Source organism: Geothrix mesophila (assembly GCF_022808835.1).
In the GTDB taxonomy this organism is placed as follows: domain Bacteria; phylum Acidobacteriota; class Holophagae; order Holophagales; family Holophagaceae; genus Geothrix; species Geothrix paludis.
Genome location: NZ_JAKZLD010000001.1, coordinates 919,899 through 973,976, shown reverse-complemented (window position 1 = coordinate 973,976; position 54,078 = coordinate 919,899). Strand labels below are relative to the sequence as shown.

Annotated in this window: 55 protein-coding genes and 1 tRNA gene (2 of these 56 running past the window's edge); 33 read left to right on the top strand and 23 right to left on the bottom strand. The window is 69.0% G+C overall.

The window, feature by feature from the left end; translation table 11 throughout:
* Positions 1-763, top strand: the end of a protein-coding gene (locus MLG87_RS04525; protein WP_243294012.1) for a C45 family autoproteolytic acyltransferase/hydrolase. 2,354 nt of this gene lie to the left of the window's left edge; only the last 763 of its 3,117 coding nucleotides appear in the window; the start codon falls outside the window, past its left edge; its stop codon occupies positions 761-763.
* A 47-nt stretch (positions 764-810) separates the two neighbouring features.
* On the opposite strand, the gene MLG87_RS04520 is transcribed toward MLG87_RS04525, so the two are convergent.
* Positions 811-1,239, bottom strand: a complete 429-nt coding sequence (locus MLG87_RS04520) for an RrF2 family transcriptional regulator (RefSeq protein WP_243294011.1) — start codon at positions 1,237-1,239, stop codon at positions 811-813.
* A 121-nt stretch (positions 1,240-1,360) separates the two neighbouring features.
* On the opposite strand from MLG87_RS04520, the gene cysK reads away from it, so the two are divergent.
* From cysK to MLG87_RS04480, 8 genes are all read left to right on the top strand, one after another.
* A complete protein-coding gene (gene cysK, locus MLG87_RS04515; RefSeq protein WP_243294010.1) occupies positions 1,361-2,317 on the top strand; it encodes a cysteine synthase A in 957 nt (318 codons plus the stop codon).
* A gap of 10 nt (positions 2,318-2,327) precedes the next feature.
* Positions 2,328-2,825 carry a DUF4395 domain-containing protein gene (locus tag MLG87_RS04510; RefSeq protein ID WP_243294009.1) on the top strand — a complete coding sequence of 166 codons (498 nt, stop codon included), beginning with the start codon at positions 2,328-2,330 and terminating at the stop codon, positions 2,823-2,825.
* A 51-nt stretch (positions 2,826-2,876) separates the two neighbouring features.
* Positions 2,877-3,506 carry a CAP domain-containing protein gene (locus tag MLG87_RS04505; protein WP_243294008.1) on the top strand — a complete coding sequence of 210 codons (630 nt, stop codon included), beginning with the start codon at positions 2,877-2,879 and terminating at the stop codon, positions 3,504-3,506.
* Between the two features lie 10 nt (positions 3,507-3,516).
* Positions 3,517-4,326 carry a transporter gene (locus tag MLG87_RS04500; RefSeq protein ID WP_243294007.1) on the top strand — a complete coding sequence of 270 codons (810 nt, stop codon included), beginning with the start codon at positions 3,517-3,519 and terminating at the stop codon, positions 4,324-4,326.
* A 38-nt stretch (positions 4,327-4,364) separates the two neighbouring features.
* Positions 4,365-5,153 carry an MlaE family ABC transporter permease gene (locus tag MLG87_RS04495; protein ID WP_243294006.1) on the top strand — a complete coding sequence of 263 codons (789 nt, stop codon included), beginning with the start codon at positions 4,365-4,367 and terminating at the stop codon, positions 5,151-5,153.
* Positions 5,138-5,818: an ATP-binding cassette domain-containing protein gene (locus MLG87_RS04490; protein ID WP_243294005.1), complete on the top strand. Its 681-nt coding sequence runs from the start codon at positions 5,138-5,140 to the stop codon at positions 5,816-5,818. Before MLG87_RS04495 ends, MLG87_RS04490 begins: the two co-directional genes overlap by 16 nt.
* A complete protein-coding gene (locus MLG87_RS04485; RefSeq protein WP_243294004.1) occupies positions 5,815-6,780 on the top strand; it encodes an MlaD family protein in 966 nt (321 codons plus the stop codon). Before MLG87_RS04490 ends, MLG87_RS04485 begins: the two co-directional genes overlap by 4 nt.
* A gap of 197 nt (positions 6,781-6,977) precedes the next feature.
* Positions 6,978-7,532, top strand: a complete 555-nt coding sequence (locus tag MLG87_RS04480; RefSeq protein ID WP_243287898.1) for an OsmC family protein — start codon at positions 6,978-6,980, stop codon at positions 7,530-7,532.
* Positions 7,533-7,582: 50 nt separating this feature from the next.
* Here MLG87_RS04480 and MLG87_RS04475 read toward each other — a convergent pair whose 3' ends face one another.
* On the bottom strand, positions 7,583-7,876 hold the full coding sequence (locus MLG87_RS04475; protein WP_243294003.1) for a YciI family protein: 294 nt from the start codon (positions 7,874-7,876) through the stop codon (positions 7,583-7,585).
* A 24-nt stretch (positions 7,877-7,900) separates the two neighbouring features.
* Entirely contained in the window at positions 7,901-8,848 is a 948-nt protein-coding gene (locus tag MLG87_RS04470; protein WP_243294002.1) for a carbamate kinase, read from the bottom strand.
* Positions 8,849-8,981: 133 nt separating this feature from the next.
* On the opposite strand from MLG87_RS04470, the gene MLG87_RS04465 reads away from it, so the two are divergent.
* On the top strand, positions 8,982-10,772 hold the full coding sequence (locus MLG87_RS04465; protein WP_243294001.1) for a tetratricopeptide repeat protein: 1,791 nt from the start codon (positions 8,982-8,984) through the stop codon (positions 10,770-10,772).
* 29 nt (positions 10,773-10,801) lie between these two features.
* Here MLG87_RS04465 and MLG87_RS04460 read toward each other — a convergent pair whose 3' ends face one another.
* Positions 10,802-11,335, bottom strand: a complete 534-nt coding sequence (locus MLG87_RS04460) for a GNAT family N-acetyltransferase (protein ID WP_243294000.1) — start codon at positions 11,333-11,335, stop codon at positions 10,802-10,804.
* A gap of 58 nt (positions 11,336-11,393) precedes the next feature.
* Here MLG87_RS04460 and MLG87_RS04455 point away from each other — a divergent pair, with 58 nt between their 5' ends.
* From MLG87_RS04455 to MLG87_RS04435, 5 genes are all read left to right on the top strand, one after another.
* On the top strand, positions 11,394-12,308 hold the full coding sequence (locus MLG87_RS04455; protein ID WP_243293999.1) for a glycine--tRNA ligase subunit alpha: 915 nt from the start codon (positions 11,394-11,396) through the stop codon (positions 12,306-12,308).
* Positions 12,305-14,389, top strand: coding sequence for a glycine--tRNA ligase subunit beta (glyS, locus tag MLG87_RS04450; RefSeq protein WP_243293998.1), 2,085 nt, complete (start codon positions 12,305-12,307; stop codon positions 14,387-14,389). Before MLG87_RS04455 ends, glyS begins: the two co-directional genes overlap by 4 nt.
* A gap of 81 nt (positions 14,390-14,470) precedes the next feature.
* Positions 14,471-16,000, top strand: coding sequence for a glutamine-hydrolyzing GMP synthase (guaA, locus tag MLG87_RS04445; RefSeq protein ID WP_243293997.1), 1,530 nt, complete (start codon positions 14,471-14,473; stop codon positions 15,998-16,000).
* Positions 16,000-16,446 carry a hypothetical protein gene (locus MLG87_RS04440; protein ID WP_243293996.1) on the top strand — a complete coding sequence of 149 codons (447 nt, stop codon included), beginning with the start codon at positions 16,000-16,002 and terminating at the stop codon, positions 16,444-16,446. Before guaA ends, MLG87_RS04440 begins: the two co-directional genes overlap by 1 nt.
* 113 nt (positions 16,447-16,559) lie before the next feature.
* Positions 16,560-17,642, top strand: coding sequence for an HD domain-containing phosphohydrolase (locus MLG87_RS04435; protein WP_243293995.1), 1,083 nt, complete (start codon positions 16,560-16,562; stop codon positions 17,640-17,642).
* 4 nt (positions 17,643-17,646) lie between these two features.
* Here MLG87_RS04435 and dsrP read toward each other — a convergent pair whose 3' ends face one another.
* The 4 genes from dsrP to MLG87_RS04415 all read right to left on the bottom strand — a co-directional run bounded on the left by dsrP (position 17,647) and on the right by MLG87_RS04415 (position 22,286).
* Positions 17,647-18,900, bottom strand: coding sequence for a sulfate reduction electron transfer complex DsrMKJOP subunit DsrP (gene dsrP, locus MLG87_RS04430; protein WP_243293994.1), 1,254 nt, complete (start codon positions 18,898-18,900; stop codon positions 17,647-17,649).
* 4 nt (positions 18,901-18,904) lie between these two features.
* Complete coding sequence (locus MLG87_RS04425) at positions 18,905-19,831, bottom strand: 4Fe-4S dicluster domain-containing protein (RefSeq protein WP_243293993.1); 927 nt, start codon at positions 19,829-19,831, stop codon at positions 18,905-18,907.
* Positions 19,828-20,400, bottom strand: coding sequence for a cytochrome c3 family protein (locus MLG87_RS04420; RefSeq protein ID WP_243293992.1), 573 nt, complete (start codon positions 20,398-20,400; stop codon positions 19,828-19,830). The genes MLG87_RS04425 and MLG87_RS04420 overlap by 4 nt, the downstream gene beginning before the upstream one ends.
* 77 nt (positions 20,401-20,477) lie before the next feature.
* Positions 20,478-22,286, bottom strand: coding sequence for a hypothetical protein (locus MLG87_RS04415; RefSeq protein ID WP_243293991.1), 1,809 nt, complete (start codon positions 22,284-22,286; stop codon positions 20,478-20,480).
* 288 nt (positions 22,287-22,574) lie between these two features.
* On the opposite strand from MLG87_RS04415, the gene MLG87_RS04410 reads away from it, so the two are divergent.
* Positions 22,575-23,351, top strand: coding sequence for a SixA phosphatase family protein (locus tag MLG87_RS04410; RefSeq protein ID WP_243293990.1), 777 nt, complete (start codon positions 22,575-22,577; stop codon positions 23,349-23,351).
* On the opposite strand, the gene MLG87_RS04405 is transcribed toward MLG87_RS04410, so the two are convergent.
* The 6 genes from MLG87_RS04405 to MLG87_RS04380 all read right to left on the bottom strand — a co-directional run bounded on the left by MLG87_RS04405 (position 23,348) and on the right by MLG87_RS04380 (position 30,249).
* Positions 23,348-24,955 carry an FAD-dependent oxidoreductase gene (locus MLG87_RS04405; RefSeq protein ID WP_243293989.1) on the bottom strand — a complete coding sequence of 536 codons (1,608 nt, stop codon included), beginning with the start codon at positions 24,953-24,955 and terminating at the stop codon, positions 23,348-23,350. The two genes, MLG87_RS04410 and MLG87_RS04405, sit on opposite strands and share 4 nt — an antisense overlap.
* A gap of 151 nt (positions 24,956-25,106) precedes the next feature.
* A complete protein-coding gene (locus MLG87_RS04400) occupies positions 25,107-26,642 on the bottom strand; it encodes a polyamine aminopropyltransferase (protein ID WP_243293988.1) in 1,536 nt (511 codons plus the stop codon).
* Positions 26,635-26,853, bottom strand: coding sequence for a DUF350 domain-containing protein (locus MLG87_RS04395; protein ID WP_243287880.1), 219 nt, complete (start codon positions 26,851-26,853; stop codon positions 26,635-26,637). The genes MLG87_RS04400 and MLG87_RS04395 overlap by 8 nt, the downstream gene beginning before the upstream one ends.
* Positions 26,853-27,032 carry a hypothetical protein gene (locus MLG87_RS04390; RefSeq protein ID WP_243287879.1) on the bottom strand — a complete coding sequence of 60 codons (180 nt, stop codon included), beginning with the start codon at positions 27,030-27,032 and terminating at the stop codon, positions 26,853-26,855. Before MLG87_RS04390 ends, MLG87_RS04395 begins: the two co-directional genes overlap by 1 nt.
* Positions 27,032-29,074, bottom strand: coding sequence for a DUF4178 domain-containing protein (locus MLG87_RS04385; RefSeq protein WP_243293987.1), 2,043 nt, complete (start codon positions 29,072-29,074; stop codon positions 27,032-27,034). Before MLG87_RS04385 ends, MLG87_RS04390 begins: the two co-directional genes overlap by 1 nt.
* 17 nt (positions 29,075-29,091) lie before the next feature.
* Entirely contained in the window at positions 29,092-30,249 is a 1,158-nt protein-coding gene (locus MLG87_RS04380; RefSeq protein WP_243293986.1) for a pyridoxal phosphate-dependent aminotransferase, read from the bottom strand.
* A gap of 146 nt (positions 30,250-30,395) precedes the next feature.
* Here MLG87_RS04380 and elbB point away from each other — a divergent pair, with 146 nt between their 5' ends.
* A complete protein-coding gene (gene elbB / locus MLG87_RS04375) occupies positions 30,396-31,073 on the top strand; it encodes an isoprenoid biosynthesis glyoxalase ElbB (RefSeq protein ID WP_243293985.1) in 678 nt (225 codons plus the stop codon).
* A gap of 16 nt (positions 31,074-31,089) precedes the next feature.
* On the top strand, positions 31,090-32,346 hold the full coding sequence (locus MLG87_RS04370; RefSeq protein WP_243293984.1) for an acyl-CoA dehydrogenase family protein: 1,257 nt from the start codon (positions 31,090-31,092) through the stop codon (positions 32,344-32,346).
* Between the two features lie 30 nt (positions 32,347-32,376).
* Here the strand turns inward: MLG87_RS04370 and MLG87_RS04365 are convergent, their stop codons facing one another.
* Positions 32,377-33,081 (bottom strand): hypothetical protein, encoded by a 705-nt coding sequence (locus MLG87_RS04365; protein ID WP_243293983.1) that lies wholly within the window; start codon positions 33,079-33,081, stop codon positions 32,377-32,379.
* Between the two features lie 63 nt (positions 33,082-33,144).
* On the opposite strand from MLG87_RS04365, the gene MLG87_RS04360 reads away from it, so the two are divergent.
* From MLG87_RS04360 to MLG87_RS04335, 6 genes are all read left to right on the top strand, one after another.
* Positions 33,145-33,786 (top strand): DUF2520 domain-containing protein, encoded by a 642-nt coding sequence (locus MLG87_RS04360; RefSeq protein WP_243293982.1) that lies wholly within the window; start codon positions 33,145-33,147, stop codon positions 33,784-33,786.
* Between the two features lie 22 nt (positions 33,787-33,808).
* Positions 33,809-34,657 carry an EamA family transporter gene (locus MLG87_RS04355; protein WP_243293981.1) on the top strand — a complete coding sequence of 283 codons (849 nt, stop codon included), beginning with the start codon at positions 33,809-33,811 and terminating at the stop codon, positions 34,655-34,657.
* Positions 34,654-35,250, top strand: coding sequence for a tRNA isopentenyl-2-thiomethyl-A-37 hydroxylase MiaE (gene miaE / locus MLG87_RS04350; RefSeq protein WP_243293980.1), 597 nt, complete (start codon positions 34,654-34,656; stop codon positions 35,248-35,250). Before MLG87_RS04355 ends, miaE begins: the two co-directional genes overlap by 4 nt.
* Before the next feature lie 331 nt (positions 35,251-35,581).
* On the top strand, positions 35,582-36,283 hold the full coding sequence (locus MLG87_RS04345; protein WP_243293979.1) for a TetR/AcrR family transcriptional regulator: 702 nt from the start codon (positions 35,582-35,584) through the stop codon (positions 36,281-36,283).
* 19 nt (positions 36,284-36,302) lie between these two features.
* Positions 36,303-38,102 (top strand): M61 family metallopeptidase, encoded by a 1,800-nt coding sequence (locus tag MLG87_RS04340; RefSeq protein ID WP_243293978.1) that lies wholly within the window; start codon positions 36,303-36,305, stop codon positions 38,100-38,102.
* Positions 38,099-38,770 (top strand): glycosyltransferase family 2 protein, encoded by a 672-nt coding sequence (locus MLG87_RS04335; protein WP_243293977.1) that lies wholly within the window; start codon positions 38,099-38,101, stop codon positions 38,768-38,770. The genes MLG87_RS04340 and MLG87_RS04335 overlap by 4 nt, the downstream gene beginning before the upstream one ends.
* A gap of 145 nt (positions 38,771-38,915) precedes the next feature.
* Here MLG87_RS04335 and MLG87_RS04330 read toward each other — a convergent pair whose 3' ends face one another.
* Positions 38,916-40,958 carry a S1 family peptidase gene (locus MLG87_RS04330; RefSeq protein ID WP_243293976.1) on the bottom strand — a complete coding sequence of 681 codons (2,043 nt, stop codon included), beginning with the start codon at positions 40,956-40,958 and terminating at the stop codon, positions 38,916-38,918.
* 168 nt (positions 40,959-41,126) lie between these two features.
* Here MLG87_RS04330 and MLG87_RS04325 point away from each other — a divergent pair, with 168 nt between their 5' ends.
* The 6 genes from MLG87_RS04325 to MLG87_RS04300 all read left to right on the top strand — a co-directional run bounded on the left by MLG87_RS04325 (position 41,127) and on the right by MLG87_RS04300 (position 46,223).
* Positions 41,127-41,936 carry a ribonuclease HII gene (locus MLG87_RS04325; protein WP_243293975.1) on the top strand — a complete coding sequence of 270 codons (810 nt, stop codon included), beginning with the start codon at positions 41,127-41,129 and terminating at the stop codon, positions 41,934-41,936.
* Positions 41,933-42,313, top strand: coding sequence for an NUDIX domain-containing protein (locus MLG87_RS04320; RefSeq protein ID WP_243293974.1), 381 nt, complete (start codon positions 41,933-41,935; stop codon positions 42,311-42,313). The genes MLG87_RS04325 and MLG87_RS04320 overlap by 4 nt, the downstream gene beginning before the upstream one ends.
* Positions 42,314-42,350: 37 nt before the next feature.
* Positions 42,351-43,649, top strand: a complete 1,299-nt coding sequence (locus MLG87_RS04315) for a hypothetical protein (RefSeq protein WP_243293973.1) — start codon at positions 42,351-42,353, stop codon at positions 43,647-43,649.
* Between the two features lie 66 nt (positions 43,650-43,715).
* Complete coding sequence (gene pal / locus MLG87_RS04310; protein WP_243293972.1) at positions 43,716-44,438, top strand: peptidoglycan-associated lipoprotein Pal; 723 nt, start codon at positions 43,716-43,718, stop codon at positions 44,436-44,438.
* A gap of 74 nt (positions 44,439-44,512) precedes the next feature.
* On the top strand, positions 44,513-45,229 hold the full coding sequence (locus MLG87_RS04305) for a tetratricopeptide repeat protein (RefSeq protein ID WP_243293971.1): 717 nt from the start codon (positions 44,513-44,515) through the stop codon (positions 45,227-45,229).
* Positions 45,230-45,233: 4 nt separating this feature from the next.
* Complete coding sequence (locus MLG87_RS04300) at positions 45,234-46,223, top strand: GHMP family kinase ATP-binding protein (RefSeq protein ID WP_243293970.1); 990 nt, start codon at positions 45,234-45,236, stop codon at positions 46,221-46,223.
* A gap of 21 nt (positions 46,224-46,244) precedes the next feature.
* On the opposite strand, the gene MLG87_RS04295 is transcribed toward MLG87_RS04300, so the two are convergent.
* Together MLG87_RS04295 and MLG87_RS04290 are read right to left on the bottom strand one after the other, a co-directional pair.
* Positions 46,245-47,129, bottom strand: coding sequence for an aldo/keto reductase (locus MLG87_RS04295; RefSeq protein WP_243293969.1), 885 nt, complete (start codon positions 47,127-47,129; stop codon positions 46,245-46,247).
* Positions 47,130-47,140: 11 nt separating this feature from the next.
* The gene (locus tag MLG87_RS04290) at positions 47,141-48,235 is read right to left on the bottom strand and encodes an A/G-specific adenine glycosylase (RefSeq protein WP_243293968.1); all 1,095 of its coding nucleotides are present in this window, start codon (positions 48,233-48,235) and stop codon (positions 47,141-47,143) included.
* A 155-nt stretch (positions 48,236-48,390) separates the two neighbouring features.
* On the opposite strand from MLG87_RS04290, the gene MLG87_RS04285 reads away from it, so the two are divergent.
* Complete coding sequence (locus tag MLG87_RS04285; protein WP_243293967.1) at positions 48,391-49,791, top strand: Kelch repeat-containing protein; 1,401 nt, start codon at positions 48,391-48,393, stop codon at positions 49,789-49,791.
* A gap of 52 nt (positions 49,792-49,843) precedes the next feature.
* Here the strand turns inward: MLG87_RS04285 and MLG87_RS04280 are convergent.
* The 3 genes from MLG87_RS04280 to aroF all read right to left on the bottom strand — a co-directional run bounded on the left by MLG87_RS04280 (position 49,844) and on the right by aroF (position 51,418).
* Positions 49,844-49,929, bottom strand: a tRNA-Leu gene (locus MLG87_RS04280).
* 74 nt (positions 49,930-50,003) lie between these two features.
* Positions 50,004-50,348, bottom strand: coding sequence for a preprotein translocase subunit SecG (gene secG / locus MLG87_RS04275; RefSeq protein ID WP_243293966.1), 345 nt, complete (start codon positions 50,346-50,348; stop codon positions 50,004-50,006).
* 38 nt (positions 50,349-50,386) lie between these two features.
* A complete protein-coding gene (gene aroF / locus MLG87_RS04270; protein WP_243293965.1) occupies positions 50,387-51,418 on the bottom strand; it encodes a 3-deoxy-7-phosphoheptulonate synthase in 1,032 nt (343 codons plus the stop codon).
* 190 nt (positions 51,419-51,608) lie between these two features.
* Here aroF and MLG87_RS04265 point away from each other — a divergent pair, with 190 nt between their 5' ends.
* Together MLG87_RS04265 and MLG87_RS04260 are read left to right on the top strand one after the other, a co-directional pair.
* The gene (locus tag MLG87_RS04265) at positions 51,609-52,373 is read left to right on the top strand and encodes a hypothetical protein (protein ID WP_243293964.1); all 765 of its coding nucleotides are present in this window, start codon (positions 51,609-51,611) and stop codon (positions 52,371-52,373) included.
* Positions 52,373-53,104 (top strand): zf-TFIIB domain-containing protein, encoded by a 732-nt coding sequence (locus MLG87_RS04260; protein WP_243293963.1) that lies wholly within the window; start codon positions 52,373-52,375, stop codon positions 53,102-53,104. Before MLG87_RS04265 ends, MLG87_RS04260 begins: the two co-directional genes overlap by 1 nt.
* Here the strand turns inward: MLG87_RS04260 and tpiA are convergent, their stop codons facing one another.
* Together tpiA and MLG87_RS04250 are read right to left on the bottom strand one after the other, a co-directional pair.
* Positions 53,105-53,839, bottom strand: a complete 735-nt coding sequence (gene tpiA / locus MLG87_RS04255) for a triose-phosphate isomerase (protein ID WP_243293962.1) — start codon at positions 53,837-53,839, stop codon at positions 53,105-53,107.
* Positions 53,840-53,915: 76 nt separating this feature from the next.
* On the bottom strand, positions 53,916-54,078 hold the final stretch of the coding sequence (locus MLG87_RS04250) for a helix-turn-helix domain-containing protein (protein ID WP_243293961.1). 647 nt of this gene lie beyond the right edge of the window; 163 of the gene's 810 nt are visible here — the last part of the coding sequence; its start codon lies off the right edge, out of view; its stop codon occupies positions 53,916-53,918.

Below are 54,078 nucleotides of genomic sequence, written 5' to 3'. Positions count from 1 at the left end.
TCCCAAGGTCAGGGCCCGCGTCGGGAAGGTGGGTGGTGCCTACGAGGTGAAGGTCGAGGTGGACCAGTCCGGCTTCACCTATCCCTTCGTGGCCTTCGCCAGCCTGGAGACAGACAAGGGGGCCAAGCTGGAGCGACTGGAGGTGAACGGTGCGAAAGCGGCCTTCACGCTCCGCAGCGAGTCGAAGCCCACGCGGCTCGTCTTCAATGCGGGGAACGACCTTCCCATGCCGCGCGCCAATGCCTGGGTTCCGGGCAACCTGTTGGACGACTGGGGCCACGCGCTGCTGGTCTTCGGCACCGCCCGCGAGGTGGAGGCCCAGCGCACGCTGGCGCTGAACTATCGCGAGACGCTGGCAGACAACATGACCGAGGTGCTGTTGCCCCTGAAGCCCGATGCCGAAGTGGGCGATGCCGACCTGGCCGCCAGCGACCTGGTGCTCTTCGGTGGCCCCGCCGATAACGGCGTGATGGCCCGCCTCCAGGCCGAAGGCAAGCTGCCCTTCGAAGCCGGTCCGGGCTGGTTCAAATGGCAGGGGCGCACCTATGGCCGACCCGACGACGGCCTGCTGACCGCCTTCCCCAACCCCTGGAACCCCAAGCGCATGATGGTTCTCGTCCTCGCCAACAGCCGCGTGCAGCAGTGGGCCATGACGAAGACCGTGCCCCGCGGCCTGCCCGGATGGTCGATCTACCGCGGTGGCGAAGTGAAGGAGAAGGGCCAGCCTGCGACTGAAGGAACGGTGGTGGACTTCCAACCCTGAGCACCGTTCTGCTTGCTCGGAATCCGCGGCAGCGGATTCCGAGCCGGTCAGATGGAGTAACCCTGACTGTCCACTTCGATGGCCTGCTGCTTGAAGGCGAGGTCGGCGAGGGTGGCGCCGCGGAGGACGGCGCGGGCGGCCTCAGTGCTGCGGGTCCAGAGGTCCCGGACGGCGCGGGCTCCCGGGGTGGCGTCGGGGGGGAGGCTGGCGGGGCCGAGGCGCCCTTCCAGGGCCTCCAGCACCTCCAGGGCCGTGATGTGGCTGGGGTGCCGGGCCAATTCGCAACCACCGTTGGGGCCCCGCTGCACCTTCACCAGCCCTGCGGCCTTGAGTGGGCCCAGGAGCACCCGGAGGAACTTGGAGGGAAGGGCCTGGCGCTGGGCCACGGCCTCCACCTGGATGGGGCCCTGACCTGCCTGAAGGGCCAGCTCCACCATGAACTGCAGCCCGTAGCGCCCCTTGGCCGATCCCCTCATGGTGAACCCTCCTCCAAACCTGGATAGCTTAATACATAACTAAATAAATTGACAAACTTGACAATTTATTTTTCTTCTTCATACTCCAGGACTCGGCAGCGTCCGAAGCTTGGAGGAAGCCATGGCCCGCCCCACTGAACGCCCCAACCGCGTCGAGCACGCCTATGAGCTGGTGGGCTATACGCCCGTCGTGCGCCTGAACCGCCTCGTGCCCAAGGGCTCGGCCAAGGTCTACGTGAAGCTCGAAAGCGCCAACCCCGGCGGCAGCGTGAAGGATCGCATCGCCCTGAGCATGATCCAGGACGCGGAGGCCCGCGGCGCACTGAAGCCCGGCATGACGCTGCTGGAGGCCACCAGCGGCAACACGGGCATCGGCCTGGCCTTCGTGGCGGCGGCCAAGGGTTACAAGATCACGCTGGTGATGCCGGACACGATGACGCAGGAGCGCCGCTCCCTGCTGAAGGCCTACGGCGCCGAGCTGCTGCTGACGCCCGGTTCCGGCGGCATGAAGGCCGCCGTGGACAAGGCCCAGGAGTTGGCGGACGGCGATCCCTCGTACTTCCTGGTGCGCCAGTTCGAGAATCCCGCCAACCCCGCCGTCCACCGCCGCACCACGGCCCTGGAGGTGCTGGAGCAGGTGCCGGAGCTGGACGCCTTCGTGGCCGGCGTGGGCACCGGCGGCACCGTGACCGGCGTGGGCGAGGTGCTGGCCGAGAAGAAGCCCGGCACTCTGGTCGTGGCGGTGGAGCCCGAGACGTCGCCCCTCCTGAGCGAAGGGAAGGCCGGCCCGCACAAGCTCCAGGGCCTGGGGCCGAACTTCGTGCCGGGCATTCTCAACAAAAAGGCGTTCCAGCGCGTCCGCCCCGTGGGCTACGACGACGCCATCGCCATCGCCCGCCGCCTGGCCCGCGAGGAGGGCCTGCTCACGGGCATCAGCACCGGCGCCATCGTCTTCGCGGCTCTGGAAGTGGCCAAGGAACTGGGCGAAGGCAAGACCGTGGTGGCCGTGCTCTGCGACACCGGCGAGCGCTACCTGACGCATCCGCTGTTCGCGGAGATCGATGGGCCGGCGATCTGAGGGAGCCCGGATGAACCAGAAGGCGCTTCGCCCGGGGCCGAGCTGCCCCATCACGCCGGACCTGACCGATGAATCGGCCGGGCGGATCGCCGCCCTCCTGTCGCTTAGCCTTCTCGGAGTGTCCGTCTGGCAGGGCTGGGGCTGGGCGGTCCTGGCCCTGGCCGCGGATTTCCTCCTCCGCGCCGCGGGCCGCTCGGCCTTCAGCCCGGTGGCTCGCGTGGCGGGTTTCCTCCGCCGCCGGGCGGGCCTTCCCGAACGGCGAATCAACGCGGGTCCCAAGCGCTTCGCGGCCTCCGTGGGCTTCCTGTTCTCCCTGGGCATCGGCTTGGCATTCATGGCCGGCTTCCGGTCCCTCGGCCTGGCCCTGGCGTTCATCCTGGGGACCTGCGCGGGCCTCGAGGCCTTCTTCGGGTTCTGTCTGGCCTGCCGGATCCATCCCTGGCTGCCCTGGGTGCGGAGCGCCTCGCCCCGGCTGCTTGCCACCGGAGCCGATGAACCGGCGCGCTAAAGCGATGGCCGCGCGACTCGCCTATCCTTGAGGGTCTGTCGGGAGATGCCCATGAGGATCGCCGTCCTGTTCCTTGCCGCGCTGCTGTGTCCCATCCATGCGGTGTCCGGTGAACCGGCGAAGGCTACGGCCTTCGAGCGGGCGGTGGTCCAGGAGATGAGCGACGTGCGCGTGCGGCCGAAAACCTACGCGAAGTACCTCCGGGAGCTGCGGCCGTATTTCGAAGGCACCCTCTGGAGCCGCCCGGGCCGCGTGCCGCTTCGCACGGAGGAGGGCGTGGCGGCCCTGGACGAGGCCATCGCCTTCCTCGAATCCGCGCGGCCGGTGGGCCCTCTGCGCTTCAACGAGGGGCTGGCGCGGGCGGCCCGCCTGCATGCCCGGGACATCGGCCCGAAGGGCAGCATCGAGCACACGGGTTCGGATGGCAGCCGCCTCACAGACCGGCTGAACCGGCTGGGGCGCTGGCAGGGGCTCATCGCGGAGAACATCAGCGCCGGCGAGGATGAGGCCCGGCAGGTGGTGATCCAGCTGCTGATCGACGATGGGGTGGCCAGCCGCGGTCACCGGAAGAACCTCTTCAACCCGGATCTCCACCAGGCCGGCGCCGGCTCCGCGCCCCACCGGGACTATCGCACCGTGACGGTGATCGACTACGCCGATGGGTTCGTGGAGAACCGGTAGGGGACGCGTCATGGGACGTGAGGTGACCCTTCTCCTGCGGGCCGGTCGGTGGCGGACCCTGGTGGTGGCCGGGCTCCTGGGGACTTGCCTGACGGCGGGTCCACCCTTCTTCACGGACGACCCGGAGCCGGTGGAGCACCACCACATGGAGCTCTACCTGAGCTGGATGGGACTCCGGGCGCCCGGTGGCGCGTCGGGCAGCCTGCCCCTGGTCGAGTTCAACGCCGGCATCCTGCCGGAAACGCAATTCCACCTCGTGGCGCCCCTCGCCTACGCCAAGCCCGCGGGAGGGCCCGTGACGCGGGGTTACGGCGACACGGAGGTCGGGCTCAAAATCCGCCTTCTGCGCGAAACCGAGGCCCTTCCCCAGGTGGGCGTCTTTCCGTTGGTGGAGGTTCCCACGGGGACCGCGGAACGGGGGCTCGGTACTGGGCACACCCAGGTGTACCTCCCGCTGTGGCTCCAGAAGAGCTGGGGCCCCTGGACCAGCTACGGCGGGTACGGCTGGTGGCGGAACCCGGGGGAGGGCCAGCGCAACTGGCACTACCTCGGGTGGCTCCTCCAGCGGGATCTGTCTGAGCGGATCACCCTGGGCGGGGAGCTGTACCGGCGCTCGGCGGCCACGCAGGATGGGGTGGCCTCCGCCGGCTTCAATGTCGGGGCCATCGTCAACTTGTCGGGGCGGGACCACGTCCTGATCAGCGCCGGCCGGAACCTGTCGGGCGACCGGGAGACCCACCTCTACCTCGGCTACCAGGCGACCCTCAGCCTGGAGGCGGGGAGGCCGCGCCTCAGCGGGGGTGGTGCGGCTCAGCCCTGAACGGTTTTCTGCTAGCCTTGGAGCCATCCCTCGGGTGAATGATGGCTTTCCTAGCGCGGATTGGCGCGCCGGTGCGCGGCTTCCTGGAGTTCCTGGGCGACCAGGCGCACTTGGTGTGGCGGACCCTGCGTTCCGGGCTGGCGCTCCGGTCCGGCCAGCTGGCGGTGGTGGGCGGGCAGACGAAGCTCCAGATCCGCTTCACGGGCCTCGATGCTGCGGTGCTCGTGGTGGGTACGGCCCTGCTGCTGGGCGCGGTGACGCTCATCCAGGCCTTCAGCCAGCTCTCCGGGCTGGGGGCGGAGAACTACATCGGGGCGCTCATGGTGCTCATCATCCTGCGGGAGCTGGGCCCGTTGCTGACCGCCGTGCTGGTCATCGGCCGGAGCGCCACTGCCATCGCCGCGGAGCTGGGAACCATGCAGCTCAACGGAGAGGTCGATGCGCTCGCGGCCCACGGGGTGGACCCCTACCGCTACCTGCTCCTGCCCCGCTGGGCGGGTGTGCTCGCGGCGGTCTTCGCCCTGGTGGTGTGCTTCGATGCGGCGGCGCTCGGGGGCGGCTTCCTGGTGGCGCGCCTGAAATACGGCATCACCTGGGGCTTCTTCATGGAGTCCGTGCGACAGGCGCTGTCAAACCTGGATTTCACGGCCACCCTGCTGAAGGTCTTCTTCTTCTCGGGCGCCATCACCTTCCACGCCTGCCACTTCGGCCTTGGCGTCCGGCGCAGTCAGACCGAGGTCCCCCAGGCCGTCACGAAGACGGTGGTCTCCGCCCTGGTGGCGGTGTTCGTCATCGACGGCCTCCTGGCCGCATGCTTCTACTTCTGATGCTCCAGGTCCGCGGCCTCGCCTGCGATCTCCCCGATGGCCGGCCTCTGGTGGAGGGCCTGGATCTGGACCTCCCACCGGGCCGGAACCTCCTGGTGACGGGCGCCGGCGGAACGGGAAGGGGCCACCTGCTGAGGGTGCTCGCCGGCACGGAGCGCCCCAGGGCTGGCGAGGTGACGATCGCGGGCCTCCCCGTCTGGCCGGGAGAGGGCGCCCTGGGGCTGGCGGGGCGGGTCCGCATGGGGTTCGCCTTCCCTGCCGGCGGGCTGCTGTCTAACCTCAGCCTGGCGGACAATGTGGCCCTCCCGCTGAGATTCCTGGGGATCTCCAGGGCGGAGGTCACCCGTCGGACTGGAGAGGCCCTGGCGCGACTCGGGCTGGAGCCCGTGGCGGGCCTCCGCCCCCATGCGGTGAGCGCGGCGGCGCGGAAGCACGCCAATCTGGCCCGGGCGCTGGCCCTGGACCCGGAGCTGATCCTCCTGGACGGGCCTCTGGAGGGACTGGACGCCACTGACCGCAGCCTGGCCCTCGGCCTCATCTCGGGCTGGGCCCTGGATCCCGGTCGCACCCTCCTGCTGGCCATGGAGGAGGCGGATCTGCCCCCGGGGCTGGCTTTCCAGAGGCTGGACCTTCGCGCGCCCCACTCGCCTTCGGAGCCGTCATGAACTTCGAGAAGCAGGACGCCCGCCTGGGCCTCTTCGTCCTCCTGGCGCTGGGCCTCTTCGGAGGTCTCCTGGCCTACAAGAACGCAGCGGTGGTGACCGAGAAGACCTATCCGCTGGTAGTGCGGCTGGACCAGATGGAGGGGCTGGCGCCCGGCACCGACGTCCAGCTGAAGGGCTATCGCGTGGGGTCCGTGGAACGGGTGGACATGCGGCGAGAGGGCACGGACTACCACTTCCTGGCCACCCTGGCCGTACGCTCGGACATCCAGCTCTGGCGTGGCACCCGGGCCGTGGTGGCCCCCAGGGGCGTGGGCAGCGTGATGCTGGACCTGCGACTGCCGCCGTCAGACACTCGCACGGTGCCCCTGGTGCCGGGCGACCAGATCCCAGGCGAGGAGGGGGTCTCCCTGGGTGGCGTGCTGGAGCGTGCGGATCGTCTCCTGGCCAACCTGAACGCCTCCCTGGACGCGGTGCGCGATCGCATCCAGGCGAAGGGCCTGGGCGACCTGCTGGAGCATCCTTCCGTGGCCCGGGCCCTGCGATCGCTGGACGCCACCCTGCGCGAATTCCAGGCCCTGGCCAGGGATGGCCGCGGACTGGCCGCCCATGCGGACCGCAGCATGGGAGAGGCCGACAAGGCCCTCGCCGACCTGGAGAAGAGCCTGGCGGTGACCCGTACCCTCCTCGAAACGCGCGCGCCGGACTTGGATCGGATTCTCGTGAGTCTGGCGTCGGTGCTGCAGCAGTCGGATGCGCTGCTGGCCCGTTTCCGGGCCGAGGACCAGCCGGAGCTGGAGGCCAGCCTCAAGGCGCTGCGGCGCTCCCTGGATTCCGCGGAGGAACTGCTGCAGCTGTTGAAGCAGAAGCCCAGCCGGGCCGTCTGGGGCACCCCCAGCAACGCGGAACGGACCCGGGCCCGGCAGGCGGTGGAAGCCGCCAAGGCAGCGCCGGCGCCAAAGTAGCTGTGCCTTCGACAGATAGACCAGCAGGTCCCTGGTTCGAATTTTGCGACCTTGTTTCAGGCTCAACCAGGCCCATCCTGAGGGTCTCTTTCCAGGGGGCCCCGTGGCTTGCGGGACCCTTGTGGGTGTCCTACACGCGCTTCCCTTCGGAGGCCCGACCCCCCGTCCGGGCAGCGCCCGATCCACGAGGAGGATCCATGGGCAGCATCGCAACCATCCACAACGGCGTGAACGTGGATGCCCTCAACACCACCGTCTCGATGGTGAAGGCCAATCCCGCCCTCGCCAAGTTCACCTTCCGGTCCAAGGCCAAATGGATCAACGGCGCCCACTCCCAGAGCACCTTCGATTCGCTCTACGGGGCCGGGATGGAGCACAAGCGGACCACGCCGATGTTCCTGGAGGCCGATGAACCGGAGGCCCTGCTGGGCTCGGACCTGGCGCCCAATGCGGGGGAAGCGGCCCTGCACGCCCTCAGCTCCTGCCTGAGCGTGACCTACGCCTACACGGCCGCGGCCATGGGCCTGGATATCAGCAGCCTCAGCTTCGACATGGAGACGGATTCCGACCTCCGGGGCTTCCTGGAGCTCGACAAGAACATCCGGCCCGGGTTGTCCCAGATCCGCGTGAAGGTGAACCTCGCCTGCAGCGGGACCCCGGCGCAGATCCAGGAGCTCCACGACTGCGTCATGCGGACGTCGCCCCTCTACGACACCTTCAAGAACCCGGTGGACATCAAGCTCAGCCACTGAGCGAACCGCGGAAGCATCTCCGCCCGCGGGGGAGGCTCTGTGGGCGGAGATCAGATCTGGTCGAACGCTTCCTTGCCGGCCATCACCTTCCAGGGCAGCAGCTCGTAGTTGGCGAGGCCCGCCTTGTGGAAGGGATCGCCATCGCGCAGGGTGTCGAGGTCGGCGAGGGGGTTCTCGTCCTGCACCCGAACCAGCCACGCGCCGCCGAACCGGGGATCCAGAGGGCCCGATGCCAGGAGGACGCCCTGCTTCTTCAGGGTGTCGAGGTAGGCCCGGTGGGCTTCCGTGACGGCTTCCACCTCGGCGAGGGGGCGGCGGTAGCGGACGAGCATGAGGGCGTACATGGGGATCTCCTGGATCCTGGGAGGTCAATCGCGGACGATGCGGGTGCCCACGGTGGCCGGATCTTCAGTGGCCAGAGCCTCGGCGGTGGTGATGAGCACCTCGTGGCCGCCGCCTTCCAGGTAGGCCAGGGCGCTCTCGATCTTGGGCCCCATGCTGCCGGGCGGGAACTGGCCCTCCGCCAGGTGCTTCCGGGCCTCGCTGGCGGTGAGGCGATCCACCCAGCGCTGGGTGGGCTTGCCGAAGTCGAGGGCCACCTTGGCCACGCCCGTGAGGATGATGAAGAGGTCCGCATCGAGCTGGGCCGCCAGCAGGGCGCTGAGGCGGTCCTTGTCGATGACGGCTTCGACGCCCACCAGGAAGCCGCTGGCATCGCGGATGACCGGGATGCCGCCGCCGCCGCCGGCGATGACGGAACTGCCGGATTGGAGCAGGGTCTTGATGGCGTCCAGCTGGACGATCTCGATGGGCTTGGGCGAGGGCACCACCTTGCGCCAGCCGCGGCCCGAATCCTCCTTCATCTTCCAGCGCTTGGAGCGCATCAGCTCCAGGGCGCGGAACTCGGGATAGAAGGGGCCCACGGGCTTCGTCGGGTCCTGGAAGCCCTTGTCCTCCTTGTCCACCACCACCTCGGTGAGCACGGAGGTCACCGGCGCATCCAGGCCCATGAAGCGCAGGCGGTTGATGAGCATGCGCTCCAGCATGTAGCCCATGGAGCCCTGGGTCATGGCCCCGCAGATGTCCAGGCTGTAGGGCGGGATCTGCCCCGAGCCGGCCTCCTGCTGAATGAGCAGGTTCCCCACCTGGGGCCCGTTGCCGTGCACCACGCAGAGGGCGTAGCCCTCGGCCACCACCCGCGCCAGCATCTCCGCCGTCTCCCGGGCGTTCTCCAGCTGCTCCTCCTGGAGCCCTCGCTCCTTCTCTTTGAGAAGCGCGTTTCCGCCGATGGCCAGGAGTGCGATCTTTCGGGTCATGCAGGTCCCCGGGAAACGAGGATTCTACAGGGCCCGGTGGGCAGGCCAAAGGACGGGCGTCACAGTGCGGGGCACTTCACGGAATTTCCTTGCGGGAATCCTCGTGGTTTTTGCACCCTGTCAAAGGTCCCCCATGTGCCCCCCGAACTCCAGGCTCCCCCTCCTCCCGTGGCTGCTCCTGCCGGCGGCGGCCGTACTCGCCCAGACGCCGGGCGCGCCGGGCCTCGAAGGCGGACTCGTGGCCGAGGGGCATCGCCGGTGGCTCGGCTCGGAGGGCTGCCCGCGGGACCGAGCCAGGGCGGCGGCCTGCTACCGTGCGGCCGCCGAGGCTGGTGATGCCGAGGCCATGGCGCATCTCGGGCGCATGCACTTCCGGGGCGAAGGCATCCCCAGGAATTCCACCGAGGCCCTGAAATGGTTGAAGGCCAGCGCGGCCAAAGGCAACGCCCGAGGGCTCTACCACTTGGCGGAGCTCTATCAGAACGGCTTCGGCGTGCCGGTGGATCACGCCCAGTACGCCAAGCTGCTCCGGGAGGCCGCGGAGAAGGGATCTCCGGATGCCATGGCGGAGCTGGGGCAATGCCTTGACAGCGGTGCGGGCATCGCCTGGGACCCGTCGGCCGCCAAGGTCTGGTTCAGCCGGGCCGCGGACCAGCCCCAGTCGCGCTTCTACCCCATGACGCTCGCCTGGATGCATGAGCGGGGCCTGGGGTTTCCCAAGGACACCGCGGCGGCCTTCCGGTTCGCCAAGCAAGCCGCCGAGGCAGGCTACACCGATGGGCCGCGGCTCATGGGACGGTTCCTCCTCGACGGCACCGGCGTGCCCAAGGACCCGACGGGGGCCCTCTCCTGGCTCACGCGGGCCCAGGGGCTCGAGGATCCCTCGGCCCTGGTCATGCTGGCCGGGATGCTCATCCGGGGCCAGGGCGTCCCCAAGGATCCGGAACGCGCCGTCATGCTCTGCAGGCAGGCTGCACGGATGGGCTCTCCTCAGGCCATGGGATGGCTGGGCGAGTGCTATGAATCCGGCATCGGGGTGGCGGCAGATTTCTCGGAAGCCGTCTCCTGGTACGCGAAGGCCGCCGAGCGCGAATACGTCCCGGCCTTTGCCCAACTCGCCTGGCTTTACCACAAGGGCCAAGGCGTCGGCCAGGACGACCGGCGCGCTCTCGCCTGGCTGAAGCAGGGCGCCAGGCAGGGGTCTGCCAGGTCGATCTACCTCCTGGGATGGTTCTCGGAGAATGGGTGGGGCGCGGCCAAGAACCTTCAGGCGGCCGTCCAGTACTACCAGGAGTCCGGAGAGCGGGGCTGGGTGCAGGCCTGGGCGCAGCTGGGTTTCTGCTACAAGCGCGAGGGGTGGGCGGACAGGGATCTCGGCAAGTCGCTGGACTATTTCCGCAAGGCCGCGGAGCTGGGCCACGTGACCGCCCTGCATCAGGTTGGTTGGGCCTTTCAGAACGGCGAGGGCGTGCCGGTGAACCTCACCGAAGCCATGAGGTGCTACCAGGCCGCCGCGGACCAGGGGAGCGGCGCGTCCATGAACCAGCTCGGCTGGTTCTACGAGCAGGGCCTGATCGTGCCCAGAAACCCCGACATGGCCCTCGGGTGGTATCTGCGGGCCGGGGCCAAGGGAAGCGCCAGCGGGTGGTGGAATGCGGGCCTGATCTACGAGTCGGGCGAGGGCACGATTCCGAAGGATCCCGAGAAGGCGCGGCATGCCTTCGCGGAGGCTGCCGGCGGCGGGAACGCGGCCGCCATGAGGAAACTCGGGAGCTACCTGGAGCAGGGCCTGGGCGGCGCCAGGGACATCGACCAGGCGCTCTCCTGGTACCGGAAGGGCATGGAAGCTGGCGATGCGGAGGCCCGGGCGGCCTACCAGCGCCTCACCCTGCCTCCGCTGCCCGAGCCTGACGAGGAACCCTGAGCCAGCAGAACTCCCGAACCGGGGAGGCCTTAGAGGCCCAGGGTCATCAGGTTGTGCATCAGCACCCGGTCCCGGTCCATCTGCTCGCCCACGCGGAAAGTGGCCTCGCCGACATCCTGAAAGCCCGCCTTGGCGTAGAACCGGATGGCCCGGGGGTTCTGTTCCCAGACCTGCAACCAGACACCGTCGTGGCCCGCGGCTGCGGCATGGTCCAGCGCCGCCGTCATCAGCGCGCGGGCGGCGCCACGGCCGTGGAGGGAGGCATCCACATAGAACCGGGCCACTTCGAGCGGGTTGACGAAGTGAAAAGAGGCTCTTCCTTCCTCCGGACCGCAGGCCCGGAGCAGGGTGTAGCCCAGAAGGGTGTCCCCCTCCGCGATCACCAGCGTCCGGCAGGCAGGATCGGCCAGCTCCGCGGCTTGCTGCTGGGGGCCGAAGGTCTCGGCCAGATGCAGCTCGAGGTTCGAGTCGGGGATGAGGCCGGTGTAGGTTTCGCGCCACAGGCGCTCGCCCAGGACGGCCAGGGCCTGGGCCTCGTGGGGAAGGGCGGGGCGGATCAGCATCCCGACAGCTTATCAAGTGGGCCAAAACCCGCTAGAATACTCGTTTTGGCGGGTCCCCATGCACATCCAGGAACTGATCCTCCGCCTCCAGCGGTTCTGGGCTGACCGCGGCTGCCTCATCGGCCAGCCCTACGATCTGGAAAAGGGCGCGGGCACCATGAACCCGCTCACCTTCTTCGGCGCCCTGGGATCCAAGCCCTGGAACGTGGCCTACGTGGAACCTTCGCGCCGCCCGGCGGACGGCCGCTATGGCGAGAATCCCTTCCGCGTCTACAAGCACCTCCAGTTCCAGGTGATCCTCAAGCCCAGCCCCGCCAAGGTGCAGGATCTCTACATCGAGAGCCTGGAGGCCCTAGGCATCGACCTCTCCAAGCACGACCTCCGCTTCGAGGAGGACAACTGGGAATCGCCGTCCCTGGGCGCCTGGGGCGTGGGCTGGCAGGTGGTGCTGGACGGCATGGAGATCAGCCAGTTCACCTACTTCCAGCAGGTGGGCGGCCTCGACTGCCGACCCGTGAGCGCCGAGCTGACCTACGGCATCGAGCGCATCTGCATGTTCCTGGGCGGCTACGACAACATCTTCGACCTGGTGCACGGCGAGGTGAAGACGGACGACGGCGTGTTCCCCGTCACCTACGGCCAGATGCGCCAGCGCGAGGAATTCGAGCTCAGCGCCTACAGCTTCGAGCACGCGGACCTGAACCTGCACAAGACCCTCTTCGACGCCTACGAGAAGGAGGGCTGGCGGCTCCTGAACGACCTGGGCCACTTCCTCAGCGCCTACGAGCAGGCCCTCAAGATGAGCCACACCTTCAACGTGCTGGACGCCCGCGGCGCCGTGAGCACCACGGAGCGGCCGGGCATCATCAAGCGCGTGCGCGACCTGGCGTGTGCCTGCGCGAAGGCCTACCTGAACCATCAGGAGGGACCCGCCGTGCCTGAGCAGGCGGCCGGGAAGGGAGGTGCGAAGTGAGCGCCACGAAGACCTTCCTGCTGGAACTGCACTGCGAGGAGATCCCGGCGCGGTTCCTGAAGCCGCTGACGGACGAATTCGCCACGGCCTTCACGGCCTGGGCTGGGGGACAGGGTCTCGCGGCCTCCGGCCTCGAGACCTTCTTCTCCCCGCGCAAGCTGGCTTGGCGCGGTGCGGGCCTGCCGGCCTCCCAGCCCGATCAGACCGAGATCCAGGTGGGCCCGCCGCAGCGCATGTGCGTGGACGCGGAGGGCAAGCCCACCATTCAAGGCGAGAAGTTCGCCGAGAAGTGGGGCGTGCCGTTCTCCGCGGTGCGCTTCGAGCAGCCCGCCGGGAAGAAGGAGCCCTGCGCGGTGGTGACGATCACGAAGCAGGGACGGCCCACGGCGGACCTGCTGGCCGAGGCGCTGCCCGGCCTCATCGCCGGACTCCACGTGCCCAAGGCCATGCGCTGGGGCTCGTCGGAGTTCGAGTTCGTGCGGCCCATCCGCAACATCCTCTGCCTCTTCGGAGACCAGGTCGTGCCCATCACGGTGGATGGCGTGGCGGCCATGAACACGACTTGGGGGCACCGTCTCCACCACCGCCAGCACCCCGAGGCGGTGAGGATCACGTCACCCGAGGCGTACGAGGCGGCCCTGGAGGCCGCAGGCGTCGTGGTCGGCCTGGAGGCCCGCCGCGCCCGCATGGCCGAGCAGCTGGACCAGCTGGCCGCCGAAGTGGGCGGTCGCGTGGTGGCGGACGCCGAGCTGCTGGACACCCTGGCGGAGATCGTGGAGTTCCCGAAGATCGTGCGCGGCGAGTTCCCGGCGGACTTCCTGGAGCTTCCCAAGGAGGTGCTGGTCACCAGCCTCCGCGAACACCAGAAGAGCTTCTGCATCGAGAAGGCCGACGGTGCCCTGCTGCCCTTCTTCCTCACCGCCGCCAACCGCACGGACGACCCGGCGGGCTTCGTGAAGGCCGGCAACGAGTGGGTGCTGAAGGCCCGCCTCTACGACGCACGCTTCTTCTTCGCCGAGGACCGCAAGCACCCCCTGTCCGACCGCCTGGAGAAGCTGAAGGCCCTCACCTTCCAGCGTGAGCTGGGCAGCTACCACGACAAGACCGGCCGCGTCGTGGCCCTCACCAAGGCCCTGGCCACGCGCCTCTCCACGGACGACGCGCACATCGACCGCGCCCTGGAGGCCGCCCGCATGGCCAAGTGCGACCTCCGCACGCTGATGGTGGGCGAGTTCCCCGAGCTGCAGGGCGTCATGGGCGGCGAGTACCTCAAGCACGAAGGCGCCCACGAGGAGGTCTGGAAGGCCGTCAAGGAGCACTACCGGCCCGTCGGCGCCGAGGACGCCATTCCCGCCACGCCCATGGGCTGCCTGCTGTCCCTCTGCGACAAGCTGGACACGGTGGCGGGCTGCTTCGCTGTGGGCCTCATCCCCAGCGGCTCGAAGGATCCCCTCGCGCTGCGCCGTGCAGGCCAGGGGATCGTCCGCATCCTCTGGGAGCAGGGTTGGCCGTTCACGCCCTCGGACCTCATCGCCGCCGCCCTGAAGGTCGTGGGTCCCAAGGCCACGAAGCCCGAGGCGGAAACCCGCGAGGCCCTGCTGGCCTTCTTCAAGGACCGCGTGGTTTATCAGCTGGAGAGTCTGGTCAAGCCAGCTCCATATCCTGCTTCGGTCAGGCGCTCGACCATTGCTGTGGGATGGGAAGACCTCCGTGATCTTCGTAATCGGTGCGAAAACCTGAATCTTTTCAGTGAAGATCCGCGATTCTCTAGCCTCGGCCAGAGCGCCAAGCGAATCAGCAACATTCTTAAAGACGAATCACCATCCGATCTTCTGAAGGCCGAGTTGTTGGTTGAGCCAGAGGAAGTGGTGCTGCTGACTCACATGCACCGAGTGGAGTCCCAGTATGACCTGATCGTGACGCTGAATGACCTCGCTGATTTGGCTGATCCACTCGAAGCATTCTTCAATCGAATCATGGTCAAGTGCGACGACCCGGCCCTCCGCGCCGCGCGCCTGAGCCTCCTGCACCGGCTCCGTCAGGCCTTCCTGCGCGTCGCTGACTTCAGCCTGTGGCAGTAAGGACGGCGGGGCTCCGGACGGTTCCCCTCTTTCCTCTGCGCTCCATGCGTTCTCTGCGGTTCAACAGCTTTTGAGGTCCCCATGCACCACGAACGCATCGCGATCATCGACTACGGCAGCCAGTACACGCGGCTCATCACGCGGCGGCTGCGCGAGCTGGGGGCCTTCGGCCTGGTCTACAACTCCGGCGCGACGGCCGCGGAGATCGCGGGGGCGGACCTGAAGGGCGTGATCCTGTCCGGCGGGCCCAACTCGGTGCTGGAGCCCGGGGCGCCGGACCTGGACCCGGCCATCCTGGACCTCGGCGTGCCCATCCTTGGCATCTGCTATGGCCAGCAGCTCCTGGCCCGGAACCTGGGCGGGCAGCTGCACCGCTCCGCGAGCCGGGAATACGGCAAGGCGGAGATCCAGGCCTCGCCCGAGGGCTCGATGCTCTTCGAAGGGCTGCCCCACGCCCAGCAGGTGTGGATGAGCCATGGCGACCATGTGGAAGTCGCTCCGGCGGGCTTCACGGTCACGGCGAAGACGCCCAGCGTGCCCGTGGCGGCCATGGAGGATCCGAAGCGCGGGATCTATTGCCTCCAGTTCCACCCGGAGGTCACCCACAGCACCCAGGGCACGCCCCTGCTGCTGAACTTCCTCAAGCGCTGCGGCATGGCCCTGGATTGGAACGCGGGCAACTTCATCGAGGAGAAGGTCAAGGTCATCCGCGAGCAGGTGGGGCAGGGCACGGTGGTGCTGGGCCTCAGCGGCGGCGTGGACTCCAGCGTGGCGGCGCTGCTGCTGCACAAGGCCATCGGGAAGCAGCTCACCTGCGTGTTCGTGGACCACGGCCTCATGCGCAAGGACGAGATGAAGCAGGTGCAGGCCTACTTCGCCCCCTTCGAGCTCAACGTGATCTGGGTGGACGCTTCGGACGAGTTCCTGGGCGCCCTGGCGGGCGTGACCGACCCCGAGCAGAAGCGGAAGATCATCGGCGGCAAGTTCATCGAGGTCTTCGAGCGCGAGGCGGGCAAGGTGAGGGCCGACTTCCTGGGCCAGGGCACCACCTACCCGGATGTCATCGAGTCGAGTGGCATCGGCGGCGCCATCCTCGTGAAGTCCCATCACAACGTGGGCGGCCTGCCGGAGCGCATGAAACTCAAGCTGGTGGAACCCCTGCGCGAGCTGTTCAAGGACGAGGTCCGGGCCACGGGCCTGGCCCTGGGCCTGCCCGAGGAGATGAACCAGCGGCATCCCTTCCCCGGACCGGGGCTGGCCGTGCGCCTGCCGGGCGCCATCACCCGGGAGCGCGCCACCATCCTCCAGAACGCCGACGCCATCTTCCTCCAGGAGCTGCGCGAGAGCGGCTGGTACGCGAAGACGAGCCAGGCCTTCGCCGTACTGCTGCCTGTGCAGACCGTGGGCATCATGGGCGACGAACGCACCTTCGAGTGGATGTGCGCCCTGCGTGCCGTCACCAGCGAGGACTTCATGACCGCCGACTGGGCCAGACTTCCCCATGAGCTGCTGGACCGGATCGCCCAGCGCATCGTCCGCGAGGTGAAGGGCATCAACCGCGTGGTCTTCGACATCACCTCCAAGCCCCCCGCCACGATCGAGTACGAATAGTGGCGAAGCGACAGGAACCCGTCCGCAAGTCGGTGAAGGAGATCCTGGAGGACGTGCTCGCGGGGCATCGCGAGGCGGCTTTCAACGGACCGGAAGCCGCCCTGAAGTACCTGCGCCGCACCTTCGAGGGGCAGGCCAGCCTGCCCAATGCCGTGAAGGCGGTGGCGTACGACCGGTTGGCTGAGGCCCAGGCCCAGCTGGGGCAGTGGGAAGGCTGCACGGAGAGCGTGGAGGTCGCCCTGGGCTACCTGCCGGACCTCGAGGCGGCCTTCCCCCACGAGTACCGGCGCCTGCTGGGAGGGCTCACCTGCTTCGAGCGAGGGATCCAGGCTCAGAGCGAGCTGGGGGACTTCCACGGGGCCCTGGCGCTCTGCGAGCGGGCCATCGCCCTGGACCTGGGGGCCCACTACGAGGCCAAGCGCGATTCCTTGGAATGGGCCCGGTAGGGGGGGACCCCGAGATTCCACCGGGGCGCTTCATGGTTTTTTCCGGCTGTGCCATCATCGGTGGAGACGATCCTCCCAGGCGTGCGGTTGGGACATCGGTCTAGGAAAGGTCCATGGGCGAAGATATCCAGGTGGTGCCCCAGCAGGTCAGCATCCTGATCGTGGATGATCTGCCCATCATCCGCCTGTCACTCGAGCGGATCCTGACGAAGGCGGGGTACCGGTGCCGGACAGCCGGCGATGTACCGGCCGCCCTCAAGGCCCTGGAGGAGGAACCCTCCGACCTGGTGCTCAGCGACATCCAGATGCCGGGGGCCTCGGGGCTCGACCTGGTGAAGGCACTCCAGCCCCGCATTCCGGACATCTCCGTGGTGATGGTGAGCTCCACGGAGGCGGCCGAGACGGCCATCGAGTGCCTCCAGGAGGGCGCCTTCGGCTATGTGCTGAAGCCCTTCCAGCCCAGGGAGATCCTGGTCCAGGTGAATGCCGCGCTGAGGCGGCGGATGCTCGAGATCGCCTTCCGGGACCGGGAGGCCCAGCTCGCCCAGAAGGTCCGCGAGCAGACCGAGCAGATCCGCGCTTCCCGCGAGGAGGTGGCGCTTCGCCTCATCTCCGCCAGCGAGCACCGGGACCACGAGACCGGGACGCACGTCCGGCGGATCGGCCTCTACGCCGCGGAGATGGGCCGGCTGCTGGGCTGGGACGAGGAGGCCATCGAGACCATCCGGGCCGCCGCCCCCATGCACGACATCGGGAAGGTCGGGGTGCCCGACGCCATCCTCCAGAAACCAGGAGCCCTCACGGTGGAGGAGTGGGTGACCATGAAGCGGCACACTTCCATGGGGGCCACCATCCTGAAGGGTTCGAAGGTGCCCTTCATCCAGATGGGGGCCCGCATTGCCTTCGGCCATCACGAAAAGTGGGACGGCACTGGCTATCCGAGGGGCCTGAAGGGGGAGGCCATCCCCATCGAGGCCCGCATCACCACCCTGGTCGATGTCTTCGACGCGGCCAGCAGCCGGCGCCACTACAAGGACGCCTGGCCCGAAGACCAGGTGGTGGCCCTGCTCCAGAGGGGGCGGGGCGTGCATTTCGACCCGCGCCTGGTGGATCTCTTCCTGGCCCACGTCGACCGGTTCGCCGCGATCCTCGCCGCGAACCCCGATGAGGAGCGCGACGAGGACCCGGGGATCTGAAGGCCTAGACTTTCTGTGGTGGAGCCGTCTGCGAAGGCTGTCCCTTGGAGATGGTGAACTCGCCCAGCATCATGGGCACCGCGGCCTTTAGCATGAGGGTGAAGACCAGGAAGCCGGTGGCGAAGATGCCCGCGGCCACGGCGATCTCGGTGAAGGAGGGCCGGTAGACGTAGATGTCGCCCAGCACGTCGGGCGTGAGGCCCGGGATGATGAGGCCCATGCCCTTCTCGATGTAGACGCTGGCGTAGATCAGCACGCAGCCGATGTTGAGCGTCACCCAGTTGGTGCGGGTGCGGGGCACCAGGAACAGGATGAAGGCCGCCAGGCCGCAGAGGATCGAGGCCCAGGCGTAGGGCACCAGCGTGGTGTGCCCCTTGAGGCCGAACAGGAGGTACTGGAAGTACACCATGTGCTCGGTGCCGGAGTAGAGCTCCTTGAAGGCCTCGGCCGCGGTGAGGAAGAGGTTGAAGCCCATGGTGTAGGCCATCAGCTCGGCCACCTTGAAGATGGCCTCGTCCTTGATGCTGAGCTTGGTGGTCTTCCGGAGGATCTGCAGGAGGATGAGCAGGATTGCCGGGCCCGAGCAGAAGGCCGAAGCGAGGAAGCGCGGCGCCAGGATGGCGGAGTTCCAGAAGGGACGGGCGGCCAGGCCGTTGTAGAGGTAGGCGGTGACGGTGTGGATGCTCACGGCCATGGGGATGGAGAGCAGCACCAGCGGCAGCACCAGCTTCTTCACGTAGTGGCGCTCGGTGTAGGCGCAGAAGAGCAGGTAGGTGACCACGAACCAGTTCAGCAGTAGGTAGAGGTTCAGCACGATCACGTCCCAGGCCAGCATGGACTGGGGCCAGTTCAGCCGTCCCACCAGCGGGATGATGTGCCAGAAGCGGTCGGGCCGGCCGATGTCCACCATCACGAAGCCGAGGCACATGATGAGGGCGCTGATGGCCAGCATCTCGCCCAGGATGGTGATCTCCTTGATGGGTTCCCAGTCGTAGATGTAGGCCGGGATGACCAGCATGATGGCCGCGGCGGCCACGCCCACCAGGAAGGTGAAGTTGCCGATGTAGAAGCCCCAGGAAACCTGGTCCCGCATCTTGGTGACGATGAGGCCGCTGTTGAGCTGGCCCAGGTAGGCCGCCGCGCCGATGGCGATGAGGAGCACGAGGAACCCCACCCAGGCGTAGTAGAGACGATCGCCCTTCAGGATGATCCGCAGGGTGTCGGTGATGAACTGCCAGAAGTTCTTCAGCGTGAGCATGGCCCTACACCCCGTAGAAGTAGAAGAAGTTGGGTTGGGTGTTCAGGTCTTCCTTGAACTTGAAGACGCGCTTGTTCTCGAGGACGTACCGGATCTCGCTGTCCTTGTCGAGGAGGTTGCCGAACTTGCGGGAGCCCGTGGGGCAGATCTCCACGCAGGCCGGGTACTGGCCGTTGCGGGTGCGCTGGATGCAGAAGGTGCACTTCTCCACCACGCCCTTCGGCCGAGGGCGGTTGCCCAGGTAGTGCGTGTTGGTGTTCACCTGGTCCGCGGGCAGGTTGGGCTCGCCCCAGTTGAAGTGGCGGGCGCCGTAGGGACAGGCGGCCATGCAGTAGCGGCAGCCGATGCACCAGTTGTAGTCCACCACCACGATGCCGTCCTTCTCGCGCCAGGTGGCGCCCACGGGGCAGACCTTGGTGCAGGGAGGCTTCTTGCACTGCTGGCACTGCACCGGCATGTAGAAGTGGCCCTCCTGGGGAACCTCCTCAGGGTTGTAGTACTGGTCCGCGTGCTGGAGGTTGACGCCCTCCTCCTTGTCCATCTGGAGGACGCGGATCCACTGCACTTCGGGATCCCGGGACTGGTTGTTCTCCTTCACACAGGCATGCACGCAGCGCCGGCAGCCGATGCAGCGGCTGAGGTCCAGGGCGTAGCCGAAGATCACGCCGGGGATGGCCGGGGTGTTGGCGACCTTCACGTCTTTGCCGTACTTCGCCTTGTATTCCTTTTCCAGCCGGGCGATGACATCCAGGACCTCCTGCTTGGACAGCTCGCGGAAGTTGTGCTGGAGGAACTCCTCCTTGCTCAGCGTTCCGCAGCCCGTGAGGGCGGCGGCCATGGCGGCCGTGGCTGCCCCGAGGAACTCGCGTCGGCTGCCGCAGCCGGAAACACCGCAGCTCTCGGAGGGGGTGATGGGCTTCGGGTCCGTCATCGGGCACCCCCTTTGCGGAGCTGGATCTGTTCGGGCGGGGTGGGTGGAGCCATGGGCTTCAGCGGCTTGAACCGGGGTGAGTGGGGGTTGTGGCAGTGAACGCAGAGGAGGTACTGCTTCTCGCCGTTCCAGTGGCCGGTGCGCTTGCCGTGGACACCCACGCGCCAGTCCCTCAGCTTGTCGCCGTGGCACTGGCCGCAGAGCAGGTAGGAAGCCGTGAAGGGGACCTTCTCGCCGCTGGCCAGGTGGAGGCTGTCGCGGCTGCTGGCGTCGTGGCAGTCCAGGCACCAGCGGGTGGCCGGCCCGTGGCTCAGGACGATGTCCGTGTGCATGTCGGTCAGCTCGCGGCGCTTGAGGTTCGGCTTCATGCTCTTGCCGTCGTGGCAGGAGGTGCACGGGAAGATGCCCTCGCTGAAGGGGGGCTTGGGCACCTCGATGCCCTCCGGCGCCCCCGGGCTCTCCGCCCGGGTTTCGGCGGGCGGCTTGATGGTGGGCGGCTCCGCGAAGGCCGCTGAGCCCAGGATCATCAGCAGACCCGCCGCCAGCATGGACAGGGTCGGAAAGCGCATAGGGGCGTCCTTTCGTGAATCGGCGCCGCAGGACGGCGGCGGAATGGAGATGGGACCGGCGGATCGGGCGGGGCGCTTCATGGGGCGTCCTCCTCCTCGTCCGCGTCCCGGACCGCCGGATTCTTCAACAGGCGGGGAGCGAGGATGAGCGTCGCCCCGAAGCCCATGAAGGCCAGGAAGAGGGTGAGGGGCCGTCCCACGGCCATGTCCTCGAACAGGAACTTGAGCGTGGTGACGGCGAGGAACGGGTAGACCATCCAGCGCAGCTCCAGCACGGGCACGCGCCGCCCCAGCCATGCCAGGGCGATGGCGAGAGCCGACAGCACCAGGGTCCGGGCCAGGGCCAGGCCCCCGAGATCCGGGGTCCTGCCGCCGCAGCAGATCCAGATCGCCACGGCGCCGAGGCCTGCCGCGGCCAGGGCGCCCATCACGAGGATCGCGGGGCGCATCAGGACGGTGACGGGGTCCGGCGGTCGGCGCGCCAGGAAGACCGCCAGGGTGGCGAAGAGTGCGGCCAGGCTGGCCAGTCCCGCGATGGAAGGGGCGGCGGTGGGACTGGCGGGATCCATGAACACGTGGAGGGCCCAGGAACCGAGCCCGGAGGCCAGGGCGGCGGCCGTGAGATAGATGCCGCTCTGGTACACCAGGACCTTCCGGCGCAGGCGCAGCGCGGCCAGCATGGCCGCCAGGCCGAGAACTCCCGCGAGGGTGGCGAACAGGGGCAGGGGCAGGACGAAGGACCCGCCCAGCAGGAGGAAGATCTGTGCCAGGAAGGTGAAGAAGTTGAAGTTCGCGCGGGTCTCCTCCCGGTCGTCCGCGAAGGGGAAGGCGGCGGCATAGCAGCCGACCCCGGCCAGGGAGACTCCCGCGCCCAGCAGCGCCGTGCCCGAGCCCGTGGCCTGGGCGACGCGGACGGCGCCCCCGAAGCCCACGAGGAGGACCAGGGCCGTCTGGATGAACTCGAAGACGTTCACCGCCCTGCGGCGCTGGAGCATCCGCACCGCGAAGCTGCCGATGTAGATGGCCACCAGGGCCAGGGCCAGGAACAGGGCCCGTCCCAGGGACAGCCCCTGATAGATGCCCTGCGCGCCACCCGGCCAGGTGGCGAGGAGCGTGAGGATCAGCACGCCGGCATCGGCCGCCATGGCCGTGGGCCAGCGTAGGCCGTGCCAGCGCCGTCCGTAGGTGAGCCACAGGGCCCCGGCGCCCAGGGCGAGGAAGGCCGCGGTGAAAGGTTCGATGGACCGGCGGGCCATCATCACGATGAAGCCGGAGCCCAGGGCGGCCAATGTGGCTGTCCAGAGGATGGCGTGGAGGTCCCTGCGCCAGGCCACGGCGGCGTGCAGCGCCGCGACGGCGACCAGGACGAGGGCCGCCAGTCCCGGGGCCAGGATGCCGAAGTGGGTGGAGGACTCCACGATCAGCGGATAGGCGATGAGGATGGAGGCCAGGGTGCGGAAGGCGGCGTCCAGGGGACGCCGGGCCCGGTGCCCCAGCACGGCCCAGGTGGCGGCGTAGGCGAGTCCCAGGGCCACGCCCACGCCGTGGGGCAGGGTGCCGGCGTCCACCAGGGCCCGGATGAGGTAGGCCCCGCCTAGGATGAGGCAGACCTGTCCGATGAGGCCCAGGACGCGGGTGGGACTTGGGAGGGCGGGTTCGGGCAGGAGCGCATCCACCGCGGGAGCGGCCCCGGCTGATGGTGCCGTGGACCCTGCCGTGGGTGTCGGCGCGGGTGTCGGCCTGGTCCGGAGCGCCGCCTCCAGGGCCCCTACCCGGGTTTCCAGGCCCCGGACCACGTCCGCCAGCGCCTCAAGGCGGGATTCCATTCCGGCCGGCGGGGCTTCGCCCGGTGGGGCCTTCAGGGGTGGAACCTGGGCAGTGGACATGGACCTTCCTCCGGGGAGGTGGGACCGAGATCTATGGATGGATGAGTTGGACCCATCCTCACCCCGGGTCAGGGGGCGTCAAGTCATGGAAATTCATTCCAAACGACTCATAAAGAAAACAATGAATCGTGTTATCACATGCGCGGAGGGGTCTGATGGCTCCAATGCCGGAGATGCTGAGAAAAAACAGATCACCGCACGTGTCGGGACTTTCCAGGTCACTGGGAGATCATGTGTCCGCCATCACAGGGGAGGCACACCTCCGTTAACCTCGGATGCGGAGGTTTCATGACCGGGGTCCGATCCGCCTTCCTCTCGCTCTGGCTGGCCGTCCTCGCGGTCGGCCTCGCCGCGCAGGACACCACGGTGGTCCTGGTCCGGCACGCGGAACGCCAGTCCCTGTTCGACGGAGACTCTCCTCTGGCCGAGGCCGGCCTGCACCGGGCCCAGGCGCTGGCGCCCGTGCTGGCGGGCTTCCACCCGGCGGCGCTCTACACATCGGAGCTGCGGCGCACGCAGCAGACCCTCGCCCCCGCCGCAGCCAAGCTCGGCCTGACGCCCCTTGTCCGGCCGAAGGACGGCAGCGGGGCTCTGGCGGCGGAGATCCTCCACGCCCAGCGGGGGCGCACCGTGATCGTGTGCTGGCATCACGACCTCATGAAGAAGCTCGTCCGGGCCCTGGGCGTGAAGGGGCCCGTGCCCTACTGGTCGCTGGGCACCTACGACCGGATCTGGATCGTCACCATCCCCGCCGAAGGCGAGGCCCGGCTGGTGGAGAAGGTGCAGGAGCTAGGGCCTGTTTTCAAAGTGGGACGCCGCCGCGACACTGCCCAGCCGCGCTCATGGCAAGGCGACGGCCGAAGGGCGATGCGGGACATCGTTCGAGGCCGGCAACGCAGCCAGGGGTGCGGCTGGGCAGCGTCCCGAAGGGCAAGGGGCGGCGCCCGGCGCGATGCTGCGTCAAGCTCCTCGACGATGGGGCCACCATCGCCTTCGTCGCTTTCCTTGCCTCGCTTGGGCGGCGCCCCTTGCGCGGCCACGCCCCACTTTGAAAACAGGCCCTAACGCCAGCTCTCGCCGCGGCGTCCTGAGGCGGCCAGCACCTCCTCGGCGGCCCGCACGCCGTGGTCCTGGGCCTCTTCGAAGAGGGCCAGGCCACTGAGCTCCGTGTGGGCGAAGTGGACGGCCCCGAAGGGCCGGGCGAGGCCCAGGAAGACGGGGTCCCACATCTGACCCGGCGCCGGCCGCACCATGGCATGCCCCCAGCGCATCACGTCCAGCCGCGCCACCAGGCCTTCGAGGTCCGGATGGGCCGAGCGGAGATCATCCATCACCATGCGGGCGCATGCGGGCCAGTCCATGGCGCGGAGCCTCGCCCGTTCCGCATCGCAGTCGGCACCCGCGAAGGGCCGGTACCAGGTGAGCACCGTGGGGCCGTAGTCCTTCAGGCTCTGGTGCGTGGCGGCCACATAACCCAGGGCCTCGCTGTCGCGGAGCACGTTGTCCCAGGCCAGAGGGAAGGTGGGTTCCTTGGGGCGTGCGCGCAGGGTGAGGTTGGCCACCATCCAGGGCGCGTTCCGGATGCGGGCCGAGGCCGGGCGGGCCTCCGCCAGGCCCGCGACCACGTGGCGGGCGACGTGCTGCGGGCCGGCGAAGATCACGCGCTTCGCCTTCCAGCCCACCCGCCGCTGGTTCAGGTGATCCCAGGCGGTGACCAGGACGCCGTCCTTCTCCTCGCGGATGGCCACGGCCAACACGCCGCAACGGAGCCTGTCGCCGAGGGGGCGGCGCAGGTGGTCCACGAGGAAGCCGTTGCCTTCGGGCCAGGTGAGGAGGGGCCGGGAGTCCTCGCCGGGCCCCTGTTTCCGGGCCGCGAAGTAGAAGAGGCCCGCCCAGGCGCTGGTGGTGTCCAGCCGGGAGCCGTAGTCGTCCCGGCAGGCGTAGTCCAGCAGCCAGCGCAGGCGCGGCGAGGAGAGACCGCGGGCGTCGAGCCAGGCGGCGAAGGAGAGGCCATCCAGGGCCACCGCCTCAGGCGCGTCCGAGCAGCGGGAGCGCGGGATGCTGAAGGCCGGGTGCCCCTTCGCGTCGCGGAACGCCGCCCAGCGGTCCACCTCGTGGAAGAAGGCGTGGTACTGGCGCTCATCCTCGGCGCTGGCCCCGGCACGCAGGTAGAGCCCTTCCCACCACTGGCCATAGGCGAAGACCCGCTCTTCGGGAGACCGCACCGTGGCCTCCTCGGCGAAGCGCGGCTCGCCCTTGGCGTCGAAGCCCTCCAGGACACCGCACTCGTCCAGCAGGCGCAACACCGCGTGGTTCCCGCGATCCGGCACGGGCAGGTAGTGGGCGGCCCAGGGGAAGGCGCTCACGTGGTTGCGTCCCGAGCGGGAGGTGCCGCCCGGGGCCGGTTCCAGTTCCAGCACGCGGAAGTCGTCCAGCCCGCCGCCTGCCAGCCGCCATGCGGCGCTGAGGCCGGCCACGCCGCCGCCCACCACCAGCACGGAGACCGGCTCGAAGCGCTCCGGATCGGGGAAATCCCCGCCGCGCAGCCAGTGGCCCAGGGCCAGATCCGGCCCCACCAGCTCGCCCTGGAACGGGAACTCCGGCTTCCGCCGGCAGGCCAGGGAAACCGCAGAAAGGGCGCCCGCGGCGAGGAGGTCACGACGCTTCATGGGCGGGTAGTCAGAGAGAAAAACCTGAAACCGCGAAAGACGCGAATCGCCCTCCGGGCGCGCGAAAGGAAAATAAAGGAGGTCTGCGGCGGACAGATGATCGTCCTTGGCATTTCTTTCGCACCCTTTCCCGTGATTGCGCGGTTCCCCCTCACGACCACCGCCGCCACTCCCGGGCGTAGAGGTGGACGAGCACCTGGTTGTCGAGGCGGTTCACTTCGGTGGGCACGCGGTCCATGTCCCTGGGAAAGGCGAACATGGCGGCCGTGGTCTCGTCGGACAGGTGGCGCAAACCCGGCAGCACATGCGCAGGGACGGCGAAATCGCGCCTGGAGGCCAGGGCGAAGCCCCAGACGCCGAAGGAGGGCACGGCCAGGTGGTAGGGATGCACCTTGAGGCCCGCGGCCTCCATGGTGGCGGCGATGCACCAGAAGGATTCCCGCGCCATGAGGGGCGACGTGCTCTGCACGGCGATCATGGCGTCATCGGTGAGGCGGCGCTGGAGCAGGCGGTAGAACCGGGAGGTGTAGAGCTTCCCCAGGGCGTAGGTGTTGGGGTCCGGGAAGTCCACCAGGGCCAGGTCGAAGGGTGGTCCCGAGCTCTCCTGGAGCCAGATCATGGCGTCGGCGTTGATCACCTTCACGCGGGGATCCTCCAGGGAAGCCCCGTTGAGCTGGCGCACCATGGGCTGGTACCGGGCCATGTCGGTCATGGCGGGGTCCAGGTCCACCAGCACGATCTCCTGGACCGAAGGATGCTTCAGCACCTCGCGCACGGCTAGGCCGTCGCCACCGCCGCAGATGAGCACCCGCTTCGCATCCGGCTTCACGCCGAATGCCGGATGCACCAGGGCCTCGTGGTAGCGGTACTCGTCCGCCGAGGAGAACTGCAGGTTGCCGTTGAGGAAGAGCTGGAAGCTGCCCCGGCCCCGGGTGAGCACGATGCGCTGGTAGGGGCTGTCCCTGGCGTAGACGATCTCGTCGGCGAAGACCTCCTCCTCCAGTACCAGCGTGAACTTTCCGGCGAACGCCAGGCCCACTGCCAGCAGGGCCATGACCGCCAGGCAGCGCAGGCGGATCAGCCGCGTGGGTCCCAGCTGCGTGGCCAGCAGGTAGGTGCACCAGAGGCCCACGGTGGCGTTCAGCAGGCCGAAGAACAGGCTGGTGCGCACCAGGCCCAGCTTGGGCATGAAGAGCAGGGGGAACAGGATCGAGGCGAACAGCGCGCCCATGTAGTCGAGGGTGAGCACGCCGGCGATGAGATCCTTGAAGCGCACCTGGTTCTTGAGGATGCGCATGAGGATGGGGATCTCCAGGCCCACCAGCGTGCCTACGACCATCACCACGCCGTAGAGCACCACCCGGAAGGCATGGGTGTGGGCGAAGGCCTGGAACAGGATGGGCGCGGAGAAGCCGCCAACCAGGGCCACGCCCAGCTCCAGGTCCACGAAGCGCCGCGCCAGGCCCCGCTGGATGAACTTCGAGAGATAGGACCCCAGCCCCATGGCGCTGAGGTACACCCCGATCACCGTGGAGAACTGCATCACCGAATCGCCCAGCAGGTAGCTCGACAGGGTGCCGGCCACCAGCTCGTAGATCAGCCCGCAGCTGGCGATGAGCAGCACGCTGATGAACAGCAGCGGCGCCTTGAGCGTCGGGGCGGGTGCCTCAGGTTCAGATTCACCCATGGATCGCGGCGGCGATGATGAGGCTGATGCCCAGGATGAGGCTGCCGAGGACGATGCCCAGGGCCACGTTCTGGTCGTCCTCCATCTCCTTGCGGAGGGAGAAGGGCAGGACCTTCACGAGGATGAGCCAGACCACGCCGAGGATGACGAGGCCGAGGACGGAGAAGATGGCGGCGACGAGGAGCTGGTGGAGCAGTTGGTCCGTGATCATCACTTACCCCCGTGGAATCCGTTGTTGTGCAGGAAGGTGCGGTAGGCGCCGGGCGTCTGGCGCACGCTGGGCGGCAGGTCGGCGCGGCGGCGGTTTCCGAAGAATTCCCGGCCGAAGAAGCCGTTGGCCACCATGAGGCTGAACCCGCCGCCGAGGAAGAGCAGGTAGAGGATCCGCATCAGTCGTCACTCCCGGAGGCGCCCGCGTTCGGCGCGTACATGCTCTCCTGCCAGCGCCGGCTCTCGAAGGCGACCAGGCGGAACACCATGAGCAGGGGCACGAGTAGGATGGCCAGCAGGGCCAAGCCCGGGTAGAGCCAGCGCATGACCCCCTGGCGCAATCTCACGTCGACCATCCGGACCGGCGGCACCTTCCCATCCCACTGCGGCGCGAGGCGCAGCACGTAGCTTCCGGGTGGCACCGCGCTGAGGAACACCGTGTCGGTGCGGCCGCCCTCGGACCAGGACTCGCCGCCATCCACGCCGTGGTACCAGCTCGATTCCACCAGGAAGAGCTCCGCCACGCCCGTGGTCTCGCTCACCAGGGCCCCCTCGACGCCCACCCAGCTGTTGTTCACCGGGGCGTTGAGGGTGACCGCCAGGTTCTGGTGGCCGTCCTTGATCTCGATGGGGTCGGAGAAGAACACCGGCTCCTGGGGTTCCGTGGGGACCGCGGACGTCGCCGAAGTCGGGGGAACCGCCTGGGTCGGCGGTCTGCGCACGGGGATGCCCGGGCGCGCCGCGCCGGGGGCCTCGGTCTGGATGCGGGCCAGGTCGTACAGATCCAGCTGCCGGTGGAACAGCTCCGCGTTGCGGTGCGTGATGGATTCCGCCATCACGAGCAGCAGCAGCAGGCCAAGGGCTCCCACCAGCCAGAGGGCGGACTTCGCCAGGGCGACTCTATGGGGGTTGGGCTGGAAGGACGCGATGCCGATGGGTTCCGGCGGGGCGCCCTGCAGCTTGAAGGCGGACCAGACCTCCGCCGGCTCCAGATAGGTGGAGAGGCTCCAGTTCACCTCGCCTCCTCCGCCCTTGTGGGCCTGGCGTTCGCGGGTGAGGCTCTGGGGCGGGGCCACGAACTCGGTCACCTCCACCCGCTCGCCCTGCTCCACCTGCCAGTAGAACTCGCCCCACACGCCTTCGACGACTGCTTCGACATCCTGGAAGCGCCGCCAGTTGCGGCCCTGGGCGAAGAGGTTCTTCTGGCCATCACGGGCCTGGGGGATCTCGCCGGGCGCCACCGCCACGGCCAGGCTCCAGTGGCCCTCGCTTTGTACCAGCCACTGGAAGCCGTGGCGGCTGTCCAGCAGCAGGTACTCGTTCCAGGGATAGGCCGTGCCCTCGATGGTGCAGCTCCGGCGCAGCTGGCCGATGCAGGTGACCGGCTCGCCGCGCAGGCTGCCCTCGGCGCCCAGGGGGATGACCACATCCTGGCGGGGCTGCTGCAGGCTCTTGAGGAAGGCGAGCTTTCCGTTTTCGGCCGAGAGCAGGCTGCCGCAGCTGGGACATCCCACCCGCTGCGTCTGGTCCGGCGCGCGCAGGGCCAGGGCACCGCCGCACTTGGGGCAGTTGAGGCTCTGGGTGCCGACCTTTGGCGGCTTCCGCGTGCCGCCCTGGATCCCCAACTCTGCCAGCGACACCTCGCGGCCCAGGAAGAAGAGGGGCGGCTCCTCGCCGTAGTCCAGGGTGGCGAAGGCGCCGTTGCGGCCCGAGAGATCCGCGTAGCGATAGGTGGCGCCCGGCTCCACGGCCCAGGGGATCTCGCCCTCGGCGCTGTGGAAGGCAGCCTCGCTCACTTCGTCCACGGTCCAGAGGCCGTCCGGTCCCAGATCCGCCAGGCCGCCCGGTTGCAGGTCAGCCGGAGACGGCAGGGTTCCATGGGGCGCCTGGGTGAAGGTGAGGTAGAAGCGGCCCTGGGCCTCCGCCAGCCAGCCCCAGCGGCCGTCGTCGAGGGCCAGGTACCACTCGTCCCACACGCCGCCCAGGGGATGCTTCAGCTGCACCCGGCCCGCCAGGGTGAACGAGCGCCCCGCATGGCGCCCCGTTGCGCCCAGGCCCAGGGGCGAGCCCGTGTCCACTAGGTCGGCCACCTTGCCGATGAGCTCGGGATTCCGGTCGTGCCGGGCCGCCAGGGCCTTGCAGTAGGAACAGACGGCCACCATGGTTCCGGGCCGGAAGCTCAAGGGGGCACCGCAGCTGGGGCAGGAGGCGAGGGGGCTCATGGGGATGGCCGATTATGTCAGAGGATCGGAAGAATCCGGTCGAGGCCTTCCCGGAAGGTCGGCTCCGGCGTGAGCAGGCTCAGGACCAGGTGGCCGTCGCCCGGCAGGTCGAAGAAGGATCCGGGATGCGCGAGCACCCCCGCCTGCTCGAGCAGACGCAGGGCGCAGGCCTCGTCCGCGTCCACGGCCGGGCGGCGCAGCAGGACGGACCAGCCGCCTTCCACGGGCAGCCGGGTGAGCCGGGGGTGCCCGGCGAGCGAGACGTCCAGGGCTGCCAGGTTGGCGGAGAGCCGGGCGCGCACCTGGGAGCGGATCGCGGGCGCCAGGGCCAGAAGGGCCGGTGCCGCGGCCTGGACCGGCGCGGAAACGGAAAGGTACTGGTCCGCCAGGAAGGCCAGAGCCTCCAGGTGGGCCTCGGCGTCGGCGCCGCGCACGGCGATCCAGCCCAGCTTGAGCTGGGGCAGGGCGGCCACCTTGCTGAGGCCCGACAGCAGGAAGACCGGGCAGGGAGGTGCCGCATCCTCCAGGGCCGTGGGGAGCCGATCCGCCGGAGCCTCCAGGGCGTAGTCCGCGAAGACCTCGTCCACCAGCAGGGCCAGACCCCGGCGTGCACAGAGGGCCGTGAGGCCGTCCCACTCGCCCTTGGACAGGAAGTGTCCCGTGGGGTTGTTGGGGTTCACCACCACCACGGCCCGTGTGCGGGGGCCCACCGAAACCTCCAGGGCGCCCAGGTCGAGGTGCCAGCGGTCATGGAAGTAGGAGGGCACGGGGCGGGCATGCAGGCCTTCCAGGCGCGCCAGCCACTCGAAGAGCGGGTAGCTGGGACTGGGCACCAGGATCTCGTCGCCGGGATCGCCCAGCAGCTTGAAGAGCAGACCGTAGCCCTCGCTGGTGGAGGCTGTGAGCAGCAGGTCCTCCGCCCGCAGCCCATGCCCGTGGTGGGCGGCCACGGCCTCCCGGGCGGATCGGGTCCCCAGCGGGTCCGGATCGTAGCGCAGCACGGCGGGGCTGGAGAGCGCCTGACGTATCCCGTCCTCCGGGTACACGAACCCGCAGCGGGTCGGATTCGACACCGTGAGATCCAGGAGCTCACGCTCCTCCGCCCGCAGCTGCCCCAGCGCCGCCGAGAGGGCGTTCGGCTCGAAACCGTGCGGGAGGCGCGACGACAGGTGCATGGGGCTAGGTTAATCGAACCGCTGACTCTCCGTGGAGAACGCGAGAACGCCGAGGAAGAAATGTTTTTTCTCTGCGCTCTCCGCGCTCTCCGCGGTTGGCGGTTTGTCTTTCGCGGGATAATCGACCCACAAATCAGGAGGCTCCCATGGCGAAGACCCCCAAGGTCGCGGTGCTGCTGGCCGGCTGCGGCCACCTGGACGGCGCGGAGGTGCGCGAGGCGGTGCTCACGCTGCTGGCCCTGGACCAGCACGGAGCCGCCTTCCAGTGCATCGCGCCCAACGCGGACCAGCACCACGTCATCAACCACGTCACGGGCCAGCCCGTGCCCGGCGCCATCCGCAACATCCTGGAGGAGTCCAGCCGCATCGCCCGGGTGGGCCAGTGCCTGGACCTCGCCCAGGCCCAGGCGGGCGACTACGACGCCCTGGTGATGCCGGGCGGGTACGGCGTGGCCAAGAACCACTGCAGCTTCGCCTTCAAGGGCGCCGAGGCCGACGTGCGACCGGACGTGGCCGCCTTCGTGCGGGCCTTCTTCGACGCGAAGAAACCCGTGGGCGCCATCTGCATCGCCCCGGCCCTGGTGGCCCTGGCCCTCTCCGGCCGGGCCTCCGCCAGCCTCACCCTGGGCAACGACGCGGGCTGTGCCGCGGCCGTCACCAAGCTGGGCCAGCACCACAAGGACACGCCGGATTCGAGAGAGATCGTCATTGACGAAGCTTGCAAGCTCGTGACCACGCCGGCCTACATGTTCGACGACGCGCGGCTGAGCGACGTGTGGGTCGGCATCGAGCGCTGCGTGGCCGAGGTGCTGAAGCGCTGCTGAGAAGGCCGGGGACACCATGACCACCTACCCGGACGAACTGCTGGATGAGCGGACCCGGGGCCTGCGGGAGGACGTCCGGGCCTTCGTCAAGGCCGTGCCCCGGAACCTCCTGCTGGACATGGACGCGGAGCGCGTGAGGTATCCCAAGGGTTTCCTCGCGGAGGCCGGACAGAGACGGCTCCTGGGCCTCCGCTTCCCGGAGGCCTACGGAGGACGCGCGCTGCCCTGGACCGCCGAGCTGGCTGCCCTGGAGGAGGTCGGCGTTCTGGGCACCTCGCTCGGCTGCCTCTACTCGCTGGTGTCCATCGTGGGCGAGGCCCTGGTCCACTTCGGGACGGAGGAGCAGAAGCGCCGCTACCTGGCGCCCATGATCGCGGGGACGCTCGCGCCAGCGGAGGCGCTAACCGAACCTCGCGGCGGATCGGACTTCTTCGGGGCCGCCACCCGCGCCGTCCGGGACGGGGATGCCTTCATCCTCGAGGGCCAGAAGCGGTTCGTGGTGGGAGCGGAAGGGGCGGACGTCTTCCTGGTCTATGCTCGCACTTCGGACGACGGCGATTCGCGGCGGTCCATCACGGCCTTCCTCGTGGAGCGGGGCGAGGGCCTGACCGTGGAGCACGTCTACGGCCTGATGGGTACTCGGGGCGGCGGCACCGGGCGGCTCCGGTTCCGGAACTGCCGCGTGCCCATGGCCCAGGTGCTGGGCGGCGAGGCCGGGATCGGGCAGGGGGCCGAGGTCTTCGACCAGATGATGATCCCCGAGCGCATGACCAGCGCGGGCGGGGCCCTGGGCATGGCCCGGGCCGGGCTGGAGATCGCCGCACGCTACGCGGCGAAGCGCAAGGCCTTCGGCCAGGAGATCCGACGCTTCGAAGGCGTCTCCTTCAAGATCGCCGAGTCCCTCACGCAGCTCGAGGCGGCCCGCGCCCTCTGCCGGGAGACGGGGCGCGCCATCGACCACGGCGGCGTCGCCCCGGGGCGCGTGCGGCGCATGGTGTCCGAGTCCAAGAAGTTCGCCACGGACACGGCCTGGACTGTGGTGAACCACGCCATGCAGGTGCTGGGCGGCATCGGCTACACCAATGTCTACCCGCTGGAGCGCCTCCTGCGCGACATCCGCCTCATCCTCATCTGGACGGGCACCAACGAGATCATGGACCTCGTCATCCAGCACGAGTTCTACCGCGAGTTCCTCAAATCGCCCCTCCCCGGCCGCAACCTGGAGGCCGATGCGGTGAACGCCGAGGCTCCCGAGGAGAAGGTCTTCGAGTGACCGACCTGTCTGGAGGCCTCACCGGCGCCTTCAGCCCTCCGGTCCCCGCCGCGGATGCACCATCCGGCGCAGGGCGGGCGTCAGGATCCGGCTGGCGGCAAGGATGCGAGTCTCCTCGTCCAGGGCCCTGATCCAGGGGGCGGCATGCCCGAGGGCCAGGCCGGATTCCGGCAGGGCCAGGCTGCGGTCCAGGGCGCGCAGCACCTGGTCCGCCACGGGGCCCACTTCGCGCCAGCGCGAGGTGGCCAGAGCTTCGGCCTGTGCAGGGCGCAGAGGCGGCTGGATGAGCGCCACGAGGGCCTCCAGGCCCAGCTTGGGATTCTGGAGGAACGCGGCCAGCACGCCCGCGTCAGGAGCCCGCCACACCAGGGCCCACAGGGGCCGCGGGGCGTGCAGGGCGAGGCTGCGGCGCTCGCCGGTGGTCATGGCCGTCCACTGCTGCTGGAGCTTTTCGATGGCCTGCTGGCGCGCCTGGGGGTGGGCCGCCGGGTCCACCGCCACCGCGGCCAGGGCCCGCCAGGGCAGGCGCATCATGAGCGAGGCGCGCAGGTGGGCGGTGGCCTTGGGGTGCTGGGCGATCCACCGGAGAAGCAGGGGACGCTTCTTCAGCTCCGGGAGGTCCGCCGCCGCCTCCAGCCATCCCCGGGGCGGCTCCGGATGCCGCAGCATTCGCAGAAACCGCGGCCAGGGCAACTCGGGCGGCAGGGCCCAGGGGGCGGAGGAGGAACGGAGCATGGGAACAGTCTAGAGAGACTGAAGACTGAAGACCGAGGACCTGACCCTGATTTGCGCCACACTATGCCCATGACTCCCGAGTTCACCATCCTGGGCCGGGGCCGTGCCGGCCGCGCGCTGGCGGCGGCCTGGGGACCGCGGGCGGGCCTGCTGGATCACGGCGCCCGGCCGGAGGGCCTGGTGCTCCTGGCGGTGCCGGACCGGGCGGTGGCCGAGCTGGCCCAGGCCTTCCCCGGGCGCTGCGTACACCTGGCGGGCAGCCTGCATCTGCCGGGGGTGCCCTGCGCTCATCCGCTCACCAGCTTCGACGGGCAGGCCCGGGACTGGAAGGGCACGCCCCTGGCCATCACGGGCGCGGTGCCGGACGGCCTGCGGAGGGCTTTCGGGGACCTGGGCTTCGCGGCCTTCGACCTTCCCGCGGAGCTGAAGCCGCTCTACCACGCGGCGGCGGTGCTTACCTCGGGCCACGCCGCCTCGCTGTGGCTGGGGGCGGAGGCCCTGCTGCGCGCCAGGGGTGTGGCGTTGCCGGGTCGGGGCCTGCTCCCGCTGGCGGAGGCCACGCTGCGCAACGTGGCCGCCCTCGGGGCCGCGGGGCGCACGGGCCCGTTCGCGCGTGGCGACGAGGCCACCATCGCCCGGGATGCCGAAGCCCTGCCCGAGCCCTGGCGGGAGATCTTCCTGACACTGGGGCGAAGCCTCGACTGACCCGAATCTGCCCCGGAGCCTCATGTCCCTCCTGATGACCGTCTCGATCCTCTGGGCCCTGTCCTTCGGCCTCACGGCCCAGGTGAGCGAGCTCGGGGCACCCTTCGTGACGGCCATGCGGACCCTCCTGGCGGCCCTGGTGTTCCTCCCCTTCCTGGACCCCAGGGGCCTCACGCGGAGGCAGGTCCTGGCCTTCGCAGGCATCGGCGCCCTCCAGTTCGGCCTGATGTACCTGCTCTACATCGCCTCCTTCCACTGGCTGCGTTCCTCGGAGGTGGCGCTCTTCACCATCTTCACGCCCCTCTTCGTGACCCTGATGAGCGACCTTCTGGACGGCCGCATGTCGTGGATGTTCCTCCTCACGGCCGGCCTGGCCGTGCTGGGGACGGGCATCTGCGTGTGGTCGGGGCTGGGGCGCCGCGGGATCCTCCTGGGCTTCCTGCTCATGCAGGCCGCGAACCTCTGCTTCGCCCTGGGCCAGGTGCTCTACCGGCGACTGGCGCCTGCGTCGGGCAAGCGGGATCGAGACCTCATGGGTCTGCTCTACCTTGGGGCTTCCGTGGTGGCCGTGGCCATGGCGGCGCCCTCCATCCCCTGGGCGCGGATCTCCGCCATGGGCCTGCGCCAATGGGCGGTGCTGGTCTATCTCGGCGCCGTGGCGTCGGGCCTGGGTTTCTTCCTCTTCAACGCCGGGGCCCGCCGGACGGATATCGGCACCCTGGCCATCTTCAACAACATGAAGATCCCCCTGGCCATCCTGGCCTCGGGCCTGGTGTTCCGTGAAGCCGTGGATTGGCCGAGACTGGCGGCCGGCGGCGCGGTGATCGCCTGCGCCCTTGGTTTGAACAGCCTCACTGGAGCAAGGCCATGAACGCCTTCACGCCACCCCTGGCCCTCCGGGCCGAGACCCCCTCCGAATGGGCCGAGGCCGCCCTGGCGGACCCCGAAGCCCTGCTGTCCGACCACGCCCACTGCGAGAAGAAGGCCGCCCTCACGGCCCTGAACCTGGCCCGCCACCTGGGCGACATGGCCCGGGCCGCCGGGCTGCTGGAGCGGCTGGCGGAGGAGGAGCTGGATCACCACCGCCGGGTGCTGGAGGGCCTCCAGGGCTTCGGCTGGACGCTGCGTCCCGACCGGGGGAACCCCTACGCCCAGGCGCTCCACCGGTCGGCCTCCAAGGGACTGCTGGACCAGCTGCTCATCGCGGCCCTCATCGAGGCCCGCAGCTGCGAGCGGCTCTGGCTGCTGGAGCGCGCCGCCGCGACCCATCCGACCCTGGGATCCGCCCCCTGGCTGGCCTTCCTGCTGGAGCTGGAACGGTGCGAGGCGGGTCACGCCCAGGCCTACCGGAGCCTGGCGGAAGAGCGGTTCGGCCGGGAGGCCACCCAAGCGCGGTTGGACTGGTGGCTGGACCGGGAGGCGGAGGCGATCCGGACCCAGCCATGGAGGTCTGCCGTCCATTAGGGCCTGGTTTCAAAGTGGGGCGCCGCCGCGACACTGCCCAGCCGCGCTCATGGCAAGGCGGCGGCCGAAGGGCGATGCGGGACATCGTTCGAGGCCGGCAACGCAGCCAGGGGTGCGGCTGGGCAGCGTCCCGAAGGGCAAGGGGCGGCGCCCGGCGCGATGCTGCGTCAAGCTCCTCGTCGATGGGTCCACCATCGCCTTCGTCGCTTTCCTTGCCTCGCTTGGGCGGCGCCCCTTGCGCGGCCACGCCCCACTTTGAAAACAGGCCCTAAGGTCTCTTAACCAGAAGTAGGCTCAACCGTGGCAGACTGGACTACCTCCGAGGCAGCCTATGTCCACAGTTCCCGACCACGGTCTCAAAGAGATGGTGCCGGTCTTCGGGCCCGACGCCCTCGGGGCCCAGGCCGGCGTGAGCTTCCACCACGCGCTGGCGCGGCTCAGCGAGGGCGGCGACCTCAAGGCCCGCCTGCTGCTGTCGGCGCTTTCCCACTTCGCCGCCAAGGGCTACGACGGCGTGCAGGTGAAGGAGGTGGCCGAGGAGGCGGGAGTCTCCAAGCCCACCCTCTACTATCACTTCGGCAGCAAGGAGGGCCTCTTCCGGCAGCTCTGCCTCGTGTCCCTCTCGGCCATGGCCGTGCGCATCCAGAGGCTGGTCGAGCCGTTCCTGGCGTCGCCCATCCGGGGGGTCAAGGCCATTGACGACGCCAGCGTGAAGCTCGCCCAGGCCTATCTGGATCTGCTGCTGGAGAGCCAGGAGTTCACCGGCTTCATCCTGCGCTCCATCGCCGTGCCGTCGCCGGATTCGGGGTTCCGGGACCTCATGCCCCTGGTGGAGAAGGGGCTGGCCCCGCTGGGCCTCTTCATGAACCATGTGTTCGGCACGAGCCTGGAGCAGGCGCGCAAGGAAGTGCTGCTGTTCACCTCCCTGGTGGGCGCCCTCATCGAAGAGAAGCTCCGCGATCCGCAGTACCAGATCACCGGAGATGAAGTGAAGTGGGTGGCCCAGCGCTGGCTCCACGGCGTCCAGGGCTGACATTCGAGGGAAGGGCACCATGGCCAAGCTCGCCCCCATCAGGGCCACCCTCCGTCCGCTGGATCTGCCCCAGCATCTCTTCGAGGTCGAGCTGACGGTCCCCGCTGAAGCCCTGGGTTCAGGCGCGGTGGCCGCGCTGCCCGCATGGACGCCCGGTTCCTACCTGGTGCGGGACTACGCACGGTTCGTGGACCGCGTGCGGATGCTGGAGGGCCGCCGGGAACGACCCCTGGAGAAGCTCGACAAGCAGCGGTGGCGGGTTCCGGCATCCAAGCGGGACCTCGTGCTCCGCTACCGTGTGTACGGGAACGACCTCACGGTGCGGACGAACCATGTGGATGCCGCCCACGCGCAGATCATCCCCGCCGCCGCCTTCCTCTACCTGGAGGATCAGCTGGACCGGCCCGTGGAGGTCCGCTTCGAGGGGTTCCCCGGCGACTGGAAGGTGGCTTCCGCCCTGCCGCAGAAGCAGGACGCCCGCCTGGCGAAGGACTTCGACACCCTCGTGGACTCGCCCTTCGAGCTGGGCGCGTTCCGGACCCGCAGCTTCAAGACGGGCGGCACGGCCTTCGAGCTGGTGTTCACGGGGCCGCACAATGGCGATGAAGGCCGCATGGCTGAGGCCACGCGGAAGATCGTGGAGGCCGCGGGCGCCATCTTCGGCGGCTTCCCCTTCAAGCGGTACGTCTTCTTCTTCACCTTCACGCCCAAGCTGCGTGGTGGCCTCGAGCACCGGGACTGCACCAGCCTCATCGCCGACAGCCACGCCTTCGACAAGCCCGAGGGCTATTTCGCCCTCTACCAGCTCGTGGCCCACGAGTTCTTCCACGCCTGGAACGTGAAGCGGCTCCACGATCCGGCCCTGGGGCCCTTCGACTACAGCCGGGAGAACCCCACGAAGATGCTCTGGTTCCACGAGGGGCTCACTTCGTACATGGAGCATGTGATCGTCCTGCGGGCCGGCGTGGTGCCCTGGGGCCACACCTCGAAGGAACTGGCCAAGTGCTGGAGCGAGCAGGTGCAGCGTCCCGGCCGCCTGGAGCAGAGCCTGGAGGAATCCAGCTGGGATGCCTGGATCCGCTTCTACAAGCAGCATGAGTTCAGTCCCAACAGCTCGGTCAGCTACTACGACAAGGGCGAGATGGTGGCCTGGCTCATGGACGCCACCCTCCGGGAAGGCAGCCGTGGAAAGGCCGGACTGACGGACCTTTTCGCCCTGCTCTGGACGCGTCACGGCGAGGCCGGCCTCACGGACGGGGATGTGCGCCAGGCCTTCCGGGAGCTCTCCGGAAAGGACCCCGGGCCCTTCTGGGACGCCTACATCTCAGGCCGTGCGGAGCTGGATCCCGCACCTCTGCGGCGCGCCTTCGGCCTATTGATGGAAGCCCGGGCGCCTTGGGAATCCCTGGGCCCCGAAGAGGCCAAGGATCCTGCGGCCCAGCGACGGGCCCGATCCTGGACGGGCCTGGTGCTGGCCTCCAATGGACCCACGATCCAGAACGTGATTCCCGGCAGTCCAGCCGCTGGGGCGGGCCTCAGCTTCGGCATGGAGATCCTGGCGGTGGACGGCTGGCGCACCACGACCGCCGCCGAGGCGCAGCGGTACCTCGCGGACCCCGGACCCGGCGGAAGGGTCGCGGTCCTGGCGGCGGACCGGGGCCGGGTGCTGACGGTGGACGTGCCCGTGATCGAGAGCCCCGACCGTTCCCACCGGCTGACGGCGGACCTCCGGGCCGGCACCACGCAGCGGACCGCGTTTTCCGCGTCCTATGGCCAGGCCTTCCCCTCCGCACCGGTGAAGCGGGGCGGACGCCGGTGAGGCTCGCCGCGATCCTCGCCGCCCACGACGAGGCGGATCACATCGGAGCGGTGCTGGAGGGCCTGAAGCCGTTCGGCCTCCATCGCGTGCTGGTGGTGGATGACGGTTCTTCGGACCGCACCGGGGCCGTGGCCGCCGTCCATGGCGCCGAGGTGCTGCGCCTGGAGCCGGGGCAGGGCGGGGGTAAGGGGCAGGCCCTGCGTGCGGGAATCGCCCGCCTCCGCCCCGACGCCTTCGACTTCTACCTGTTCCTGGACGCGGACGGCCAGCACGATCCGACCGACCTGCAGCGCTTCATGGATCACCTCGCCATCCACCCGGACGCCGACTTCCTGATCGGCTCGCGGCTCCTGGACCGGGCGAAGATCCCGGCCAAGCGCTGGCGCACCAACGCCCTGGGCACCTGGACCCTGGGGCGCATCGCCGGCGTCACCTGGGAGGACAGCCAGAGCGGCTTCCGCATGATCCGCAAGAAGGTGCTGGATCGGCTGGAGCTGAAGTCGCGCGGATTCGCCATCGAGATGGAGATCGCGATGAAGGCGGCCGACTGGAAGCTGCGATGGGCCCACGTACCCATCCGGGCCATCTACCAGCCCGGGCCGGTGAGGAGCCATTTCAGAGGGGTGATGGATACCTGGCTGATCGCCTGGGAATCTCTGAAGTGCTAGCTGGCTTCAACCCGGTCAGGCCTTGTCACTTGTCGCTGCCCCGCAGCGCCAAGCTCGGGCCTGATCCGGGTTGACCTGGCTAATTGCCTGGGAATCCCTGAAGTGCTGAACGGGCGCCGACCCTCGTGGACCGGCGCCGGGCAGATCACTTGGCGGCGTTGTGCGCGGCTGGCGCGTGCGCCTGCACCACCTGGGCCTCCGAGGCGCTGGTCACGGGGGTGATGGCGCGAAGCAGGGCCTGGAGACGGGCCTGCATCTCCTTGTCGTCCACCTTGCCCACCCGGGCCAGGTAGAGGGTGAACAGATCGGGGCTGTCCGCGTTCGTCGTGCCGGGCTTCAGGAAGGCCTGGTGCACCGCGGCGATGCGGCTGGCCCCCTCCTCCTCGAAGGTGCGCTGGGTGTAGGGATGTCGCTGCTTGGCGATCTCCTTCCAGCTCTTCTGATCGCCATCCGGCATGTTCGGCGTGGGATGGAGATGCTTCAGCAGGACGAAGTAGTTGTCTTCCTCGTCTTCGGAAATGCTCACGCGGCGCAGGTCCCAGACCACGTTCCCGCCCTTCCGGGAGAAGCCCATGTTCAGGATGAGGAAGGCTTTCGGGGAGAGATCGACCTGGCTGGAATCCAGCTCGAGCCTTGTCCAGAGCGCCTGCAGGCGGAGATGCTTGCCCTCCTTGAAGTCGAAGGCCATGTCCTTCAGGGCCGAGGGCAGGCGGTCCCGGTGCTTCAGATACTCCACCCAGTCCCGCAGCTCGCCGGCGTAGGGGATGTAGGTGTAGTCGAGGAATTTGGGAAGGTCGTAGAGCCAGGGCATGAGGCTGGACGAGTCCACGAACTTGACGGCCATGACCACGCCGCCGGGAATCAGGGTGGTGTAGGTCAGGACGGAGCCATCGTCGTAGGGCGTGAACCAGATGGCCTGCTGCCAGGGACGCCCGAGGCGGTCCACGTGGCGCTGCACTTGGTAGGGGTCTCCGAAGGAGGTGACCCGGATGTCCTGTCCGCCCACGGTGCGGGTGACCCGGGCGCCCTTCAGCAGCAGGTCCATGGCGACCCTGGGCTTGGCCAGGAGGTCGCCGACGGCCACGTCGTCCGGATGCCGGAGCATGAAGAGGTAGACATTGTTGGCCTGGGCGTAGAGGAGGCGGCCATTCTTCGGGAGATCGTTCTTCTTGTATTCCAGGCCCGAGATCGCCCACGTCTTGGTGGTCGTGTCGCGGAAGATCACCTCGGGCTTGCCGCTGGTGGGAATGTCTCCGATGGCCGCCTCGCTGGCCTCGCCCTCGGGGAACAGCTCTCCGCGGAGACTCGCGAACAGGGCATCCATGGACTGGATGTAGAAGGCCTTCTCCTGGACGGCGATCTCCTGCCTGAGCTCAGGGTACGGGCGCGGCAGGGGGAGATCGAACACCCGCTCGAGCGCCTTCGATTTCTCCGGGAAAAGGGAGAAGCTGAAGGTCACCTTGTTGAAGAAGGCGGCCCTGTCGGGTTTCATGGCCTTCAGCTCGGCGGTGGGCAGGGAGTAGCAGATGTTGTCCTTCTTCCCGAGGACCACGCCCACCACCCGACCCTGGGGATCCACCAGAGGACCGCCGGAGTTGCCCGGGTTCACGCCGGCGCTGCTCTTCAGCAGGTTCCAGGCGCCGCTCATGGGTTCGGGCAGGGTGCCGATCACCTCGCCGGGGCGGATCACGAGGCCTTCTCCGTAGGCGTTCCCCACGGTGAAGACCGGCTCGTTCTCGCGGAAACCGGGACGCAGGTCCAGCCACCGGTCGAAGGTGCGCCCCTTGACCGAGAAACGAATCACGTCCCGCTGCTCGTCCAGGGCCAGGATGCGATCCACTTCCCAGACGTTCTGCTTGGCGTCGCGGATGTAGCAGGTGGTATAGCCCCTGGAGGCGTGGATGGATCGGAACACGTGGTGGGCCGTCACCAGCTCGTTCTTCGAGACGGCGAAGGCGGTTCCGATGGAGATGTAGGGATCGTTGCGGAGGTTGAAGGGGACCAGGTCCCAGGGGAGGTCCTTCTCGTAGGACACGGGGTCCTTGGCGGGGTCGGGGCGGGCGACCACCACCTCGAAGCTGGCTTCGGTGACGCGGGTCTTCACGGCCGGGGCGAGCGCGGTCTCCTGGCCCAGGAGGGCGGTGGCGGCCAGCAGGCATGGAAGCAGCAGTGGGGTCAGCAGTCGCATGGATCTTCCTTCGTCTGGCTGGGACCTGGGTCCATCCGTGAGGGGGGATGGCTCGAGTGTATTCGAAAAAAGGAGCGCGTCCGGTGGACTTGGGATCCATTCCCTTCGGGGGTACCTTGGTCGCATGGCGATGGAATCTTCTGATCCGCAGGCGTGGGGCGGGGCCCGATGAACCCCCTGGATTGGGACCTGGGCAATGTGCCGCCGGGGGTGCCGTGGGGCGGTGTGGACGAGGCGGGCCGCGGGGCCTGGGCCGGACCGGTGGTGGCCGCCTGCGCGGTGCTGGACGCGGACACGGTGCGACGCTGGGGCCATGTGCTGAGGGGCGTCCGGGACAGCAAGCAGCTGAGCCCCGAGAAGCGGGAGGCCATGGCGGCGGAGCTGAAGTCCATCCTCCCTGCGTACGGCATCGCCGAGATGGACCCGATGGCGATCGACCGGGAGAACATCCTCGAGGCCACCATGATGGCCATGCGGCAGGCGGCGAAGGATCTTTCCCTCCGTCCCCGCATCCTGTTCGTGGATGGCAACCGCGCACCCGGAACGGGTCTGCTTGAGCGGCTGGTGGTGGATGGGGACGCCATCAGCTGCGCCATCGGGGCGGCGAGCATCCTGGCCAAGGCCCACCGGGACGCGCTCATGATCGCCATGGAGGAGCTGCATCCCGGCTACGGGTTCGGCCAGCACAAAGGCTACGGGACAGCCCTCCACCGCGCCCGGATTGCCGAACTGGGCGTCTCCCCGATCCACCGGATCAGCTATGCGCCGGTCGCCGCGCTGCAGCAGGTGGATGAAGGCCTTCGCGAGGCCCTGCGCCACAGCCTGGACGGCTGCGCCTCGGTGGCGGAGCTGCAGGCCTGGGTGCAGACGGACCTTCGGCCCGCCTACGGCCACCTGAAGCTCGTGTGGGTGGAGACGCTCCGCCGACGCTATGCGGATCGGCTCGCCCGGTTCGCCAGCGAAGAAGGCCTCGAATGACCGATGTGGCCCTGGCCCTGATCCAGTCCGGCGGGCGCTGGTTCCTCCAGCGCCGGGAGCCCTCGAATCCGGTGATGCCGGGGCTGTGGGAATTCCCGGGCGGGAAGGTGGAGGCCCGGGAGGCCCCCCTCGACGCGCTGCGCCGGGAGCTCATGGAAGAGGTCGGCATGAAGCCCGAAGCAGCCATGGCACTGCCAACGCTGGAGGGACCCGTGCATCTCCATCCGTTCGTGATCCATGGGGCGGGAACTCCCCGGACGGAGCTGGCCTGGGGATGGTTCACCCTGGAGGAGATGGCGCGTCTTCCCATCCCGCCGGCCAACGACGAGCTCATCCGCCGCCTCAAAGGCGTCCCATCTCCGGATGTCGCGGACTGATCTGATAGGCTGGACTCTCCCCAGGCCCGGAGCTGCCATGCCTCGATTCTTCATTCGGACCTTCCTGTGCGCCCTGGCCGCGCTGACCACGCTGACCGGGCTGGCGCTCCAGGCCCAGCAGACCGAAGTGGTGTTGAGCGCATCAAGCAGCGCGAAGCTGGTGCTGGGGATGACCCCGCCGAAGGCTTCCGGCATCGATGACAGCTTGGTCGCCACGGAATTCACGGCCGTGCTCAAGCGCGATCTCGATGAGACCGGCGTGTTCGCGGTGCTGCAGGAGCGGCTGCCCGCCGATGGCGCCCCGGTGAAGGCCTGGAAGGAGGCGGGCGCCCAGTGGCTGCTGAATGTCCGCCTCACGAAGGGGGCCGTGGGAGATTTGCAACTCGAAGCCTCCGCGCTCGACACCGCCGCGGAGAAGGCCGTGTTCACCAAGCCCTACAAGGCGGATCGCATGGTTCCCCTGCGGCGCATGGCCCACGCGCTGGCCGACGACCTCGTGGCCCGCCTGACGGGCGAGCGCGGCGTGGCCTCCAGCCGGGTGGTGTTCGTCCGCCAGACGGCGCCGGGGGTGAAGGAACTGTTCCAGATCGATCGCGACGGCGCGAACCTGGTGCAGCTCACGCGCCACGGCAGTCTCACGCTGTCGCCCACGGTGGCGGCCGATGGCCGGTTGGCCTATGTGACCTACAAGGGCGGGGCACCCGAGATCTGGGGCCAGCGCCGCAGGGATGGCGCACACGAGAAGCTCTACCCTGCGACCGGCTCCGGAGCCATGGTCTCCTCACCGGCCTGGTCTCCGGATGGCCGCCGCCTGGCCTTCGTGCAGGGCGATCGGCGCGGCAACAGCGACATCATGGTGCTGGATCTGGACACAGGACGCGCACGGCGTCTGACCGACGGTAATGGCATCAATACTGAACCAAGCTGGAATCCCAACGGTACACAGATCGCGTTCACCTCTGATCGTGAGGGGGGCCCGCAGGTGTTCCTCATGCAGGATGATGGCTCCAACCTCCGCCGCCTGACCGGCGAGGGGCTATACAACGCCAGCCCGGCCTGGAGCCCCAACGGCGCCATGATCGCGTATGTCTCGCGATTCGAGGGCAAGTTCGATCTTTTTATCTATAAATTGGGAGAAGGAAAGGCCTACCAGATCACCACCGGCGTGAGCACTTCCGAATCGCCAGCCTGGTCTCCCGATGAGCGCCGGCTTGTGTTCACCAGCAATCGCTTCGGCTCCATGCAGATCTTCACCACGGATCTGTCCGGTCGCCAGGTGGTGCGTATGACGGAACTTGCGGGATGCCAGAGTCCCAAGTGGACTAGGGCGCGTTAAAAAATAAATCGCATTTACCTGAGTACTGTCCATCTATACTCAGGCTCATCCAGGAGGAACAACCCTATGAGATACGGAACCTACCTCGTCCCTGCTGCCATCGTGCTCACGCTCGGCAGCCTCGCCTGCAAGCCCCCCAAGACCGCGGAGGAGATCAAGGCCGAGACCCAGGCGGCGTTCAACGAGGGGTACCAGGCGTTCAAGGATGGCAAGGCCCGCGAGACCAACCCCTACGTGAACGCGAAGGACGCCAAGGAGAACCAGCACAAGGTGACGGGCTGGTACGAGGGTTGGGACAAGGCCAAGGCTGACAAGGATGCCGCTGACAAGGCCGCCGCCGAGAAGGCCGCCGCCGACGAAGCCGCCCGCAAGGCCGCCGCCGAGAAGGCCGCCGCTGAGGAAGCCGCCCGCAAGGCCGCCGAGGCCGAGAAGGCCGCCGCCTTCAAGCGCGCCGCCGAAGCCGCCCTCAAGACCATCCACTTCGACTTCGACAAGTCGGACATCAAGGAGAACGATCGCGCGCTGCTCCAGGGCATCGCCGACTTCATGAAGGCCTACCCCGCCGCCAAGGTCGAGATCGAAGGCCACTGCGACGAGCGCGGCACCAACGAGTACAACCTGGCCCTCGGCAACCGCCGCGCCGCCGCTGCCCTGGCCTACCTGAAGACCCTGGGCGTGGACGAGGCCCGCTTCACCACCATCAGCTATGGCAAGGAGAAGCCCCTCTGCACCGAGGCCAAGGAAGCCTGCTGGAGCCAGAACCGCCGCGGTGAGTTCAAGCTGAAGTAGTCGTTCCGAAGGACGTGAAGCGGGGGCCTCGGCCCCCGCTTTTCGTTTAGGATGAAGAAAGTCCCGGAGTCCCCATGAGCGCCCGCGCGATGCTGTTCCCCGTCCTGGCCGCGATCCTCGCCGTTGGCTGCAGTTCCGAAGACCAGCTCCGCCGCGTGGAGCAGGAAGTCGGCGATCTCAAGCTCGAGGTCTTCAAGCTGCGCCAGCAGGTCGAGGACGGCAACAAGCGCGCCGAGGCCGAGCAGAAGGCCGCCCAGGAGGCCCGGGGTCAGGACCGCCGCTTCCAGGCCGATCTACAGGAGAGCCTGCGCCAGGTGCAGGACACCACGCGGGTGCTGAACAACCGCCTGAACAGCATGCCCCGCGGGACGGCGGCGCGGCCCGCGGCTGCGGAGAGCCAGCCTGCGCAGGTGTCCGACGAGGAGCGGGCCTTCAACGTGGCGGTGCTGGACTACAACCGTGGCAACTATCCCCTGGCCGCCGAAGGCTTCAACCTCTTCCTGAAGAACCACCCCCAGAGCGCGAAGCGTCCCGATGCCCTGTTCTTCCTCGGGCTCTCCCACTACAACCTGAGGGCCTACGACAAGGCCCAGCAGGCATTCGAGCGGATCATCAAGGATCATGCGGCCTCCTCCCAGTTCCTGCCCGCCAAGCTCAAGCGCGCCCAGTGCCTGCTGAAGCAGGGCCTGAAACCGGCGGCCGTGAAGGCCTTCCGCGAGCTGGTGGACGGATTCTCCGGCAGTGCCGAGGCCCGCACGGCCCAGCAGGAACTGAGCGACCTGGGGCTCTGAGCGCATGAGCGTCGAAAGCTGGCGGGTTCCCGTCCGCATTGATTTCGCGGGCGGCACCCTGGATCTCTGGCCCATCTACGCCATGATGGGCGGTTGCGTCACCGTGAATGCCGCCGTGGACCTGTGGGTCGAGCTGGAGGTGAGGCGGGGTGGGGTCGGTCACCGGATCACCAGCCGGGACCTGGGGATTGATCTCGCTTTCGGCGCCTGGCCGACGGAGCCGCCGGAGGGGCTGTCCTGGGTGTGGCGGGTGCTGGACGCCTCGGGTATGCCGCCGACGGCCCTGTCCATCCACAGCCCCGTGCCGCAGGGCTCGGGCCTGGGGGTGTCCTCCTGCCTCGGCGTGGGCCTGCTGGGTTGTGCCATCGGTGAGGAAGCCAGTGAAAGTCTGGCCCGCAAGGTGCCGATTCTAAGGGACCTGGAAAGCCGGGAGCTTCAAACCCCGGCGGGCTGGCAGGACTACTATCCGGCCGCCCTGGGCGGGGCCCTGACTCTGCACTGGGATGGTCCGGAACCGCGCTGGGAGCGCCTGGAGCCCCATCCCGGCCTGCTGGCGGACCTGGTGGTGTTCTACACCGGCAGACCCCACCACTCGGGCCTCACGAATTGGGAAGCCTACAAGCGCTTCATCGAGGGCGACCGCCAGACCCGCCAGGCCCTGTCCGACATCCGCGACATCGCCCGCGACATGGCGGCGGCCCTGCCCACGGATCCTTCCGCGGTGGCCGCCCTGCTGGAGCGCGAGGGGCAGGCCCGGGTACGGCTCTCCCCGGCGGTGGAGACGGACGCCATGCACGCCGTGCGCGACCGTGGCCGCCGAGAGGGCTGGTACGCGGGCATGAAGCCCTGCGGCGCCGGCGGGGGCGGCTGCTGCCTGCTGGTGGTGAAGGATGGCTTGCGGGAAACCGCCGAAGTCGCCCTGAGAGACATGGGCCTGCCTCCCCTGGACTTGCGGATCACGCCGCAGGGGCTGCACCGGGTTCAGACCTCCTGACCCGGGTCGGAGGTCCGGACTTCAGATCTGGCCGTCCCATCCCTCGTCGCGGGCAGCGAAGGCGGCGCGGATGGCGGCCACCTGGTCCTTCAGAAGGGGTCCCTTCTCGAGAAGACGGAGGTTGGCCTTCAGGTGCTCGAGCTTGGTGGTGCCGACGATGCAGCTGGACACGCCTTCCTGGAAGGCGGCAAAGCGCAGGGCCAGCTCCGGCCAGTCCAGGTCCCCGGGATCAAGGCCCATGGCCTTCAGGCGCGCCCAGTAGACCTCGCAGTATTCCCCCGTCGGACGTTCGGCCCAGCGCCATGGGGCATTGGCCAGGGGGCGCTTCGCGATGAGGCCCAGGCCCTGCGTCCGGGTGGCGGGAAGGGCGTCGCCCAGGACCCTCTGGTCGCAGAGGTTGAGCGAGCACTGCACCCCATCGAAGCGGCCGGAAGCCAGGGCGAAGGCCAGGGCCTCGTTCTCGCCTGAATAGGCCATGGCCCGGATCTTCCCGGCGGCCTTGGCCTGCTCGAGGGCCTCGATGACGCCGCCCTGGGCGAGGATCTCCCGGGGGCACGAGTGCAGGTGCACGATGTCGAGGTGGTCCGTGCGCAGGGCCTTCAAGGCCCGGTCCACGCCCGCGGCCACGCAGGTATGGGTCCAGTCCTCCAGCCCTTCGACGCCGTACCCCACCTTGGTGGAGAGGATGAATTCGCCGCGCCGCCCGGCCAGGTGCCGTCCGATGCGCGCTTCCGAAAGCCCGTAGCCCCGGGCGGTGTCCACCAGGGTGACGCCCGCGTCCAGCAGGCCATGGAGGAAGGCGCCGCAGTCCTTTTCGCCGAAAGCCGGATCGCCGATGTGGCCCGCTCCGAAGCCCAGGAGGCTCACAACCATGCCGGTGGAGCCGTAGGGGCGCAGGATCGGCATGGGGTTTCCTCCTAGGCCTTGGAAAGGTTCTGGATCAGCAGGGCAGAATCCGGCGCCTCCAGGGGCGTCTGGCCGGGGGTGGCCAGCAGATCCCGCAGGCGCTGATCCCGCTTCCCGAGAGGAAGGCGGGAGAGGTCGCCTGCGGGGACCCAGCGCAGGCCCTCCGCGGCCTCGAAGCGCGCTTCAAGGCGCAGGTACAGCGGGCTCACGGCCTCACGGCGATGGGTGTAGATCTGGGTCCAGCCGGGCCACGCGATGAGCCGCGAGGCCGCCGAGGCCACGCTACCCGCTGGGATCGCCTCCGCATCGAGCGCTGGCCAGCGCCATAGGCCGGCCAGCAGGCCACTGGCGGCGGGGGTATGGAGCAGCATGTGGCCCTCGGCTTCCATGGCCACCAGCCAGAGGGCCGAGGCTTTCGGCGCCGGCCGCCTCGCCACGGGAGGGATCTCCGCGGTACGGCCGGCCAGTCGGGCGCTACAACCCTCCGCCAGAGGACAGGATCCGCAGGCTGGGGCGGGCGTGCAGACCGTGGCCCCCAGCTCCATGAGGGCCTGGGTCAGGCGCGAGGGGCCAAGGGCCGCGAGGGCGGGGGTGAGCCAGGCGCGCAGGTCCCCGGCCCGGGCCTTGGGATCGCCATCGATCAGCAGCAGCCGGGCCAGCACCCGGAAGGCATTGCCATCCAGGGCCGGGGCGGGCCACTGGAAGGCGATGGACCCCACGGCGGCGGCCGTGTACGGGCCCAGCCCCGGAAGGCCCGCGAGACCTTCCAGATCGCCGGGCCATCCTTCCGCGGCGATGCAACTGGCCGAGGCCTTCAGGAACCGTGCGCGGCGGTAGTAGCCGAGGCCCTCCCAGGCCTTGTGGACCGCGTCCTCGTCCGCCTTCGCGAGCTCGTCTGGGCTGCGGAACTGTGCCATCCACTGCGTGAAGTAGGGGATCACCGTGGCCACCTGGGTCTGCTGGAGCATCAGCTCGGATACCAGCACCGCATAGGGATCCGGATGGGGGCCGTCGAGGTCTGCGGCCCGCCAGGGCAGGTCCCGCCGGGAGGCTTCGAACCAGGGAGCCAGGGGGGCGAGAAGGGTGGGGGCGGGGGGCCAGGACATACCCAGACCCTACCATTCCGGGGCCCGTCCACCCGGGCGGCCCCCGGGCGAGGCGGCGAGTTTCTGGAGGCGAATTTGGGGGTATTCGGAACGTTGAATCCGTTTTAGACTCATTCTTTTTTCATGGATGTGTGATGAAAACAATGATGAAAATAATGGCTGACGCATTCCGTTCGGCGCTGGTGTTCCTCGGCGTGGGGGCTGGACTGGGTTCCATCTGGGCCTGCGGCGGCGGGGGCTCCGGCGCCGTCGGAAGCCCGGCTCCCGCCGCGCTGAAGCTCCTTCCCGCCACCGGAGACATCAAGGTCGGCGGCGCCCTGCAGGTGTGGGCGGAGGACGCCCAGGGCCATGCGGTCCCGGCGGCCTTCTCGGTGGTGGAACCCCAGGGCGGCACGGTGGACGCCAGCGGCCGCTACCGGGCGCCGCTCATGGCCGGGACCTACCACCTCCGGGCCACGAGCAGCCAGGTCCCCGGGGCCGTCGCCGAAGCGCCCGTGAAGGTCTCCGCCTACCTGGCCAGCCTCGCCCCGGCCGCCTCGGCCCAGTTCACCCGCTCGGATCACAGCGCCACCCTGCTGCCGGACGGCAGCGTGCTGCTGGCGGGCGGGATGGAGTCCAGCCAGCTCGAGCGGTACCTGCCTGCCTCAGGGACCTTCGTTCCGGCCGGCGACCTCGGGACCAAGCGCTGGGCCCACCAGGCCTCGGTCCTCCCCGGCGGTGGCGTGCTGCTGACGGGAGGCGTCTATGGCGTGAACGTCCTGTCCACTGCCCAGATCTTCGAGGTCGGAACCGGCCCGCGCGCGGTGGGGGCCCTGACGGCCACCCGGATGCTCCACGCGGCGGCGGAGCTGGCGGATGGGCGCGTCCTGCTGGCAGGCGGACTGCCCGCCACGGGCTCGGATGTCTACGCCACGCCTACCGCGGAGATCTTCGACCCCGCCACGGGTATGTTCACGCCGTCGGGATCCATGGCTTCGCCCCGGACCGGCCACACGGCGACCCGCCTCCCGGACGGGAAGATCCTCATCGCCGGCGGGCGGAACAGCACCTGCTGGTACGGATGCCCGGAGCTGACCTGGGCCTCCGCCGAGCTCTACGACCCCGCCACTGGCACGTTCACGCCGACGGGGGGGATGGCCCAGGCGAGGTACGGGCACACGGCGACCCCGCTGCCGGATGGCCGCGTCCTGATCGCCGGAGGCACCACGCCGGACCTGCCGGACACGGACGTGTCCTCCTCTCTGGAGATCTACGATCCAGCCACGGGGACCTTCGCCGCCGCGGGGACCATGCTCCGGCCCCGGAGCCACCACACGGCCACCCTCCTCACGGATGGGCGGATCCTCCTGGCCCATGGGCGGACCCAGGGCGAGGGCTCCCTCGCGTCGGCCACGCTGGAAGTGTTCGATCCGATCCTGGCCAAGAGCACCCTGCTGACCTCCGACCTGACCACCCGCTACCGCCACACGGCGACGCGCCTGCTGTCGGGCGACGTGCTCCTGGCCGGCGGCACCGAGGGCGGCGGCGGCATCAAGCTGACCGAAGTATTCCGGTAGACGCCGGCCGGCCTGGAACAAAAAACGAGCGCCGGAAGGCGCTCGTTTCGTTTGGTGCCCGCGAGCAGACTCGAACTGCTACGGCTTGTGGCCACCACCCCCTCAAGATGGCGTGTCTACCAATTTCACCACGCGGGCACGTGGAACAACCATCTTCACCCAAAGCGCGGACGCGGTCAATGCCTGGTTTCGCGCCCCACCGTGGGGTGAACCTACTTCTTCTCGGTCGCGTGCGAGGGCGCGGGCGCGGGAAGGGGAACAGCGGGAGCGGGAGTGGGCGCCGTGGCCGCAGGCTTGTCGGAGATCTTCTCCAGCACGGAGCGGCTGCCGCGGATGATCATCACTTCGATGAGCAGCGTGGTCCCCAGGAAGCCGGCGGCCAGCCAGTACGTGGCCTTGGAGAGGAAGGGCGTGGCGCCCTGGGCGCCGAAGGCCGAGTTCGCGCCGCCGCCGCCGAAGGAGGCGCCGAGGCCACCCTTCGTGCCGGGCTGCAGCAGGATCGTCCCGATGAGCAGGACACCGAAGAGGATCAGAAGTGCGAGGGCGAGGCCATTCATGGAAACTCCGAACCTCCTAGTCTCGCACAGGGCGGAAACTACATCCAGAGCCCTGTGAGGCTGGGAGCCCGCAGGGCCTGGTGCACGGCCCTGGCCCGCTCCACCAGGCGGATGAAATCCGAGGGCAGCAGGGCCTGGGGCCCGTCGCTCAGGGCCTTCTCGGGGTTGCAGTGGGTTTCCACCAGCAGGCCATCCGCGCCCGCCGCCACGCCCGCCAGGCCGCAGGGGATCACCAGGTCGCGCCGTCCCGTGGCGTGGCTCGGATCCACCATGACCGGCAGGTGCGTGAGGGCCTTCGCGGCCGGAACCACGCTCACGTCCAGCGTGTTGCGGGCGTGATCGGACCAGGTGCGGATGCCGCGCTCGCAGAGCACCAGGTTGCGGTTGCCCTCGCCCAGCACGTACTCCGCGGCGTAGAGCCATTCCTCCAGGGTAGCGGCGGGGCCCCGCTTGAGGAGCACGGGCTTCTCGCTGCGCCCGGCCCGGCGCAGCAGGGCGAAGTTCTGCATGTTGCGGGCGCCGATCTGCACCATGTCGGCGCTGCGCTCCACATCGTCGAAGGTTTCGACTTCCGTGGCTTCGGTGACGATGCCGAGGTCGAACTCGGCCCGGACCTCCTCCAGCAGGCGCAGGCCCTCCAGGCCCAGGCCCTGGAAGGCGTAGGGGCTGGTCCGGGGCTTGAAGGCGCCGGCCCGGAGCAGCTTCACGCCGGCCTCGGCCACGTAGCGGGCCACGGTGAAGAGCTGCTCCCGGCTCTCGACGCCGCAGGGGCCTCCCACCAGCACCAGATCGGGCCCGCCGATCTTCACGCCGCGCACGTCCACCACCGTGCGACCCGCGGCCGCGTCCGCGCTGGCGAGCTTGTAGGGGCTGGTGATGGGCACCACCCGGCGCACGCCCGCCATGGGTTCGATGCGGTCGGGCTTCAGCGCCTTGGAGGCGTTCGGCGCCACGATGCTGAGGGCTTCCGGCGTCTCGTTCACCTGGCTGCGGATGCCGGCGGATTCCAGCAGGGCCAGGACTTCGCCGACCTGGTCCCGGGTGGCAGTGGGTTCCATGAGAATGAGCATGGGGATTTCCTAGCGGAGAGAGAGCACCGGACGAAGGCCGGAGAGCGGTTTCCTGTTTCCTAGGTCTGAGCCCGGCAGGGCGAAGAGAATGAGCATGCGGCCTCGCAGGGAAGCTCGATTCTAGCGCCCAGGTGGGGCGGGCGCCTGGACACAGGGCGCAGCCGCCCCCAGACTTGGGCGCGGAGGTCCCATGCGGCGCGCCCCCATCCTGTTCCTCGCCTCACTCATGCTGATCGTCGGCTGCACCCGCCCCGAGGTGGAGGCCTTCCGACGACAGCCCGGTCCCGTGAGTGTCTCCGTGAGCCTGCCCTCGGGCCTGGCGGACCGGGAGTCCTTCCAGAAGGAATACGCCTCGGCGCTGCGAGCCCATCTGGCCACCCGCGTGGTGGTGGTGCCCGAGGGCGTGAAGCCGCCAGTGGGGTCGGCGGAACTCCAGGTGGACATCCGGGATGTCTCTCCGGCCCCCGGCCAGCCCAGTCCCACGGCGGTGGGGGTGGCGGTGGGCGCCTCCGTGGGGGCCCTGAGCGCCGCCTCGGGCAACCGGGGCTGGGGCGTGGTGGATGGGCTCTTCTGGGGGCTGTGGGCCGGCAGCCAGGCGGCCATGGCGCAGCAGAACACCCGGGACCGTCTGGGCTATCGTCCCCAGGTAGTCCGGGCCCAGGTCCGGCTGGTGCAGCCGGGAAACCCTGAACCCCTCTGGACCGAGGCCATCGAGCCCTCCGAGGTGGTCGAGGCCATGGATCCACTGCCGCCCGGATCGAGGGACGATGACGGCCGCATCCGCGAGGAGGAGGCCAAGGGCTTCGCCCGGGTCGTGGTGCAGAAACTGTCTTCCGAGTTCCACTGGATGCGTCTGGCGGAGCAGCGCTTCTACCAGGAGCCCGCCGCCAAGCAGGAGCCCGCTGCCAAGAAGGATGAGCCCGCGCCTTCAAAGCCCGAACCGAAGCAGGACTGATGGAAGCCAAGGCCCTCCGCTGCTCCGGCTGCGGTGCACCGGTTCCTCCGGATGCGCCGCAGTGCCCCTACTGCCAGGCCCAGCTCGCCACGGTGGCCTGCCCCGCCTGCTTCGCCCTGGTGCCGCTCTCGGCGGACCACTGCCCTTCCTGCGGTGCGGCGATGGCCCCCAGGACGCCGGCCGTGGCCGACGGGGTCCCCTGTCCCGCCTGCGCGAAACCCCTCGCCGCCAGCCAGGTCGGAGGCCTCGACACGCAGGCCTGCCTGGCCTGCGGCGGCCTGTGGCTGGACCGGGCCACGTTCGAGCAGCTGGGCGCCAGCCGGGAGCGTCAGGGGGCCGTGCTGGGCGCCCTTCCGGTGCCGCCGCTCCCGCCCACCACCGGGCTGGAACCGGTGCAGTACCGCCCCTGTCCCGCCTGCGGGCAGCGCATGAACCGGGTGAACTACGCCCGGCGGTCCGGCGTGGTGCTGGATGTCTGCAAGGCCCACGGCCTCTGGTTCGACCGCGACGAACTGCGCCGCCTGCTCGCCTTCATCGCCGGTGGTGGTCTGGACCGCGCCCGGGCACGGGAACTGGAGGATCTGAAGGAAGCCCGGCGGGTACAGGCGCCGCAGCCTGCGGCCGGCCTGGATCTCGAGCCGCAGACCGGCGCTCCGCCTTCATGGCTCACGGCCGCCGGGTTGGTGGGGCTGGCCCTGGAGGTTGCGGACCGCTTCCTCGATCGGGATTGATCAGCCCGCCTGCTTCACCAGGGTGCCGAACTTGGCGGGATCCAGGCTGGCGCCGCCTACAAGACCGCCGGCCACCTCGGGGATGTCCAGCAGCTCGGGGAAGTTCTCGGGGGTGATGCTGCCGCCGTAGAGGATGGGCACGGGGCCGAAGTTCAGGTTCATGTGTTCGGCGATCTTCATCTTGATGAAGGTATGGGCTTCGCGGATCTGGCCGACCTCCGCACGGAGGCCCGTGCCGATGGCCCACACCGGCTCGTAGGCCACCCAGAGGGGCGTGGGGCCGGTCTTCGCCAGGATGGAGAGCTGGCGGTCGAGGACCTCCAGGGTCCGGCCCGACTTCCGCTCCTCGAGGGTCTCGCCCACGCAGAGCAGGGGGAGCAGGTTCCAGTCGCGGGCGGCCTTCACCTTGGTCACCAGGGCCTCGTCCGTTTCCCCGAAGAACTGGCGCCGCTCGCTGTGGCCCAGGATCACGCCCGAGCAGCCGCAGTCCTGGAGCTGGGCCATGGAGATCTCGCCCGTGTAAGCGCCCTTGGGTTCCGCGTGGCCGTTCTGTCCGAAGACGCGCACCTGGCGACTTCGCAGGCTGTCGGCCACCGGGCGGATGAGGTGGAAGGGCGGCGCGATGGCCGTCGTCACCGAGGGTGATGGTGTGTAATCCGCGAGGAAGGCCTCGCAGAAGTCTCGGGCCTGGTCGGACAGGAAGTTCATCTTCCAGTTGGCGACGACGAAGCGCATGGGATCTCCCGGAGAACGCAGGGTGGTCGTCGACCATGGGGTTCCGGCGCGACCAATGGGGTAAACCTGGAGGCTATCAGCCTTCCGGGCCCTTCGCATACACGGCGGGGGTCCTGCCCAGGTAGGTCTTGAAGGCCTTGGTGAAGTGGGCCTGATCGAAGTAGCCAAGCGCCAGGGCGAGGGCCGGGAGATCTGCCGCCTGATCCGCCTCCAGCTGCTCCATGGCTTCATGGAGGCGG

Excerpts from the sequence above, each read along its gene's own strand:
- MLG87_RS04520 (WP_243294011.1), bottom strand. The coding sequence starts at position 1,239 with ATGAGGGGATCGGCCAAGGGGCGCTACGGGCTGCAGTTCATGGTGGAG.
- cysK (WP_243294010.1), top strand. The coding sequence starts at position 1,361 with ATGGCCCGCCCCACTGAACGCCCCAACCGCGTCGAGCACGCCTATGAG.
- MLG87_RS04510 (WP_243294009.1), top strand. The coding sequence starts at position 2,328 with ATGAACCAGAAGGCGCTTCGCCCGGGGCCGAGCTGCCCCATCACGCCG.
- MLG87_RS04505 (WP_243294008.1), top strand. The coding sequence starts at position 2,877 with ATGAGGATCGCCGTCCTGTTCCTTGCCGCGCTGCTGTGTCCCATCCAT.
- MLG87_RS04500 (WP_243294007.1), top strand. The coding sequence starts at position 3,517 with ATGGGACGTGAGGTGACCCTTCTCCTGCGGGCCGGTCGGTGGCGGACC.
- MLG87_RS04495 (WP_243294006.1), top strand. The coding sequence starts at position 4,365 with ATGATGGCTTTCCTAGCGCGGATTGGCGCGCCGGTGCGCGGCTTCCTG.
- MLG87_RS04490 (WP_243294005.1), top strand. The coding sequence starts at position 5,138 with ATGCTTCTACTTCTGATGCTCCAGGTCCGCGGCCTCGCCTGCGATCTC.
- MLG87_RS04485 (WP_243294004.1), top strand. The coding sequence starts at position 5,815 with ATGAACTTCGAGAAGCAGGACGCCCGCCTGGGCCTCTTCGTCCTCCTG.
- MLG87_RS04480 (WP_243287898.1), top strand. The coding sequence starts at position 6,978 with ATGGGCAGCATCGCAACCATCCACAACGGCGTGAACGTGGATGCCCTC.
- MLG87_RS04475 (WP_243294003.1), bottom strand. The coding sequence starts at position 7,876 with ATGTACGCCCTCATGCTCGTCCGCTACCGCCGCCCCCTCGCCGAGGTG.
- MLG87_RS04470 (WP_243294002.1), bottom strand. The coding sequence starts at position 8,848 with ATGACCCGAAAGATCGCACTCCTGGCCATCGGCGGAAACGCGCTTCTC.
- MLG87_RS04465 (WP_243294001.1), top strand. The coding sequence starts at position 8,982 with ATGTGCCCCCCGAACTCCAGGCTCCCCCTCCTCCCGTGGCTGCTCCTG.
- MLG87_RS04460 (WP_243294000.1), bottom strand. The coding sequence starts at position 11,335 with ATGCTGATCCGCCCCGCCCTTCCCCACGAGGCCCAGGCCCTGGCCGTC.
- MLG87_RS04455 (WP_243293999.1), top strand. The coding sequence starts at position 11,394 with ATGCACATCCAGGAACTGATCCTCCGCCTCCAGCGGTTCTGGGCTGAC.
- guaA (WP_243293997.1), top strand. The coding sequence starts at position 14,471 with ATGCACCACGAACGCATCGCGATCATCGACTACGGCAGCCAGTACACG.
- MLG87_RS04435 (WP_243293995.1), top strand. The coding sequence starts at position 16,560 with ATGGGCGAAGATATCCAGGTGGTGCCCCAGCAGGTCAGCATCCTGATC.
- dsrP (WP_243293994.1), bottom strand. The coding sequence starts at position 18,900 with ATGCTCACGCTGAAGAACTTCTGGCAGTTCATCACCGACACCCTGCGG.
- MLG87_RS04425 (WP_243293993.1), bottom strand. The coding sequence starts at position 19,831 with ATGACGGACCCGAAGCCCATCACCCCCTCCGAGAGCTGCGGTGTTTCC.
- MLG87_RS04420 (WP_243293992.1), bottom strand. The coding sequence starts at position 20,400 with ATGCGCTTTCCGACCCTGTCCATGCTGGCGGCGGGTCTGCTGATGATC.
- MLG87_RS04415 (WP_243293991.1), bottom strand. The coding sequence starts at position 22,286 with ATGTCCACTGCCCAGGTTCCACCCCTGAAGGCCCCACCGGGCGAAGCC.
- MLG87_RS04410 (WP_243293990.1), top strand. The coding sequence starts at position 22,575 with ATGACCGGGGTCCGATCCGCCTTCCTCTCGCTCTGGCTGGCCGTCCTC.
- MLG87_RS04405 (WP_243293989.1), bottom strand. The coding sequence starts at position 24,955 with ATGAAGCGTCGTGACCTCCTCGCCGCGGGCGCCCTTTCTGCGGTTTCC.
- MLG87_RS04400 (WP_243293988.1), bottom strand. The coding sequence starts at position 26,642 with ATGGGTGAATCTGAACCTGAGGCACCCGCCCCGACGCTCAAGGCGCCG.
- MLG87_RS04395 (WP_243287880.1), bottom strand. The coding sequence starts at position 26,853 with ATGATCACGGACCAACTGCTCCACCAGCTCCTCGTCGCCGCCATCTTC.
- MLG87_RS04390 (WP_243287879.1), bottom strand. The coding sequence starts at position 27,032 with ATGCGGATCCTCTACCTGCTCTTCCTCGGCGGCGGGTTCAGCCTCATG.
- MLG87_RS04385 (WP_243293987.1), bottom strand. The coding sequence starts at position 29,074 with ATGAGCCCCCTCGCCTCCTGCCCCAGCTGCGGTGCCCCCTTGAGCTTC.
- MLG87_RS04380 (WP_243293986.1), bottom strand. The coding sequence starts at position 30,249 with ATGCACCTGTCGTCGCGCCTCCCGCACGGTTTCGAGCCGAACGCCCTC.
- elbB (WP_243293985.1), top strand. The coding sequence starts at position 30,396 with ATGGCGAAGACCCCCAAGGTCGCGGTGCTGCTGGCCGGCTGCGGCCAC.
- MLG87_RS04370 (WP_243293984.1), top strand. The coding sequence starts at position 31,090 with ATGACCACCTACCCGGACGAACTGCTGGATGAGCGGACCCGGGGCCTG.
- MLG87_RS04365 (WP_243293983.1), bottom strand. The coding sequence starts at position 33,081 with ATGCTCCGTTCCTCCTCCGCCCCCTGGGCCCTGCCGCCCGAGTTGCCC.
- MLG87_RS04360 (WP_243293982.1), top strand. The coding sequence starts at position 33,145 with ATGCCCATGACTCCCGAGTTCACCATCCTGGGCCGGGGCCGTGCCGGC.
- MLG87_RS04355 (WP_243293981.1), top strand. The coding sequence starts at position 33,809 with ATGTCCCTCCTGATGACCGTCTCGATCCTCTGGGCCCTGTCCTTCGGC.
- miaE (WP_243293980.1), top strand. The coding sequence starts at position 34,654 with ATGAACGCCTTCACGCCACCCCTGGCCCTCCGGGCCGAGACCCCCTCC.
- MLG87_RS04345 (WP_243293979.1), top strand. The coding sequence starts at position 35,582 with ATGTCCACAGTTCCCGACCACGGTCTCAAAGAGATGGTGCCGGTCTTC.
- MLG87_RS04340 (WP_243293978.1), top strand. The coding sequence starts at position 36,303 with ATGGCCAAGCTCGCCCCCATCAGGGCCACCCTCCGTCCGCTGGATCTG.
- MLG87_RS04330 (WP_243293976.1), bottom strand. The coding sequence starts at position 40,958 with ATGCGACTGCTGACCCCACTGCTGCTTCCATGCCTGCTGGCCGCCACC.
- MLG87_RS04325 (WP_243293975.1), top strand. The coding sequence starts at position 41,127 with ATGAACCCCCTGGATTGGGACCTGGGCAATGTGCCGCCGGGGGTGCCG.
- MLG87_RS04320 (WP_243293974.1), top strand. The coding sequence starts at position 41,933 with ATGACCGATGTGGCCCTGGCCCTGATCCAGTCCGGCGGGCGCTGGTTC.
- MLG87_RS04315 (WP_243293973.1), top strand. The coding sequence starts at position 42,351 with ATGCCTCGATTCTTCATTCGGACCTTCCTGTGCGCCCTGGCCGCGCTG.
- pal (WP_243293972.1), top strand. The coding sequence starts at position 43,716 with ATGAGATACGGAACCTACCTCGTCCCTGCTGCCATCGTGCTCACGCTC.
- MLG87_RS04305 (WP_243293971.1), top strand. The coding sequence starts at position 44,513 with ATGAGCGCCCGCGCGATGCTGTTCCCCGTCCTGGCCGCGATCCTCGCC.
- MLG87_RS04300 (WP_243293970.1), top strand. The coding sequence starts at position 45,234 with ATGAGCGTCGAAAGCTGGCGGGTTCCCGTCCGCATTGATTTCGCGGGC.
- MLG87_RS04295 (WP_243293969.1), bottom strand. The coding sequence starts at position 47,129 with ATGCCGATCCTGCGCCCCTACGGCTCCACCGGCATGGTTGTGAGCCTC.
- MLG87_RS04290 (WP_243293968.1), bottom strand. The coding sequence starts at position 48,235 with ATGTCCTGGCCCCCCGCCCCCACCCTTCTCGCCCCCCTGGCTCCCTGG.
- MLG87_RS04285 (WP_243293967.1), top strand. The coding sequence starts at position 48,391 with ATGGCTGACGCATTCCGTTCGGCGCTGGTGTTCCTCGGCGTGGGGGCT.
- secG (WP_243293966.1), bottom strand. The coding sequence starts at position 50,348 with ATGAATGGCCTCGCCCTCGCACTTCTGATCCTCTTCGGTGTCCTGCTC.
- aroF (WP_243293965.1), bottom strand. The coding sequence starts at position 51,418 with ATGCTCATTCTCATGGAACCCACTGCCACCCGGGACCAGGTCGGCGAA.
- MLG87_RS04265 (WP_243293964.1), top strand. The coding sequence starts at position 51,609 with ATGCGGCGCGCCCCCATCCTGTTCCTCGCCTCACTCATGCTGATCGTC.
- MLG87_RS04260 (WP_243293963.1), top strand. The coding sequence starts at position 52,373 with ATGGAAGCCAAGGCCCTCCGCTGCTCCGGCTGCGGTGCACCGGTTCCT.
- tpiA (WP_243293962.1), bottom strand. The coding sequence starts at position 53,839 with ATGCGCTTCGTCGTCGCCAACTGGAAGATGAACTTCCTGTCCGACCAG.